54 protein-coding genes and 2 riboswitches (2 of these 56 running past the window's edge) are annotated in these 55067 nt (G+C 68.4%); of the genes, 29 read left to right on the top strand and 25 right to left on the bottom strand.

The annotated features are described in order from the left end of the window. Both uvrC and AB4Z46_RS05380 read right to left on the bottom strand, forming a co-directional pair. A protein-coding gene (uvrC, locus tag AB4Z46_RS05375; RefSeq protein ID WP_442282439.1) for an excinuclease ABC subunit UvrC crosses the window boundary here: on the bottom strand, positions 1-1613 show its 5' portion. The gene continues 352 nt to the left of window position 1, outside the view; 1613 of the gene's 1965 nt are visible here — the first part of the coding sequence; it begins with the start codon at positions 1611-1613; its stop codon lies beyond the left edge, outside the window. A 5-nt stretch (positions 1614-1618) separates the two neighbouring features. After that, positions 1619-2101: an OsmC family protein gene (locus tag AB4Z46_RS05380; RefSeq protein WP_442282440.1), complete on the bottom strand. Its 483-nt coding sequence runs from the start codon at positions 2099-2101 to the stop codon at positions 1619-1621. A 47-nt stretch (positions 2102-2148) separates the two neighbouring features. Here AB4Z46_RS05380 and earP point away from each other — a divergent pair, with 47 nt between their 5' ends. The 3 genes from earP to AB4Z46_RS05395 all read left to right on the top strand — a co-directional run bounded on the left by earP (position 2149) and on the right by AB4Z46_RS05395 (position 4889). Further along, positions 2149-3219, top strand: a complete 1071-nt coding sequence (gene earP, locus AB4Z46_RS05385; RefSeq protein WP_442282441.1) for an elongation factor P maturation arginine rhamnosyltransferase EarP — start codon at positions 2149-2151, stop codon at positions 3217-3219. A gap of 122 nt (positions 3220-3341) precedes the next feature. Beyond that, on the top strand, positions 3342-3896 hold the full coding sequence (efp, locus tag AB4Z46_RS05390) for an elongation factor P (RefSeq protein ID WP_028253416.1): 555 nt from the start codon (positions 3342-3344) through the stop codon (positions 3894-3896). Positions 3897-4019: 123 nt separating this feature from the next. Further along, complete coding sequence (locus tag AB4Z46_RS05395) at positions 4020-4889, top strand: TIGR00730 family Rossman fold protein (protein ID WP_442282442.1); 870 nt, start codon at positions 4020-4022, stop codon at positions 4887-4889. Here AB4Z46_RS05395 and AB4Z46_RS05400 read toward each other — a convergent pair. From AB4Z46_RS05400 to pncB, 8 genes are all read right to left on the bottom strand, one after another. Beyond that, entirely contained in the window at positions 4877-5551 is a 675-nt protein-coding gene (locus AB4Z46_RS05400; RefSeq protein ID WP_442282443.1) for a TetR/AcrR family transcriptional regulator, read from the bottom strand. The genes AB4Z46_RS05395 and AB4Z46_RS05400 overlap by 13 nt on opposite strands. 32 nt (positions 5552-5583) lie before the next feature. Further along, the gene (locus AB4Z46_RS05405; RefSeq protein ID WP_442282444.1) at positions 5584-6108 is read right to left on the bottom strand and encodes a hypothetical protein; all 525 of its coding nucleotides are present in this window, start codon (positions 6106-6108) and stop codon (positions 5584-5586) included. A 13-nt stretch (positions 6109-6121) separates the two neighbouring features. After that, a complete protein-coding gene (locus tag AB4Z46_RS05410; RefSeq protein ID WP_442282445.1) occupies positions 6122-7654 on the bottom strand; it encodes an MFS transporter in 1533 nt (510 codons plus the stop codon). A 111-nt stretch (positions 7655-7765) separates the two neighbouring features. Then, positions 7766-8929, bottom strand: coding sequence for an MFS transporter (locus tag AB4Z46_RS05415; RefSeq protein WP_442282446.1), 1164 nt, complete (start codon positions 8927-8929; stop codon positions 7766-7768). Further along, positions 8926-10272, bottom strand: coding sequence for a DNA recombination protein RmuC (locus AB4Z46_RS05420; protein ID WP_442282542.1), 1347 nt, complete (start codon positions 10270-10272; stop codon positions 8926-8928). Before AB4Z46_RS05420 ends, AB4Z46_RS05415 begins: the two co-directional genes overlap by 4 nt. A gap of 8 nt (positions 10273-10280) precedes the next feature. Beyond that, positions 10281-11267 carry a 2-hydroxyacid dehydrogenase gene (locus tag AB4Z46_RS05425; RefSeq protein ID WP_442282447.1) on the bottom strand — a complete coding sequence of 329 codons (987 nt, stop codon included), beginning with the start codon at positions 11265-11267 and terminating at the stop codon, positions 10281-10283. A gap of 2 nt (positions 11268-11269) precedes the next feature. After that, positions 11270-12700 (bottom strand): sodium:proton antiporter, encoded by a 1431-nt coding sequence (locus tag AB4Z46_RS05430; RefSeq protein WP_442282448.1) that lies wholly within the window; start codon positions 12698-12700, stop codon positions 11270-11272. Next, complete coding sequence (gene pncB, locus AB4Z46_RS05435) at positions 12697-13914, bottom strand: nicotinate phosphoribosyltransferase (RefSeq protein ID WP_442282449.1); 1218 nt, start codon at positions 13912-13914, stop codon at positions 12697-12699. Before pncB ends, AB4Z46_RS05430 begins: the two co-directional genes overlap by 4 nt. A gap of 180 nt (positions 13915-14094) precedes the next feature. Between pncB and AB4Z46_RS05440 the strand changes: the two genes are divergently transcribed. Both AB4Z46_RS05440 and AB4Z46_RS05445 read left to right on the top strand, forming a co-directional pair. Further along, positions 14095-14328, top strand: a complete 234-nt coding sequence (locus AB4Z46_RS05440; protein WP_442282450.1) for a CsbD family protein — start codon at positions 14095-14097, stop codon at positions 14326-14328. 45 nt (positions 14329-14373) lie between these two features. Continuing rightward, positions 14374-14769 carry a hypothetical protein gene (locus tag AB4Z46_RS05445; protein ID WP_442282451.1) on the top strand — a complete coding sequence of 132 codons (396 nt, stop codon included), beginning with the start codon at positions 14374-14376 and terminating at the stop codon, positions 14767-14769. 107 nt (positions 14770-14876) lie between these two features. Here AB4Z46_RS05445 and AB4Z46_RS05450 read toward each other — a convergent pair whose 3' ends face one another. Beyond that, positions 14877-15311: an acyl-CoA thioesterase gene (locus tag AB4Z46_RS05450; protein ID WP_442282452.1), complete on the bottom strand. Its 435-nt coding sequence runs from the start codon at positions 15309-15311 to the stop codon at positions 14877-14879. 64 nt (positions 15312-15375) lie between these two features. Then, the gene (locus AB4Z46_RS05455; RefSeq protein ID WP_442282453.1) at positions 15376-16314 is read right to left on the bottom strand and encodes a histone deacetylase family protein; all 939 of its coding nucleotides are present in this window, start codon (positions 16312-16314) and stop codon (positions 15376-15378) included. Positions 16315-16483: 169 nt separating this feature from the next. On the opposite strand from AB4Z46_RS05455, the gene AB4Z46_RS05460 reads away from it, so the two are divergent. Together AB4Z46_RS05460 and AB4Z46_RS05465 are read left to right on the top strand one after the other, a co-directional pair. After that, on the top strand, positions 16484-17041 hold the full coding sequence (locus tag AB4Z46_RS05460; protein WP_442282454.1) for a phasin family protein: 558 nt from the start codon (positions 16484-16486) through the stop codon (positions 17039-17041). Positions 17042-17184: 143 nt separating this feature from the next. Then, positions 17185-17943 carry a 3-hydroxyacyl-CoA dehydrogenase gene (locus tag AB4Z46_RS05465; RefSeq protein ID WP_442282455.1) on the top strand — a complete coding sequence of 253 codons (759 nt, stop codon included), beginning with the start codon at positions 17185-17187 and terminating at the stop codon, positions 17941-17943. On the opposite strand, the gene AB4Z46_RS05470 is transcribed toward AB4Z46_RS05465, so the two are convergent. Then, positions 17891-18853, bottom strand: coding sequence for a YihY/virulence factor BrkB family protein (locus AB4Z46_RS05470; protein ID WP_442282456.1), 963 nt, complete (start codon positions 18851-18853; stop codon positions 17891-17893). The two genes, AB4Z46_RS05465 and AB4Z46_RS05470, sit on opposite strands and share 53 nt — an antisense overlap. Positions 18854-18934: 81 nt before the next feature. Between AB4Z46_RS05470 and dnaG the strand changes: the two genes are divergently transcribed. The 4 genes from dnaG to AB4Z46_RS05490 all read left to right on the top strand — a co-directional run bounded on the left by dnaG (position 18935) and on the right by AB4Z46_RS05490 (position 25939). Then, on the top strand, positions 18935-20884 hold the full coding sequence (dnaG, locus tag AB4Z46_RS05475) for a DNA primase (RefSeq protein ID WP_442282457.1): 1950 nt from the start codon (positions 18935-18937) through the stop codon (positions 20882-20884). Between the two features lie 288 nt (positions 20885-21172). Beyond that, positions 21173-23488 (top strand): RNA polymerase sigma factor RpoD, encoded by a 2316-nt coding sequence (rpoD, locus tag AB4Z46_RS05480; RefSeq protein WP_442282458.1) that lies wholly within the window; start codon positions 21173-21175, stop codon positions 23486-23488. 84 nt (positions 23489-23572) lie between these two features. After that, entirely contained in the window at positions 23573-24811 is a 1239-nt protein-coding gene (locus AB4Z46_RS05485) for a multidrug effflux MFS transporter (RefSeq protein ID WP_442282459.1), read from the top strand. Between the two features lie 3 nt (positions 24812-24814). Beyond that, positions 24815-25939 (top strand): HPP family protein, encoded by a 1125-nt coding sequence (locus AB4Z46_RS05490; RefSeq protein WP_442282460.1) that lies wholly within the window; start codon positions 24815-24817, stop codon positions 25937-25939. Here the strand turns inward: AB4Z46_RS05490 and AB4Z46_RS05495 are convergent. Continuing rightward, a complete protein-coding gene (locus AB4Z46_RS05495; protein WP_442282461.1) occupies positions 25884-26843 on the bottom strand; it encodes a LysR family transcriptional regulator in 960 nt (319 codons plus the stop codon). The two genes, AB4Z46_RS05490 and AB4Z46_RS05495, sit on opposite strands and share 56 nt — an antisense overlap. Positions 26844-26920: 77 nt before the next feature. Here AB4Z46_RS05495 and AB4Z46_RS05500 point away from each other — a divergent pair, with 77 nt between their 5' ends. Both AB4Z46_RS05500 and AB4Z46_RS05505 read left to right on the top strand, forming a co-directional pair. Further along, positions 26921-27613: a DsbA family protein gene (locus AB4Z46_RS05500; protein WP_442282462.1), complete on the top strand. Its 693-nt coding sequence runs from the start codon at positions 26921-26923 to the stop codon at positions 27611-27613. A gap of 47 nt (positions 27614-27660) precedes the next feature. After that, positions 27661-28278 carry an NAD(P)-dependent oxidoreductase gene (locus tag AB4Z46_RS05505; protein ID WP_442282463.1) on the top strand — a complete coding sequence of 206 codons (618 nt, stop codon included), beginning with the start codon at positions 27661-27663 and terminating at the stop codon, positions 28276-28278. A gap of 128 nt (positions 28279-28406) precedes the next feature. Here the strand turns inward: AB4Z46_RS05505 and AB4Z46_RS05510 are convergent, their stop codons facing one another. The 9 genes from AB4Z46_RS05510 to AB4Z46_RS05550 form a co-directional block, all read right to left on the bottom strand. Beyond that, positions 28407-28799: an SRPBCC family protein gene (locus tag AB4Z46_RS05510; RefSeq protein ID WP_442282464.1), complete on the bottom strand. Its 393-nt coding sequence runs from the start codon at positions 28797-28799 to the stop codon at positions 28407-28409. 56 nt (positions 28800-28855) lie between these two features. Continuing rightward, positions 28856-29560 carry an ABC transporter ATP-binding protein gene (locus tag AB4Z46_RS05515; RefSeq protein ID WP_442282465.1) on the bottom strand — a complete coding sequence of 235 codons (705 nt, stop codon included), beginning with the start codon at positions 29558-29560 and terminating at the stop codon, positions 28856-28858. Next, the gene (locus AB4Z46_RS05520; RefSeq protein ID WP_442282466.1) at positions 29557-30336 is read right to left on the bottom strand and encodes an ABC transporter ATP-binding protein; all 780 of its coding nucleotides are present in this window, start codon (positions 30334-30336) and stop codon (positions 29557-29559) included. The genes AB4Z46_RS05515 and AB4Z46_RS05520 overlap by 4 nt, the downstream gene beginning before the upstream one ends. After that, on the bottom strand, positions 30333-31304 hold the full coding sequence (locus tag AB4Z46_RS05525) for a branched-chain amino acid ABC transporter permease (protein ID WP_442282467.1): 972 nt from the start codon (positions 31302-31304) through the stop codon (positions 30333-30335). Before AB4Z46_RS05525 ends, AB4Z46_RS05520 begins: the two co-directional genes overlap by 4 nt. Next, the gene (locus AB4Z46_RS05530; protein ID WP_442282468.1) at positions 31304-32176 is read right to left on the bottom strand and encodes a branched-chain amino acid ABC transporter permease; all 873 of its coding nucleotides are present in this window, start codon (positions 32174-32176) and stop codon (positions 31304-31306) included. Before AB4Z46_RS05530 ends, AB4Z46_RS05525 begins: the two co-directional genes overlap by 1 nt. A gap of 27 nt (positions 32177-32203) precedes the next feature. Continuing rightward, on the bottom strand, positions 32204-33376 hold the full coding sequence (locus AB4Z46_RS05535) for an ABC transporter substrate-binding protein (protein WP_442282469.1): 1173 nt from the start codon (positions 33374-33376) through the stop codon (positions 32204-32206). Between the two features lie 158 nt (positions 33377-33534). After that, on the bottom strand, positions 33535-34545 hold the full coding sequence (locus AB4Z46_RS05540) for a PDR/VanB family oxidoreductase (RefSeq protein WP_442282470.1): 1011 nt from the start codon (positions 34543-34545) through the stop codon (positions 33535-33537). Between the two features lie 13 nt (positions 34546-34558). Next, positions 34559-35320, bottom strand: coding sequence for a GntR family transcriptional regulator (locus tag AB4Z46_RS05545; RefSeq protein ID WP_442282471.1), 762 nt, complete (start codon positions 35318-35320; stop codon positions 34559-34561). Then, positions 35317-36420 carry an aromatic ring-hydroxylating dioxygenase subunit alpha gene (locus AB4Z46_RS05550; RefSeq protein ID WP_442282472.1) on the bottom strand — a complete coding sequence of 368 codons (1104 nt, stop codon included), beginning with the start codon at positions 36418-36420 and terminating at the stop codon, positions 35317-35319. Before AB4Z46_RS05550 ends, AB4Z46_RS05545 begins: the two co-directional genes overlap by 4 nt. A gap of 146 nt (positions 36421-36566) precedes the next feature. Here AB4Z46_RS05550 and AB4Z46_RS05555 point away from each other — a divergent pair, with 146 nt between their 5' ends. The 4 genes from AB4Z46_RS05555 to AB4Z46_RS05570 all read left to right on the top strand — a co-directional run bounded on the left by AB4Z46_RS05555 (position 36567) and on the right by AB4Z46_RS05570 (position 40644). Beyond that, positions 36567-37682 (top strand): 5-methyltetrahydropteroyltriglutamate--homocysteine S-methyltransferase, encoded by a 1116-nt coding sequence (locus AB4Z46_RS05555; protein WP_442282473.1) that lies wholly within the window; start codon positions 36567-36569, stop codon positions 37680-37682. Between the two features lie 160 nt (positions 37683-37842). Then, complete coding sequence (locus AB4Z46_RS05560) at positions 37843-38511, top strand: glutathione S-transferase family protein (protein WP_442282474.1); 669 nt, start codon at positions 37843-37845, stop codon at positions 38509-38511. After that, entirely contained in the window at positions 38508-39890 is a 1383-nt protein-coding gene (locus tag AB4Z46_RS05565; RefSeq protein ID WP_442282475.1) for a phospholipase D-like domain-containing protein, read from the top strand. Before AB4Z46_RS05560 ends, AB4Z46_RS05565 begins: the two co-directional genes overlap by 4 nt. A 76-nt stretch (positions 39891-39966) precedes the next feature. Beyond that, positions 39967-40644 (top strand): dienelactone hydrolase family protein, encoded by a 678-nt coding sequence (locus AB4Z46_RS05570; RefSeq protein ID WP_442282543.1) that lies wholly within the window; start codon positions 39967-39969, stop codon positions 40642-40644. Between the two features lie 46 nt (positions 40645-40690). Here the strand turns inward: AB4Z46_RS05570 and AB4Z46_RS05575 are convergent, their stop codons facing one another. Next, the gene (locus AB4Z46_RS05575) at positions 40691-41752 is read right to left on the bottom strand and encodes an ROK family protein (protein WP_442282476.1); all 1062 of its coding nucleotides are present in this window, start codon (positions 41750-41752) and stop codon (positions 40691-40693) included. Positions 41753-41792: 40 nt separating this feature from the next. Continuing rightward, entirely contained in the window at positions 41793-42653 is an 861-nt protein-coding gene (locus AB4Z46_RS05580) for an alpha/beta fold hydrolase (RefSeq protein ID WP_442282477.1), read from the bottom strand. Between the two features lie 51 nt (positions 42654-42704). Here AB4Z46_RS05580 and AB4Z46_RS05585 point away from each other — a divergent pair, with 51 nt between their 5' ends. The 12 genes from AB4Z46_RS05585 to AB4Z46_RS05640 all read left to right on the top strand — a co-directional run. Further along, positions 42705-44252, top strand: coding sequence for an ABC transporter permease/substrate-binding protein (locus AB4Z46_RS05585; RefSeq protein WP_442282478.1), 1548 nt, complete (start codon positions 42705-42707; stop codon positions 44250-44252). A 28-nt stretch (positions 44253-44280) separates the two neighbouring features. Next, positions 44281-45300: a D-erythronate dehydrogenase gene (gene denD, locus AB4Z46_RS05590; RefSeq protein WP_442282479.1), complete on the top strand. Its 1020-nt coding sequence runs from the start codon at positions 44281-44283 to the stop codon at positions 45298-45300. A gap of 57 nt (positions 45301-45357) precedes the next feature. Then, positions 45358-46329, top strand: a complete 972-nt coding sequence (locus AB4Z46_RS05595) for a TRAP transporter substrate-binding protein (RefSeq protein WP_442282480.1) — start codon at positions 45358-45360, stop codon at positions 46327-46329. Between the two features lie 87 nt (positions 46330-46416). Continuing rightward, positions 46417-46911 (top strand): TRAP transporter small permease, encoded by a 495-nt coding sequence (locus AB4Z46_RS05600; RefSeq protein ID WP_442282481.1) that lies wholly within the window; start codon positions 46417-46419, stop codon positions 46909-46911. After that, positions 46908-48185: a TRAP transporter large permease gene (locus tag AB4Z46_RS05605; protein ID WP_442282482.1), complete on the top strand. Its 1278-nt coding sequence runs from the start codon at positions 46908-46910 to the stop codon at positions 48183-48185. The genes AB4Z46_RS05600 and AB4Z46_RS05605 overlap by 4 nt, the downstream gene beginning before the upstream one ends. Positions 48186-48271: 86 nt before the next feature. Then, entirely contained in the window at positions 48272-48799 is a 528-nt protein-coding gene (locus AB4Z46_RS05610; protein ID WP_442282483.1) for a hypothetical protein, read from the top strand. 43 nt (positions 48800-48842) lie between these two features. Beyond that, a riboswitch (glycine riboswitch) is annotated at positions 48843-48929 on the top strand. A gap of 18 nt (positions 48930-48947) precedes the next feature. Then, a riboswitch (glycine riboswitch) is annotated at positions 48948-49062 on the top strand. Between the two features lie 15 nt (positions 49063-49077). Then, complete coding sequence (gcvT, locus tag AB4Z46_RS05615) at positions 49078-50271, top strand: glycine cleavage system aminomethyltransferase GcvT (RefSeq protein WP_442282484.1); 1194 nt, start codon at positions 49078-49080, stop codon at positions 50269-50271. Positions 50272-50325: 54 nt separating this feature from the next. Next, positions 50326-50703: a glycine cleavage system protein GcvH gene (gene gcvH, locus AB4Z46_RS05620; RefSeq protein ID WP_442282485.1), complete on the top strand. Its 378-nt coding sequence runs from the start codon at positions 50326-50328 to the stop codon at positions 50701-50703. Positions 50704-50729: 26 nt separating this feature from the next. After that, the gene (gene gcvP, locus AB4Z46_RS05625; protein WP_442282486.1) at positions 50730-53642 is read left to right on the top strand and encodes an aminomethyl-transferring glycine dehydrogenase; all 2913 of its coding nucleotides are present in this window, start codon (positions 50730-50732) and stop codon (positions 53640-53642) included. 140 nt (positions 53643-53782) lie between these two features. Then, positions 53783-54202, top strand: coding sequence for a YciI family protein (locus tag AB4Z46_RS05630; RefSeq protein ID WP_442282487.1), 420 nt, complete (start codon positions 53783-53785; stop codon positions 54200-54202). Between the two features lie 12 nt (positions 54203-54214). Then, positions 54215-54622, top strand: coding sequence for a DoxX family protein (locus AB4Z46_RS05635; protein WP_442282488.1), 408 nt, complete (start codon positions 54215-54217; stop codon positions 54620-54622). A 32-nt stretch (positions 54623-54654) separates the two neighbouring features. Continuing rightward, positions 54655-55067: the 5' portion of a YciI family protein gene (locus AB4Z46_RS05640; protein WP_442282489.1), read on the top strand. It continues 286 nt past the right edge of the window; only the first 413 of its 699 coding nucleotides appear in the window; the start codon lies at positions 54655-54657; its stop codon lies beyond the right edge, outside the window.

A 55067-nucleotide genomic window follows, 5' to 3' on the forward strand; every position in this document is an offset into this window, starting at 1 on the left:
ACGATGAGCGACAGCGGCAAGCCCAGTTCGCCGAACACCTCGCGCGCCATCGACACCTGGCCCTTGCCGCCATCGACCAGCACCAGTTCGGGCATGCGCGCCGAGCGGGTGCCCGGCTTGGGGTCGGAGCCCGCGCCGTCCGCATCGCCGGCCGTCGGCGAATCGGTCTCGGCCGCCATCGCCTCGGCCAGCTTGCCGTAGCGGCGGTGCAGCACCTGGCGCATGGCCGCATAGTCGTCGCCCGGCGTGATGCCCTCGATGTTGTAGCGCCGGTACTCGCGGTTCTGCATCGCGTGATGCTCGAACACCACGCACGAGGCCTGGGTCGCCTCGCCCGCCGTGTGCGAGATATCGAAGCACTCGACGCGGAAGTTGTCGAGGTCGTCGGGGGCCAGCTCGAGCGCATCCACCAGCGCCCGCGTGCGCGCCTGCTGCGAACCCTCTTCCGCGAGCAGGCGGGCGAGCTGCAGCCCGGCGTTCTTGCACGCCATCTCGAGCCACAAACGGCGCTGCTCGCGCGGGTGGAACACGGCCGTGATGCGCGTGCCGGACTGCTGCGACACGGCCTCGATCAGTTCGCGGTCCACGAGCTCACTGAGCACCAGCGTGGCCGGCACCGGCACGTCGATGTAGTGCTGGGCGATGAAGGCTTCGAGCACCTGCACTTCCACCGCATCGGCCGGCGGCGGGCCGTCCTCGCCCTCGGCTTCGGCGTGCTGCATCTGCGCCGCGTCCTCCACATGCACCGGGAAGTAGGCCCGATCCCCCAGGTGCCGGCCGCCGCGCACCATCGCGAGGTTCACGCAGGCCTTGCCGCCCTGCACCTTGACCGCCAGGATGTCGACGTCCTTGTCCGAGGCGATCTCGATCGACTGCTGGTGCAGCACCCGCGACAGCGCCGACATCTGGTTGCGCAGTTCGGCGGCCTGCTCGAATTCGAGCTTCTCGGCATGGGCCATCATGCGCGCCTCGAGCTGGGTCAGCACGGCCTGCGTGTCGCCCATCAGGAAGGCTTCGGCATTGGCCACGTCCTGGGCGTAGGCCTCGGGCCCGATGTGGCCCACGCAGGGCGCGGTGCAGCGCTTGATCTGGTAGAGCAGGCAGGGTCGGGTGCGGTTGGCATAGACCGTGTCCTCGCAGGTCCGCAGCTTGAAGACCTTCTGCAGCAGCTGGATCGATTCCTTCACGGCCCAGGCGCTCGGGTAGGGGCCGAAGTAGCGGTGCTTGCGGTCGACAGCGCCGCGGTAGTAGGCCAGGCGCGGGAAGGCGTGCGAGGCGATCTTCAGGTACGGGTAGCTCTTGTCGTCCCGGAAAAGGATGTTGTAGCGCGGCTTGAGCGACTTGATCAGGTTGTTCTCGAGCAGCAGCGCCTCGGCCTCGGAGCGCACCACGGTGGTCTCCATGCGGACGATCTTCGAGATCATGTGGCCGATCCGCGTCCCGCCGTGGCTCTTCTGGAAGTAGTTCGCCACCCGCTTCTTGAGATTGCGCGCCTTGCCCACGTAGAGCACCGCGCCCGCGGCGTCGAAATAGCGGTAGACGCCGGGCAATTGCGGCAGTGCCGCCACTTCGCTGAGCAGTTGGTCGGAATGCGCGGGTCGAGTCTCTGACATCGCCCCTATTGTGGCGCGGCGGCCACCAGCACCGGCTCGCAGCGGACATCGGTCTTGACCGAGTTGGCGATGAAGCATTGGTCGTGCGCCGAGTGATGCATCGCCTCGTGCTGCTCCCGCGACGGCAGGGAGTCGCCCGAGAACTGCACCTCCGGATGCAGGGTGACGACGGTCATCGCGATCTTGCCGTCGGCCGTGTGGCCCATCCGGCCGCTGGCGCTGTCGGCATAGCGCTCGACGCAGAAGCCGCGGGAGGCCGCGATCGAGAGAAACCACAGCATGTGGCAGCTCGACAGCGAGGCGACGAAAGCCTCCTCGGGATCGACCCCGGCGGGGTCCGAAAGCGGCACCGGCACCACGTGCGGCGAGGAGGAGCCGACCCACTCGGCGCCGCCGTCGAAGCGGATCGTGTGGCGGCGGCTATAGCGGTTGCCGACGAAGTCCTGGCCGCCGCGTTGCCAGAGGATGTCGGCCGAATGTTGTGCCATGGGCGCTGTCTCCGGTGTCTTCATGAGGGGCTGTAGAGTATCCCGCGATGCGCTGGGAAATTTTTTGCAAGGTGATCGACAACCACGGCGACGTCGGCGTCTGCTGGCGCCTCGCGGCCGCCCTGGCCGGGCAAGGCGACACGGTGCGGCTGTGGATCGACGACCCGGCGGCCCTGGCGTGGATGGCGCCCGGCGGCTGCGAGGGTGTCACGCTGGTCCCATGGACGCCGGCCCATGCCGCCCAGGCGGCGGCCGCGGCCCCGGCGCCCGACGTGCTGGTCGAGGCCTTCGGCTGCGATCCGGCACCCGAGGCCATCGCCCGGTTCGCCGAACAAAGGCGCAAGGACGGCGCCAGCCGCCGCTGGATCAACCTGGAATACCTCTCGGCCGAGCCCTATGTCGAGCGGCTGCACGGCCTCCCCTCGCCCGTGTTCCGGGACCCCGGCGCCGGCCTGACCAAGCATTTCTACTATCCGGGCTTCACCGGGCGCACGGGCGGGCTGCTGCGCGAACCCGATCTGCCGGCGCAACGCGAGCGCTTCGACCGCGCTGCCTGGCTGCAGCGGCACGGGATCGCCTGGCAAGGCGAGCGGCTGGTTTCGTTGTTCTGCTACGAGCCGCCGGCGCTCGATGCGCTGCTGGCGCAGTTCGAAAACGCGGCCGAACCGACCCACCTGCTCGTGACCGCCGGGCGCGCCAGCGCTGCGTTGCCGCCCGGCCCGGCCCGGCGCGGCGCCCTTTCCATCACCTGGCTGCCCACCCTGTCGCAGCCGGACTTCGACCGCCTGCTCTGGGCCTGTGACCTCAATTTCGTCCGCGGCGAGGATTCGCTGGTGCGCGCGCTCTGGGCCGGCGCCCCTTTCGTGTGGCAGATCTACCCGCAGGACGACGATGCCCACCACAGCAAGCTCGACGCCTTCCTGGACTGGCTGCAGGCGCCCCCTTCGCTGCGCCGTTTCCACCATCTCTGGAGCGGCATCGGCCACGGCGAACTGCCCGTTCTGGAACCGGCGACCCTCGAATCCTGGGCATCGGCCACCCTGGAGGCGCGCGCTAGCCTGCTCGGACAGGATGACCTTTTGACTCGCTTGCGACGTTTCATCGCCCAAAAAAGCTAAAATTGCGGGCTTTGCGGAATTCCGGCGCCACGCCAGCCTTGCTGGCTTTGTCAGTCGCAGCTTCCGCTGAACCCGCCGCGGTGCATGTGCAACGAGCGGCTTACATCCAGAGACCCCTGTTTATGAAAATCGCTCAAGAAATCCGCGCCGGCAACGTGATCATGCACGGCAAGGACCCGATGGTCGTCCTCAAGACCGAATACAGCCGCGGCGGGCGCAACTCCGCCACCGTGCGCATGAAGCTCAAGAGCCTGATCGCCAACTTCAACACCGAAGTCGTGTTCAAGGCCGACGACAAGATCGACCAGATCGTGCTCGACAAGAAGGAGTGCACCTACTCCTACTTCGCCGACCCGATGTACGTCTGCATGGACACCGAGTACAACCAGTACGAAGTCGAGGCCGAGAACATGGGCGACTCGCTCAACTACCTCGAGGACGGCATGCCGGTCGAAGTGGTGTTCTACGACGGCAAGGCGATCTCGGTCGAACTGCCGACCAGCGTCGAGCGCGAGATCACCTGGACCGAGCCGGCCGTCAAGGGCGACACCTCGGGCAAGGTCATGAAGCCGGCGAAGATTTCCACCGGCTTCGAGATCGGCGTGCCGCTGTTCGTCGCCCAGGGCGACCGCATCGAAATCGACACCCGCACCGGCGAATACCGCAAGCGCGTCTGATGACCGGCACTCACGAAAAAGGCTCCCGCGGGAGCCTTTTTTCGTATGGCGGCCCGTGTCGCGCTCGCCAGGCCCGGAACCTGCAACGCGCACAATCCAGAACCCGCTTTTCCCCGCACGACCATGGATAACAACAGCACACACGACCTTCACGACAAGCGGCTCGCCGACGCCTGGGCCACCCTGCAGTCCCATGCGGACAAGGGGTTGCCGCTGCACACCGACCCCTCGCGCCTGGCCTTTGCCGACCCCGAGTTCCTGCTGCGCCGCGAGACCCGCGGCCTGCGCATGCAGCTCGAACTCATGAAACCCGACATCGAGATGCGCGCCCACGGCATCGAGAACACGGTGGTGGTCTTCGGCAGCGCGCGCTTCCGCAGCGAGGAGGAATCGGGCGCCCTGATCGCACAGGCCGAGGCCGCCGGCGACAGCGTGGCCGCGGAGCGCTGGCGCAAGCTGGCACGCAGTTCGCACTACTACGAGAAGGCGCGCGCCTTCGGCAAGCTGGTGGCGCAGTACAGCAACGACCGTGAGCCCGAGGACAAGCTCTTCGTCTGCACCGGCGGTGGCCCGGGCATCATGCAGGCGGCCAACCGCGGCGCCTACGAGGGCGGCGGGATCTCGGTCGGGCTGGCGATCGCGCTGCCGATGGAAGAGGAAGCCAACCCCTACGTGACGCCGGCGCTGAGCTTCAAGTTCCACTACTTCGCGATCCGCAAGATGCACTTCATGATGCGGGCGAAGGCGCTGGTGGCCTTCCCGGGCGGCTTCGGCACGCTGGACGAACTGTTCGAGGTCATCACGCTGGTGCAGACCCGCAAGGCCAAGCCGGTGCCGATCGTGCTGTTCGGCTCGGACTACTGGAAGCAGCTGATCAACTTCGAGTTTCTCGCCGAGGAAGGCGTGATCTCGCCCAACGACGTGAAGCTGATCGAGTACGTCGACGCACCCGCCGACGCCTGGGACGCCATCAAGCGCTTCTACAAGCTCTGACCCGAAGGCCCGGGCGCATCGTCTTCGGGGCGAAGCGCCCGCTCGAAGAATCTCGTGAGCGCGCGGGCGCGTTGGCGGCGGTCCGCGACCGGATCGCCGGCGGGCCCCATCGCGACGGCATCGTCGGCCACGCCGTGCAGCGCGTTGAAGAGGATCACGGCCGTGAGGGTCGGGGCCTCCACCTCCCAGATGCCGGCGGCATCGCCCTGCTTCAGCAAGGCGGCGAGTTGCGTGATGACCGCGTTGTCGTTGCGCATTCGCCGGTCTTCGGGCCGGTATTCGTGAAAGACCACGTCGTGCAAGGCCACGTTGTCCAGATAGGTTTCGAGCCCTGTCTCCACCCAGGCCTTGAGACGCGCGCGGTGGTTGTCGGTGCGATGGCGGTCCATGGCTTCCTGCAGGCGGGCGCAGAAGCTGTCGACGAAGCGCTGCTGCAACGCCCCGAGCAACGCCTCCTTGGAAGAAAAGTACAGGTAGAAGGTGCCCTTGGCCACTTGTGCGCCGGCCGCGATGTCGTCGATGCTGGTGGTGGCGATGCCCTTCGAGATGAAGAGCCGCTCGGCCGCATCCATCAGCGCGGCGGCGCGCGTCCCGGGCGCCTTGGTGCGGCGGCGCGGCGCGGCCGGCCCGGAGCCGCCCTCCGCACCGGGGGATGCGGCCATCGTGGTCGTGCCGCGCTTCGCCATGGACCGGCTCAGGACCCGGCGGCCGCGTTGCGCGCCGAGCGGATGGCCCTGCGCACGGCCACAGGATCGAATGGCAGGCCGCGCGGCGCCATCACGCGTTCGCCAAGCCAGGTCAGCGCATCGTCGACCTCGGCAAAGGTGCCGGCAGGCACGCCGAAGAGCTTTTCGACATTCATCTTGCGGATCTTCTCGTACTGGTCGACGGGCACCACGCTCGCCATGCCCATCATATGGCGCCGGATGTCCCCGCCCCGCTGTTGCAGCCACTGCTTCGCGCTCCGGGCACTGCCCTCCGGATGCACCAGCGCCTCGGCGTCGGCGAACACCCGCAGGCAGGCGAAGGGCTCGCCGCGGTCGAGCCAGCCGTTCCAGTCCTCGGTGAAGGCCTGCAGGGCGTCCCGCGTCTGCAGGCCGGAAGTGACGGTGATGACGAGCGGCCATTGACCGAGTTCGTGATGGATCATGGAAGACTCCCTGGTGAAAATCGGATGGCGGCGCGCCCGCAGGCGCATCGGCACGAGTGCGGCGGGCATCGCGTGGCCGGCCTCAGGCGCGCACCGGCAGCGCGGCGGCGCGCGGCCTGACGCTCGCGAGCAGCCCCGCCGCCAGCAGGCCGGCCAGCCCGGCGCAGGCCATGGCGGCGTGGAAGCCGCCGGCGAGCGCACCGGTCAGGAGCCGATGTGCCACGCCGGCATCGAGCGAAGCCAGGGCGGCGAGATCGTGCCGCGACACCGCCGCCACGGCAGCCTCATGCGCATCGCGCAGCCCGGCCTGTTCGAGCGCGTCGGCGAGCAGCACGGTGGCGCGCGAACTCATCAGCGTGCCGAGCAGCGCGATGCCGATCAGCATGCCCGCCTGGCGCAGCGCGTTCATGGTGGCCGAGGCCATGCCCGAGCGCTCCGCGGGCACGGACGCCATCACGGCCGTGCTCGTGGCCGGCACCGCCAGGCCGGAACCCGCGCCCAGGAACACGAACAGCAGCGCCAGCAGCGCATAGGGCGTGTCGGCCGAGAACAGCGTCAGCAGCAGCATCGAGGCGCCGATGAGCCCATAGCCCGCGACCATCAGCGTGTGCACGTCGTAGCGCCGCGCCAGGCGGCCGAACTGCGAGGCCACGAGGCCCGTCGCGACGAACTGCGGCACCAGCCGCCAGCCGGTGTCGCTGGCCGACCCGCCCTGCACCTGCTGCAGGAACAGCGAGAAGAAGAACAGGCTGGCATACGCCGAGAAACCGAGCACGAATGAGGCGAAGTTGGTGACCGAGAAGCGTGCATCGCGAAACAGCGCGAGCGGCAGCAGCGGCCGCGCCACGCGCGCCTCCACCCTCAGGAACAGCCCGAGGCCGACGGCAGCGGCCGTCAGCGCGATCCCGGCCCGCCCCGAGCCCCAGCCATGTTCGCCGGCGGCAATCAGGCCGTAGGTCAGTGCACCGAGCCAGAGCACGCTGAGCACCTGCCCCATCGGATCGAGCGCCGCCTGCTCCGGATGCGAAGTCTCCCGGATGCCCCAGAGCCCCAGGCCCACGGTCAACAGTCCGATGGGGATGTTGATGAGGAAGATGCTCTGCCAGCCCGCATGGTCCACCAGCAATCCGCCCAGCATCGGTCCGAGGATCAGCGACAGCGCTGTGAACGACGACCAGCCGCCGATCACCCGGGCCCGGCTGGCAGGTTCCGGGAACGCGTGCGCCAGCAGCGACAGCGCGCCCGGAATCAGCAGCGCCCCGGCCACCCCCTGCACGGCCCGCCCCGCAAGCAAGGTGGACAGGCCACCGGCCATCGCGCACAGGGCCGAGCCGACAGTGAACACGACCACGCCGGCCAGCCAGGCACGCTTGCGACCGTAACGGTCGCCCAATGGCCCCGCCGACAGCATGAAGGCCGCGAGGCACAGCGCGTAGATGTCGATCACCCACTGCAACCCGGCCAGGTCGGTGGAAAGCGCGCGCTGCAGCGTCGGCAGCGCGACATTGACGATGCTCACGTCGAGCGTGGCGATGAAACTGCCGAGGTACACCGCAGCCACGAGCGCAAGACGACGGCGGCGCCGGTCGGCCGCGGCCTGAATGGGGGAGTCCATGGACGCCTTCAAGGTCGTTGAAGAAGGCGCCAATACTGACTTGAAGTCAGTTAATTGTCAATCAAATACGAATCAATCGTATTTGCAATATGGATTGGTCCGCTGGACACGTCAGACCTTCAAGCCCCAGGTCGCGCGCGCGCCGAGCGCGAGCACGCCCCCCACCACCCAGAACACCCCCGCGATGCCGATCAGCGCGCCGAGCGAGCCGAACAGCATCGGCATCGCCACGCTCGACGCATTGATGGTCATCAGCCGCAGGCCCAGCGCCTCGCCATGCCGTGCATGCGGCGTGATCTGGTGCAGCATGCTCATCACCATCGGCTGCACCGCTCCGAGCGCGAAGCCGAGGATCACGGAGCACAGGCCCATGGTCAGGGCCGAGTCGAGCAGCGGATAGACCGCGAACACCAGCGCCGTGACCACCGTGGAGCACAGGATCACGCTGCGCTCCGACGCCCGCGAGGCGATCAGGGGCAGCACGACGCGGATGGCGGCCGCCGCGATGGCGAAGGCGCCGAGGATGGAGCCGATCACCGAAGCGCTGATGCCCCGCTCGTGGCCCAGCACCGGCAGCACGAAGGCATGCACGTCCCAGCTCGACGACTGCAGCCAGTTGACGAACAGCAGGCGACGGAACATCGGTTCGCGCAGCAGGTCCCACGCGCGGGTCTGCACGGCCCCCGCCACCGGGGCGGTCAGCGGCGGCTCGTGCGCGCCGCGCGCGAGCATCCAGCAGAGGAGCGGCAGGGCCGCCATGACCGCGAACGACACCCGGTAGGCCAGCAGGTCCGCCGGCGCGCGGCCGGCGTGGTCGATCAGCATGCCGGCCAGAAAAGGCCCGACGAAGTTGGCCACCGCGGGCGCGATCGCCAGCCAGCTGAACACGCGCTTGAGCTGCGTGGCGTTAGTGGCGGAGCGTCCCACGTGGCGCTGCAGCGCGATGACCGTCGCGCCGGTGGCGCCGCCGGTCAGCAAGGCGGCGAGGCACATGACCGGAAACACCGGAAAGACCACCACCAGCCCGGCGCCGACCGACGCCGCGAGGACCGACAGCCACAGCGGCCGCTTGAACCCGTGCCGGTCGGCGAAGCGCCCCGCCGGCAGGGCCAGGAAGACCTGGGTCAGCGCGAACAGCGCGATCAGCACGCCGACCGCGGCCGCGCTGTGCCCCTGTTGCAGCGCCAGCAGCGGCGTCGCGAGTCGCATGCCCGCCATCGTGGCATGCAGGCACACCTGGGCGCCGATGACGCGCAGCAGTTCGGAACCTTTCACGGGGTGTCGTCGCCCTCGATGTCGGCCGTCGGTGGCAGCAGCACCTGCGACTGCGCCTCGGGCAGCGCCTCGACCTTGCGCAGCGCCAGCCGCATCTGCTTGGCGCGGGTGTCGGCCTTGTCGAGCGTGTCGGAGGCCTTGGCCACCTGCTCCTTGATGCGCGCCACCCATTCGCCGTAGCGCTCGAATTCGGTCTTGACCGCGCCGAGCACCTTCCAGACCTCGGAGGCCTGGTGTTCCAGCGCCAGCGTGCGAAAGCCCATGTGCAGGCTGTTGAGCATCGCCAGCAGCGTGGTCGGCCCGGCCAGGGTCACGCGGTGCTGGCGCTGGATCGCGTCCATCAGGCCGGGCCGGCGCAGCACTTCGGCGTAGAGGCTTTCGACCGGCAGGAACAGGATCGCGAAATCGGTGGTGTGCGGCGCCGCCAGGTAGTTCTCGGCGATCGAGCGGGCCTCACTGCGGATGCGCGCCTCCAGCGCCTTGGCCGCCAGCTCGGCGGCGGGGGCATCGGCGCGCTCGTGGGCGTCGAGCAGACGCTCGTAGTCGTCGCGCGGGAACTTGGCGTCGATCGGCAGCCAGACCGGCGCGCCATCGCCGCCGCGGCCCGGAAAACGGATCGCGAAATCGACCCGCTGGCCGCTGCGCGGCTTGGTCTCGACCTGGCGCGCGTACTGCTCGCTGGTGAGCACCTGCTCGAGCAGCGCCTCGAGCTGCACCTCGCCGAACACGCCGCGGGTCTTGACGTTGGTCAGCACCCGCTGCAGGCTGCCGACGCCGACGGCCAGAGACTGCATCTCGCCCAGTCCCTTGTGCACCTRCTCGAGCCGGTCGGCGACCTGCTTGAAGCTCTCGCCGAGCCTGGCCTCGAGGGTGCTCTGCAGCTTCTCGTCGACCGTCTTGCGCATCTCGTCAAGCTTGGCGGTGTTGCTCTGCTGCAGCTGCGCGAGCTGGGTTTCCATGGTCGCGCGCACTTCAGCGAGCCGGCGCGCATTCGCCTCGCTCAGGCCCTGGAGCTGCGTGTTCAAGGTGTCGGCCAGCGTCTTCTGGAGCAGCGTGAGCTGCTGCGCGAAAGCGTCGATCTGCGCGTTCTGCGTTCGCGTGGACTCCGCGCCCTGGTGCAGCAGCGCCCGCTGGAAGGTGGCGAAGGCCTGCGCGGTTTCCTGGCGCGCGCCGCGCGAGGACTCGTTGATCTCGTGGCGCAGTTCGCGCTCGACGCGCTCGTTGCCGGCGCCCAGGGTGGCGATCAGCGCCGCCGGATCGGGAACCGGCGCCGAGCGCAGCAGCAGCCAGAGCACGAGGATGAGATTCAGGGCCGCGAAGGCCAGCAGGATCCAGGTCTCGATCACGGGCATCAACGGGCCGCAAGCACGGCAGGATTCAAGGGCGTGACCGGCTTGCCGTCGACCAGGAAGCCGATCAGGTTGTCGACCGCCAGGTCGGCCATCGCGCGCCGCGTCGGCACGGTCGCGCTCGCGATGTGGGGCGTCAGCACGACATTGGGCACGGTGAGCAGGTCGGGGTGAACCTTCGGCTCGCCCTCGAAGACGTCGAGACCGGCGGCGGCGATGCGGCCTGCGCGCAAGGCGGCGGCAAGCGCTGCGTCGTCGACGATGCCGCCGCGCGCGATGTTGACCAGCGTCGCGGTCGGCTTCATGAGCGCCAGCTCGGCGGCGCCGATGGTGTGGTGCGAGGCCGGCGTGTAGGGCACCACGAGCACGACATGGTCGGCGGTCTTGAGGAGCTCTTCCTTGCTCACGTAGCTGGCCTTGCATTCGGCCTCGAGCCCGGCATCGAGACGCGAGCGGTTGTGATAGATCACCTTCATGCCGAAGCCGAGGGCGCCGCGCCGCGCGATGCCCTGCCCGATCCGGCCCATGCCGATGATGCCGAGCGTCGAGCCATGGATGTCGGAGCCGGAGAACATGTCGTAACTCCATTTCTTCCACTTGCCGGCGCGCAGGAAATGCTCGCTTTCGGCAATCCGCCGCGCGGTCGCCATCAGGAGCGCGAAGCCGAAGTCGGCCGTGGTCTCGGTCAGCACGTCCGGCGCGTTGGTGCCGAGCACGCCGCGCGCGGTCATGGCATCGAGGTCGAAGTTGTTGTAGCCGACCGCCATGTTGGCGCAGATCTTCAGCTCGGGGCAGGCGGCCAGCAGTTCGGCGTCGATGCGCTCGCTGCCCGTGGTGAACGCGCCCTGCTTGCCCTGCAGCTTGCCGATCAGCTGGGCCGGGCTCCAGTCTTCATCGTCGGGGTTGGACTCGACCTCGAAATGGGCCTGGAGCCGGGCGATGGTCTCGGGGAAGATCGAACGGGCGACGAGGACTTTGGCTTTGGTCATGGTCAACGGAAGAAGATGAGGGTGGTGAGGACGAACAGCGGAATCAGGATCGCACCCGACCAGAGCATGTAGCCGAAGAAGCTCGGCATGCGCACGCCGCGGCTCTCTGCGATGGCCTTGACCATCAGGTTGGGCGCGTTGCCGATGTAGGTGTTGGCACCCATGAACACGGCGCCGGCGGAAATCGCCGCCAGCGTCGTCGCGTAGGTGGTCATCAGCGCCTGCGGATCGCCGCCGGCGGTGTTGAAGAACACCAGGTAGGTCGGCGCATTGTCGAGGAAGGAGCTCAGGATGCCGGTGGCCCAGAAGTACATCGCCGGGTCGGGCTGGCCGTCGGGCCGGGTCACGGCCGAGACGATGGCGCCGAAAGGGCCGTCGAGGCCGGCCTTGAGCATCGCGATCACCGGCACGATGGTCAGGAAGATGCCCGCGAACAGCTTGGCCACCTCGGCCATCGGGCCCCAGCCGAACTGGTTGTCGGCATGCACCTTGGGCGCGGTGAGCTTGAGCGACAGCAGCGTGATCGCGACCAGGCCGACGTCGCGCACGATGCCCGGCAGCCCGACCACGGTGCCATGGATGTCGACGCTCACGGGCGATTTCCAGACCCCGCTGAGCAGCACCAGGAAGAGCACGCCGCCCAGCATCCAGAAGTTGACCGCCCCGTCGAAGCCGATGCTGCGGGTGTCGGGCGTCGGGTCGAAGGGCGTGACGCCTTCATGCCGGAAGTACCAGCGGTCGAGCGCGTAGAACAGCGCCAGCAGCGCGCCGACCACGAACAGCGTGTCGGGCAGGATGTTCTTCGCGGTCCAGAAGAAGTCGACGCCCTTCAGGAAGCCGAGGAACAGCGGCGGGTCGCCCAGCGGCGTCAGCGAGCCGCCGACGTTCGACACGATGAAGATGAAGAAGACCACCACGTGCACCTTGTGCTTGCGGTTGTCGTTGGCGCGGATCAGCGGCCGGATCAGCAGCATCGAGGCGCCGGTGGTGCCCATCAGGCTCGCGAGCACCGCCCCGATCGCGAGGATCGAGGTGTTCAGGCCGGCCGAGCCGCGCAGGTTGCCGCGGATGTGGATGCCGCCGGCCACCGCGTACAGGGCCGCGAGCAGGATGATGAACGGGATGTACTCGGCCAGCAGCGCATGGATGAGCTGGGCGCCCGCGAGCGAGACGCCGTAGATCGCAGCGAACGGCAGCAGGAAGGCCAGCGACCAGGCCGCCGACACCTTGCCGTAGTGGTGATGCCAGAACGCGGGCGCCAGCAGCGGCAGCAGCGCGATCGACAGCAGGATGCCGGCGAAGGGCACGCCCCACAACGGCGACAGGCTGCCGCCATCGAAATCGGCAGCGGCGGCCAGCGCCGGGAAGGCCATCGTCAGCGAGCCGGCCGCCAGCAGGCGCAGCCAACGGCCGGAAAATCGGACGGCCCTCATGCGACGGGCTGCGCAATCTCGAAGACCTGGCGCAGATAGGCCAGGTAGCGCTCGTCCTCGCACATGTTCTTGGACGGTGTGTCCGAGAGCTTGGCCACCGGCTGGTCGTTGCAGTGGATCATCTTGATGACGATCTGCAGCGGCTCGTAGCCCAGGTCGTTGGTCAGGTTGGTGCCGATGCCGAAGGCCAGCTGGCAGCGGCCGCGGAATTGCTGGTAGAGCTCGATGGTCTTGGGCACGGTGAGGCCGTCGCTGAAGATCAGCGTCTTGGTCAGCGGATCGACCCGATTGGCGATGTAGTGGGCCAGCATGCGCTCGCCCCACTGGAAGGGATCGCCGCTGTCGTGGCGCGCGCCGTCGAAGAGCTTGCAGAAATAGAGGTCGAAGTCGCGCAGGAAGGCGGTCATTCCATAGACGTCGGACAGCGCGATGCCGAGGTCGCCGCGGTACTCCCGGGCCCAGGACTCGAAGCCGAAGATCTGGCTGTCGCGCAGCCGCGGACCCAGCGCCTGGCAGGCCTGCAGGTACTCGTGCGCCATGGTGCCGAGCGGAATCAGGCCCAGCTTCATCGCGTAGAGCACGTTGCTGGTGCCGGCGAGCTGCGGCAGCTTCGACATCGCGTGCAGGGGCGCGGGCGTGGTCACCGCGCCGAGCCGGCCGGCGAGCGTGCGCAGCACCTCTTCATGCCAGTCCTTGGAGAAGCGCCGGCGGGTGCCGTAGTCGGCGATCTTGAGGTCGGCGAGCTTGTCGTCCTGCAACTGGGCGATCTTGGTCTCGAGGCGGCGCCGGCCTTCGGCGAGGTCCGGCTGCGGCTGGGTGTTGCGGAAGTAGACCTCGTTGACGATCGCCAGCACCGGGATCTCGAACAGGATGGTGTGCAGCCACGGCCCCTTGATGCTGATCTCCAGCTCGCCCGAGGGCTGCGGAACGATGTCGATGTACTTCTCGTTGAGGCGGAACAGCCCGAGGAAGTCGACGAAGTCGCTCTTGATGAAGCGCATCGACCGCAGGTAGCTCAGTTCGGGTTCCCGGAACTGCAGCGAGCACAGGTGACGCACCTCCTCGCGGATCTGTCCCGCGAAGCGCGCCAGATCGATGCCGGGGTTGCGGCACTTGAAGCGGTACTCGACGCGCGCGCCCGGAAAGTGGTGCAGCACCACCTGCATCATCGTGAATTTGTAGAGGTCGGTATCGAGCAGGCTGTGAATGATCATGGTGCGGCGCGCTGGTCTCCGGAATTCGGTGTGCGTTCGATTATCACGGGCCGCGTCGGCAAGTGCCTACGACCCCTTCCCCGGGCGTCCTACCGTGCCGGCGAGGCCCTGCCGCGACAGTGTCTCCACGCCGGGCGTTCCGGCCGGCGAGCAACCCAACTGAAGTGAAGGAGATACGTCATGAACAAGGACACCGTCGAAGGCAACTGGAAGCAATTGAAGGGCAAGGTCAAGGAGCAATGGGGCAAGCTGACGGACGACGACTTCGACGTCATCGCCGGCAAGCGCGACCAATTGCTGGGCCGCATCCAGGAACGCCATGGCATCAGCCGGGACGAGGCCGAGAAGCAGGTCGCCGACTGGGAAAACCGCGATGGCCGCACCCCCGCGGCGATCTGGATGGAGCGGATCTGAAAGACATCGCCCTCACACCGATTGCATAACTCTGGAGAACATCCCATGCAGAAGCACTTTCTGATGCTCGCCATCGCCTCGGCCTGTCTGGTCGCCGGCCAGGCCAGCGCCATGACCCAGGACGAATACAAGGTCGCCAAGGAAAGGATCGAGGCCGACTACAAGGTCGCGAAGGCGCAGTGCGACACGCTGAAGGACAACGCCAAGGACGTCTGCGAGAAGGACGCCAAGGGCAAGGAAAACGTGGCCATGGCCGAGCTCGAGCAGCAATACAAGCCGACCAAGGCCCATGCCCGCAACGTGGCGGAAGAGAAGGTGAAGGCCGCCTACGCAGTCGCCAAGGAAAAGTGCGACGACCTGAAGGGCGATGCCAAGGACGCTTGCGAGAAGCAGGCGAAGGCTGACGAAGCCAAGGGCATGGCTGCAGTCAAAAAAATGTGACTCACCCCCAAGGTTGGCTCACTTCGTGTAGCCGCCCACCCCCTTCCGGGGGCGCCCTCAGCGGCCCGGCAAAGCCGGTTCCGCGAGGGCCCTGGATGGGGGTGTCTTCATTTCAGGTCGTCGATCACGGCTTGCAAGGCGGGCGGCAGCTTGACCGGGCGCTGGGTCGTGCGGTCGACGTAGACGTGAACGAAATGGCCCTGCGCAGCGGCCGTATCCGCACCTTCGGCGAATAGCGCGATCTCGTAGCGCACGCTCGAACTGCCGGCGTGCGCCACCCGGATGCCCGCCTCCACCGTTTGCGGGAAGGCCAGCGGCGCGAAATAGTTGCACTGCGTCTCCACCACGAAGCCGACCGTCGTGCCCTGGTGGATGTCCAGCGCCCCGCGCTCGATCAGCAGGGAATTGACCGCGGTGTCGAACCAGGCGTAGTAGACGACGTTGTTGACATGGCCGTACATGTCGTTGTCGGCCCAGCGCGTCGGGATGCTGCGAAAGCTGCGGTAGCTGCTGCGGGAATCGGGGGACGGTCGAACGCTCATCAGAAAAAACCTCCGTGCTGCGCACGGCGGTGCGAGCTGGCTTGGGAGCGGCCCGGCGCGGCGCTCATGGCGCGGCATTTTGCCAGCGCCGCCAGTATTCGAGCGCCACCCGGAAGGTGCCCAGCTGAACCTGAACCGTCTCCGAAATGTCGCTGGCGTAGCCGCCCGCCATGGCGAAGGCCAGCGGAATGCGGCGCTGCCAGGCGAAATCGAAGACCCGCCGGTCGCGCGCCTCCAGGCCGTCGAAGCTCAGCTTGAGGCGGCCCAGCCGATCGCGCTCGAAGGGGTCTGCGCCCGCCAGATAGATCACCAGGCCGGGCGTGAAGCGCCGCTCCAGCTCGTCGAGCGCCTGCTCCAGCGCGGCCAGGTAATCGGCGTCGCCGCAACCGTCGGGCAGCTCCACGTCCAGATCGCTCGCTTCCTTGCGGAACGGAAAGTTCTTCGCGCCGTGCAGCGAGAGCGTGAAGACGCTGGGGTCGTCGCGAAAGATGCTGGCCGTGCCATTGCCCTGGTGCACGTCGAGGTCGATCACCGCCACCCCGAGCGGCAGGCGCCCGCGCCGCCCGTGCTCGGCCTGCATCAGCCGCGCGGCCACCGCGGCATCGTTGAAGACGCAGAAGCCGCCGCCCTTGCCGGCGCTCGCGTGATGGGTGCCGCCGGCCATGTTGGCCGAGACGCCCTCCCCCAGCGCGGTGCGGCAGGCGGCAATGGTCGCGCCAGCCGACCGGCGCGAGCGCTCGACCATCGCCTCGCTCCACGGAAAGCCGATCTCGCGCATCGCCTCGGGGGCGACGCTGCCATTGCTGATGGCCGCGATCCATTGCGGCGTATGGGCCAGTGCCAGCTCGCCGTCGCTGGCGCGCGGCGCCTCCATCATCCGGATGTCGGGCAGCCGAGCCTCGAGCCGTTCGCGCAGCAAGGCATAGCGCCCCATCGGGAAGCGATGGCCGGCGGGCAGAGGCAGGACGAACTGGCCGGAGTTGAACGCGCGCATGCGCAACATTGTCTGCGGACACGATTTAGAAAGCGCGTTCTAAATTGCTGCAACGCAGCAAAAACCCCCTTGTCCGAAATGCCTGGCTGCCTATACTTGAGGCCATGCTGCACCGCAACATGAGTGAAGGGGCAGCTCAAGCGAGAACCGACCTTTTCATATTCACTGGAGCTTCCACATGTCCCTCACCGCCGACCAAATCATCTCTTCGCAAAAAGCCGGCCTCGAAACCCTGTTCGGTCTGACGACCAAGGCCTTCGAAGGCGTCGAAAAGCTCGTCGAACTGAACGTGACCGCCTCCAAGGCTGCGCTCAGCGAAGCCGCCGGCACCACGCAAGCCCTGCTGAGCGTCAAGGACGCGCAAGAGTTGCTGTCGCTGCAAGCCAGCCTGTTCCAGCCCCTGGCCGAAAAGACCGCTGCCTACAGCCGTCATCTGTACGACATCGCCCAAGGCACCGGTGCCGAATTCACCAAGGCTTTCGAAGTCAAGGCCGCTGAAGCTCAGCAAGCCTTCGTCGGCCTGGTCGACAGCGCCGCCAAGAACGCCCCGGCCGGTTCGGAAACCGCCGTTGCCGTGATGAAGAGCGCCGTGGCTGCCGCCAACAACGCTTTCGAATCGGTGCAAAAGGCTGTCAAGCAAGCGTCCGACGTCGCCGAAGCAAACTTCCAGGCCGTGCAGACCACCGCCGTGAACGCTGCCAAGAGCACCGCCCAGACCGCGACGCGCAAGCGCTAAGTTCTTCAAAGCCCGCTTCGAGCGGGCAACGATTGTCTCCTTGGGTCCTTCGGGATCCAATTCAGGGCCCTGTCTTCGGACAGGGCCTTTTTTTCGTGTCGTTCCGGTCTTCGATAATGGCCGGCACACATCTGGAGATAGACATGGAAATCAACGGCAAGGTTTTTATCGTGACGGGCGGCGCTTCGGGCCTCGGCGAAGGCACGGCGCGGATGCTCGCGGCGAACGGCGGCAAGGTGGTGATCGCCGACATGCAGGCCGACAAGGGCGAGGCTGTCGCCAAGGAGATTGGCGGGGTTTTCGTCAAGTGCGACGTCAGCCAGGAAGCCGACGGCCAGGCGGTGGTCGCCGCGGCGCAGAAGCTGGGCAAGCTGGTCGGACTGGTCAATTGCGCGGGCATCGCGCCGGCCGAGAAGACCGTGGGCAAGAACGGGCCGCACGCGCTGGCGGTGTTCAGCAAGACCGTCACGGTCAACCTGATCGGCAGCTTCAACATGATCCGGCTGGCGGCCGACGCCATGGCGAAGAACGAGCCCGAAGCCACCGGCGAGCGCGGCGTGCTGATCTCGACCGCCTCGGTGGCGGCCTACGACGGCCAGATCGGGCAGGCCGCCTACAGCGCCTCGAAGGGCGGCGTGGTCGGCATGACGCTGCCGATCGCGCGCGACCTGGCACGCAGCGGCATCCGCAACATGACGATCGCGCCCGGCATCTTCGGCACGCCGATGCTGTTCGGCATGCCGCAGGAAGTGCAGGACGCGCTGGCCGCCAGCGTGCCCTTCCCCTCGCGCCTGGGCACGCCCGAGGACTACGCCAAGCTCGCGAAGCACATCATCGAGAACGACATGCTCAATGGCGAGGTGATCCGACTCGACGGCGCGATCCGGCTGGCGCCGCGCTGATCTCGCCCAGGCCGCCCTCCTGGTCCTCGGGCGGCTTGAGGCTGCCCGTGCGTTCCAGGCGCTCGAACTGGGCAATCACCTGGGCGCCGAACAGCACCAGGGTGGCCGCGATCTCGAGGCTCAGCAGCACCACGATCGCGGTCGTCAGCGAACCGTAGACCACGTTGACCTGCGACAGGGTCGCGAAATAGAGCACCAGCACCCGGCGCGTGACCTCCCACAGCAGCGCAGCGGTCACGCCGCCGATCAGCGCATGGCGCAGCCGCAGCCGGCCCACCGGCATCACCAGGTAGAGCGAGGTCAGCATGAAGATCTCGCCGCCCAGCCCCAGCAGGTACAAGAGCACTCCCGAGACGCCCGACAGCGACCAGCTGTAGCCGAACAGCTCGACGCTCTCCTCCCCGATCACCTGCAGAGCGCCCGACACCAGCGTCACCAGCAGCAGCCCGATGCACAGGCACAGGATGTAGATGTAGGGCATCACCACCGAGATCAGGTAGTGGCGCGAATGCTCGGCCTTGCGGTGGTGGAAGATCACCGACATCGCGCTTTCGAGCACCGTGAAGGCCAGCGAGCTGAAGAAGATCATCGTCACCAGCAGCACCGGCCCGAGCACCTCGGCATGGTTCAGGAAGTTCGACAGCTCGGCGACGATCGCGCGCGACTGCCCCGGCAGCAGCCACTCGAGGTAGCGCCCGACCGCGCTCAGCAGCGCTCCCTGATCGATGAACTGCGACAGCGCGATCACGCTGACGATCAGCAGAGGCACGATCGACAACAGGGCGTAGTAGGCGACCGCGCCCGCCAGCAGCAGGCCCTGGTTGGCCTTGAAGCTCTTGACGGCCTGCCAGGCGAAGCGCAGCGGATGGCGCAGCACGGGCGTTGCGTGATGGAAGGAGCGGCGGATCATGCGTCGATTTCGGGCCATCGGGCGAGCGGCCGATCGGCGCGGGCCCGACGGCTTGCGTATCATTTGGAGTTCCGAGCCTACATGACCATCCCCGCTTCTTTCATCCAGGAACTGATCGCACGCGCAGACGTGGTGGAAATTGTCGGGCGCTACGTCCAGCTCAAGAAGGCAGGCGCCAATTTCATGGGGCTGTGCCCCTTCCACGGGGAAAAATCGCCCTCGTTCTCGGTCAGCCCGACCAAGCAGTTCTATCACTGCTTCGGCTGCGGGGTGCACGGCAACGCGATCGGTTTCCTGATGGAGCACGCCGGCATGGGCTTCGTCGAGGCGGTGCACGATCTGGCCGGCCAGTACGGCCTGCAGGTGCCCGAGGACGATGCCTCGCCCGAGGAGCGTGCCCGCGCCGCCGGCCAGCGCCAGAAGCAGGCCACGCTGTCCGAGGTGCTCGAGAAGGCCGGCGAGGCCTACCGCAAGCAGTTGCGCCAGTCACCCGGCGCCATCGAGTACCTCAAGGGCCGCGGCGTCTCGGGCGAGATCGCCAGGCAATTCGGCATCGGCTACGCGCCGGCCGGCTGGCGCTCGCTGGCCAGCGTGTTTCCGGACTACGACGATCCGCTGCTGGCCGAAAGCGGCCTGGTGATCGTCGGCGAGGCCGACGAAGGCGGCGACGCCAAGCGCTACGACCGCTTCCGCGACCGCGTGATGTTCCCGATCCGCAACGTCAAGGGCGAATGCATCGGCTTCGGCGGCCGGGTGCTCGGCGACGAGAAGCCCAAGTACCTGAACTCGCCGGAAACCCCGGTGTTCAGCAAGGGACGGGAGCTCTACGGCCTCTACGAAGCCCGCGCGGCCTTCCGCGACCGCGGCTACGCGCTGGTCACCGAGGGCTACATGGACGTGGTGGCGCTGGCGCAGCTGGGCTTCCCGAACGCGGTGGCGACGCTCGGCACGGCCTGCACGCCCGAACACGTGCAGAAGCTGTTCCGCTTCACCGAATCGGTGGTCTTCAGCTTCGACGGCGACAGCGCCGGCCGGCGCGCCGCGCGCAAGGCGCTCGACGGCGCCCTGGCCTATGCCACCGACGTGCGCAGCATCAAGTTCCTGTTCCTGCCGGCCGAGCACGACCCCGACAGCTTCATCCGCGAGTTCGGCGCCGACGCCTTCGCGCGCTTCGTGAGCGAGGCCACGCCCCTGAGCCGCTTCCTGATCGAGGCGGCGCGCGAGGGCTGCGAGCTGTCGAGCGCCGAAGGCCGGGCCCACATGGCGAGCAATGCCCGGCCGCTGTGGAGCGCGCTGCCCGAGGGGGCGCTCAAGCGCCAGCTGCTGAGCGAACTGGCCGCCCTGGCGCAGCTCAGTGCCCAGGAGCTCGGCGAGCTCTGGACGCCCGCGGCGACACCGCGGGCGCCCGCCCCGGCGCCGGCCCGCGCCCCCGCGCCCTTCTCCGAAGACGACTGGGACAGCCGCGACCAGTGGTTCGACGAACAATCACGCGCCGGCCCCGAAAAGAAGCGCTTCAAGTCCTTTCGCCAGCCGCCGCCTCCCCGTCCTCCTCCGGGCGGGCGCCGACTGCCGACCAGCCGGGCCGACGTGGCGGCGCGGCTGGTGCTGTCGAACCCGGCCGAATGGGAGGCGCTGTCGCACGAACTGCACGCCCTGCTCTGCGACCTGCCGGGCGACCACGGCCAGCTCTTCGCCTGGCTCGACAGCCAGGCCCATGAGCACGGCACCCAGCCCTGGGCGGCGCTGCGCGAGGGCCTGCGCGGCCTCGCCTTCGAGTCGCTCGCGGTGCGGGTCATGACCGGCCCCGACGGCGGCCCGGTCGGCGACGCCGAGGGCGAGCAGGCGGCCGACGCGGCCCGGGAGCTGCGCAACGTGCTCGACTACATGCTGGACGACCTGCTCAAGATCCAGCAGAGCGAGGCGATCGCCGCCGTGGGCAGCGATCCGCGGGCGCTGGAGCGCTACAAGGCGCTCGAGGTACGTCGCCTGGAGTTGCGCAATCGCCTCAATTCGAGCTCAAACAGTGCTTGAAAAACGCGCAGCGCGCTATAATGTAAGGCTTAGTTAGACGTTCGCGTCTAGCGAATTAGGCAAGAGCGACAGCAGCACCTCCGGGCCGACCCCAAGCGCAATGCACTTCCCGATGGGAAAAAGGGTCAATACACCGCAAGGACTGCACACCAAATGTTCGCCCGACATCTTGCCTTTTGACGGCTGTCGAGGATTCGCATCCCCGACGCCGCAGTGTCTGTGCTCCTGCCTGCGCCGGGTTCGAGGCGCGTGTGATTCCGCTTGGTCCATCTTGTTGTACGAGGTCGTATGCCCAGTTCAAAGAAGCCTGCCGTGTCCGCTGCCAAGAAGCCCGCTGCAGAAAAACCGTCGAAGTCCGCCGCGCTGCAGGCAACCAAGACGGCTGCCGTCGCCTCCAAGGCGTCTGCTGCCAAGAAAGTGAAAACCGTGCCCACCAAAACGACTGTCCCCGCCGAATCCACCACCGCCAAGCCCGCCGCCAAGAAAGTGGGCCGTCCGCCCAAGGCCGCCGGCACTTCCACCGCCACCGGCGCCAAGCGCGGTCGCAAGCCCAAGGCCGGCAACGAAGCGACGTCCAGCGACGTCGACCTGTCCGACATCGAGGACGAACTGGTCGGTGAAGAACCGGCGGCCACGACGACCGAGGAAAAGGTCAAGCCGCTGCGCATGAAGATCAGCAAGGCGAAGGAACGCGCCTTGATGAAGGAGTTCGGCCTCGACGAGACGGTCCTGTCCGAGGAAGACCTGGCCAAGCGCCGCTCGCGCCTGAAGACCCTGATCACGCTGGGCAAGACCCGCGGCTACCTCACGCACGGCGAAATCTCCGACCACTTGCCCGACAAGCTGGTGGACGCCGAGACCATGGAAGTCGTGGTCACCATGCTCAACGACATGGGCGTGGCCGTCTACGAGCAGACGCCCGACGCCGAAACGCTGCTGCTGAACAACACCGCCCCGACCGCCACCACGGTCGAGGAAGCCGAAGAAGAAGCCGAAGCCGCCCTGTCCACGGTGGACAGCGAGTTCGGCCGCACCACCGACCCGGTGCGCATGTACATGCGCGAAATGGGCACGGTCGAGCTGCTGACGCGCGAAGGCGAAATCGAAATCGCCAAGCGCATCGAAGGCGGCCTGATGGCCATGATGGAAGCCATTTCGGCTTCGCCCGCGACCATCGCCGCGATCCTCGAGATGGCCGCCACAATCCGCGACGGCAAGGTCGTGATCTCGACCATCGTCGACGGCTTCTCGAACCCCAACGAGGCCGACGACTACGTGGCCGAGGAAGACTTCGACGAGTTCGACGAGGAAGACGACGACGACGGCAAGGGCGGCTCCAAGGCACTGACCAAGAAGCTCGAGGAACTCAAGCGCGACGCGCTCGAGCGCTTCGACCGCATCGCCGTGCTGTTCGAGAAGATCCACAAGATCTACGAAAAGGAAGGCTACGGCACGCCGGCATACGCCAAGGCGCAGCAGGCCGTGTCCGATGAGCTGATGACCATCCGCTTCACGGCCAAGACCATCGAGAAGCTGTGCGACCTGGTGCGCACGCAGGTCGACGACGTCCGCAAGAAGGAGCGCGAGCTGCGCCGCATCATCGTGGACAAGTGCGGCTTCCCGCAGGAAGACTTCATCCGCGACTTCAGCGGCTACGACAAGAACGGCGGCCGCGTCGCCTCCAACCTGCTCAACCTCAAGTGGGTCGAGAAGCAGGCCGCCGCCGGCAAGCCCTGGAGCGCCGTGATGGCGCGCAACATTCCGCCGGTGCAGGAACTGCAGCAGCGCCTGACCGACATCCAGTCGCGCGTGGTGGTGCCGCTGGCCGAACTCAAGGACATCAACAAGCGCATGAACGAGGGTGAATCCTCCTCGCGCGATGCCAAGAAGGAAATGATCGAGGCCAACCTGCGCCTCGTGATCTCGATCGCCAAGAAGTACACCAACCGCGGCCTGCAGTTCCTGGACCTGATCCAGGAGGGCAACATCGGCCTGATGAAGGCGGTCGACAAGTTCGAATACCGCCGCGGCTACAAGTTCTCGACCTATGCGACGTGGTGGATCCGCCAGGCGATCACGCGCTCGATCGCCGACCAGGCGCGCACCATCCGCATCCCGGTGCACATGATCGAGACCATCAACAAGATGAACCGCATCAGCCGCCAGCATCTGCAGGAGTTCGGCTTCGAGCCCGACGCCAGCATCCTGGCCGCCAAGATGGAGATCCCGGAAGACAAGATCCGCAAGATCATGAAGATCGCCAAGGAGCCGATCTCGATGGAAACCCCCATCGGCGACGACGACGATTCGCACCTGGGCGACTTCATCGAGGACAGCAGCAACACGGCGCCGATCGAGGCCGCGATGCAGGCCGGCCTGCGCGACGTGGTCAAGGACATCCTCGACAGCCTGACGCCGCGCGAAGCCAAGGTGCTGCGCATGCGCTTCGGCATCGAGATGTCGACCGACCACACGCTGGAAGAAGTCGGCAAGCAGTTCGACGTGACGCGCGAGCGCATCCGCCAGATCGAGGCCAAGGCGCTGCGCAAGCTCAAGCACCCGTCGCGCTCGGACAAGCTGCGCAGCTTCATTGATACCCTGTAGGCTCGCTGCAAGCCGGACAAGGAAGGCGCCCTCGGGCGCCCTTCTTTTTTCAAGAACACCAAGCACCGACCGGAGACACCGCCCATGAACCCCGATGCCGACAAACTCTGGCGTGCGCCGCGCTGGGCGCTGGCCGTGCTGCTGGCGGTGCTGGGCATGCTGGGCCCGTTCTCCATCGACACCTACATCCCGGCCTTCTCGGGCATCGCGCGCTCGATCGGCGCCACGCCGGGCGAGATGCAGCAGACACTCTCGGCCTACCTGTTCGGCTTCGCCTTCATGAACCTGTTCCACGGCGCGCTGTCGGACAGCTTCGGGCGCCGGCCCGTCGTGCTGTGGGGCCTGGCGGTCTTCACCGTGGCGTCGCTGGGCTGCGCGCTGTCGCAGACCATCGGGCAGCTGGTGCTTTTCCGGGCGCTGCAGGGCCTGTCGACGGGTGCCGGCATCGTGGTCTCGCGCGCCGTGATCCGCGACATGTTCCCGCCGGCCGAGGCGCAGAAGGTCATGAGCCAGGTGACGATCTATTTCGGCATCGCGCCGGCGATCGCGCCGATCGTCGGCGGCTTCCTGTTCGTGCACCTGGGCTGGCACAGCATCTTCTGGTTCCTGGTCGGGGTCGGCGTGGTGCTGTGGGTGGCCAACTTCAAGCTGCTGCCCGAGACGCTGCACCTGGACCAGCGCCAACCCTTCGAGGTCCGGCACCTGATGCGCGGCTACTGGGACCTGTGCTCCGACCCGCGCTTCCTGCTGCTGGCGCTGGCCAGCGGCGTGCCCTTCAACGGCATGTTCCTCTACGTGCTGGCCGCCCCGGCCTTCCTCGGCGACCACCTCGCGCTGGCACCGACGCAGTTCTTCTGGTTCTTCATCCTGACCATCGGCGGCATCATGGCCGGCGCCTGGGCCAGCGGCCGCATGGCCGGCAAGGTGGCACCGAAGCGGCAGATCCGCGACGGCTTCGTGATCATGCTGGCGACTTCGGTCGTCAACGTGGCCGCCAACGCCCTCTTCCCGCCGCACGCCGCCTGGGCGCTGTGGCCGCTGGCGGTGTTCGCCTTCGGCTGGGCGCTGATGGTGCCGGTGGTGACGCTGCTGGTGCTCGACCTGCACCCCGAGCGCCGCGGCATGGCCTCGTCGCTGCAGGCGGTGATCGGCTCGACCGCCAACGGCGTCGTCGCCGGCGTGATCGCGCCGCTGGTGATGCACTCCACGCTGTGGCTGGCCGCCACCTCGCTGCTGATGCTGAGCGTCGGGCTGGTGGCCTGGGTCTGGCTGCACGGCCGCTGGCCCGAGATCGGGCGACTGGTCGCCGGCGAAACTGCCTGAACGATGCGGGCGAGCGATCTCCGCACCTTCGCGCGCGCCTGGTTGCCCGGCCGGACCGCGGTCGATGGCCGCGAACGCCTGCGCGCGGTCGCGGGCGCGGCGCTCGGCCTGCTGTTCACGGGGCTGGTTTGCGAGTGGCTGGCCGGCGGCAGCGGCTGGCTGATCGCACCGCTGGGCGCCAGCGCGGTGCTGGTGTTCGCGCTGCCGGCCAGCCCCCTGGCCCAACCCTGGCCCGTGATCGGCGGCAACACGCTCGCGGCGCTGGTCGGCGTCGCCTGCGCGCGCTGGCTGCCCGACGCGGTCTGGGTCGGCGCGCTGGCGACCGCGCTGGCCATCAGCCTGATGTTCGCGCTGCGCTGCCTGCACCCGCCGGGCGGCGCCGTGGCGCTGCTGGCCGTGCTCACGCACACCGGCGAACTGCCCTTCGCCTTCCTGCCGGTGATGCTCGATTCGCTGCTGCTGGTGCTGGCCGGCGTGGCCTACAACAGCCTGACCGGCCGCCGCTACCCGCACGTGCAACTGGCGCCCCGCCAGCCCGCGGCCGATACGCGCTTCAGCTCGGCCGACATCGACGCCGTGCTGGCACGCTACAACCAGGTGCTCGACATCAGCCGCGACGACCTGGAGACGCTGATCCGGGAGACCGAGATGGAATCCTGGCGCCGGCGGCTGGGCACGGTGCGCTGCGTCGACATCATGTCGCGCGATCTGGTGGTGGCCGAATTCGGCACGCCCTTGCAGGAGGCCTGGTCGCTGATGCACGAGCGCCGCATCAAGGCGCTGCCGGTGGTCGACCGCACGCGCCGGGTGGTCGGCATCGTCACCCAGGCCGACTTCTTCCGCCAGATCGACCTGCAGCACCACGACGGCATCGGCGGGCGGCTGCGCGACCTGATCCGCGCGACCCGCAGCGTGATGTCGAGCAAGCCCGAGGTGGTGGGCCAGATCATGACGCGCCAGGTGCGCGTGGCCAGCGAGGAGCGCCCGCTGGCGGAACTGGTGCCGCTGTTCTCCGAAGGCGGGCACCACCACATCCCGATCATCGACGGCGAGCGCCGCCTGACCGGAATGATCACGCAGTCGGATTTCGTGCGCGCGCTCTACCGCGCGGTGGGGCCGGAGGGCTGAGCTCCAGCGGCGGCCAGTGCGCCGGGTCGGCGAAGCGCGTCACCAGGAAATCCAGCAGCACCCGCAGCGACGCCGGCATCTGGCGCCGCGACGCGTAGACGCCGTAGACCCCCAGGCCTTGCGGCACGAAGCCGGGCAGCAGCGCCACCAGGCGGCCCTGCGCGATCGGTCCGTGGGCCGAATAGGCCGGCTGCATGGCGATGCCGGCGCCTTCGATGGCCGCCGCCAGCAGCACCTGCGACTCGTTGGCACTGAGCCTCCCGCTGACCGGCACCGCGATCCGCTCGGCACCGTGATCGAACTGCCACAGGCTTTTGCCGAAGTAGGAGTAGGTCAGGCAGTTGTGCGTCACCAGGTCCTGCACGCTGCGCGGCGTGCCGTGCGCGGCCAGATAGGCCGGCGAAGCGCAGATCACCGAATCGCAGCGGCCCAGCGGGCGGGCGATCAGGTTCGGGTCGAGCTCGTTGGTGATGCGGATCGCCAGATCGATGCGCTCCTCGACCAGGTTCACCGGCCGGGCGTCGATGTGAAGGTCGATCGCTGCTTGGCGGTAGCGGCGCAGGTAGTCGGCGACCGCCGACGCGAGCACGTCCTGGGCCAGCGACTGCGCGCAGGCGACGCGCAGCAAGCCACGAGGCTCGTCCGCCCCGGCGCTGGAGGCCATGGCCATCTCGGCGGCGGCCTCGAGCATCCGGCGGCAGCGCGCCAGCGTTTCCTCGCCGGCCTCCGTGAGGCTCAGCCGCCGCGTCGTGCGATGCAACAGGCGCGCACCGGCCCACTGCTCCATCTGCGCAAGGTAGCGGGTGACCATGGCGCGCGACATGTCGAGCGCCTCGGCGGCAGCGGTCATGCTGCCGCGCTCGGCGATCCGGACGAAGACTTCGGCGGCGGTGATGCGGTCCATATTCGATCGAAATAAGCAACAAACAATTGCATGCTACGGGGTTTTTCGATCGAATCAAGAAACTTACGATTCGAGCCATGACTGCATCGAATCCCCTTCCCCGGCGCGCGACCCTGCATTACGTCTTCGATCCGCTGTGCGGCTGGTGCTATGCCGCGGCGCCGTTGATCGAGGCCGCGCGCGGCGTGCCGGCCCTGGCCATCGAGTTCCATGGCGGCGGCATGCTCACCGGCAGCAACCGGCGCGCCATCACGCCCGAATGGCGCAGCTACGTGATGCCGCATGACCATCGCATCGCCCAACTCAGCGGCCAGCCCTTCGGCGCCGCCTATTTCGACGGCCTCCTGAACGACACCGGCGCGATGCTGGACTCCGCGCCGCCCTTGACCGCGGTGCTCGCGGCCGAGGCCGAGGCCGGCCGCGGGCTGGACATGATCGAGCGCGTGCAGCGCGCCCACTATGTCGAAGGCCGCCGGATCGCCGAGCCCGGTGTGCTGCGCGAACTGGCGGCAGACCTCGGCCTCGATGCCGCGGCCTTTTCCGACACCTTCGACTTCCTGGCCGGCGAGCCCACCCAGCGCCATATCGACGACAGCCGGCGCTGGCTGGCCAGGGCCGGAGGGCAAGGCTTCCCGACCCTGGCGCTCGCCACCGCCGACGGTCGGCTGACGCCGCTGGACACCGGCCGCTACCTCGGCCGACCCGAGGCCTGGGTCGCGCAGCTCGCCGCCCTGATCGCCGCACCGCTGCCGACCGCCTCCTACGGCTGAAGCACGGCGTCGCACTTTTTTCCAACCACCACCATCCAAGGATTCACATGAGCAAGATCGCCCTCCTCGGCATCACCGGCCGCGCCGGTTCACGCATCGCCAACGAACTGCTGGCGCGCGGCCACAGCGTCACCGGCATCGCGCGCAAGGTCGACGGCGTCGAGGCCCGTCCCGGCCTGACCGTGAAGGCCGCCGACGCGACGTCGGTCGACGCCCTGGTTCCCCTGCTGCGCGGCCACGACGCCGTGCTCAGTGCGACCCGCTTTGCCGGCGGCACCGATGCCGCAACCCTGGTCGCTGCGGCCAGGAAGGCCGGCGTGCCGCGCCTGCTGGTGGTCGGCGGCGCCGGCAGCCTGGAGGTTGCACCGGGCGCGGCACTGGTCGACACACCCGGCTTCCCCGACGCCTACAAGCCCGAAGCGAAGGCCGGCGGCGCGATTCTGGCCGCGCTGCGCTCGGAAAAGGACCTCGACTGGACCTTCCTGTCGCCCTCCGCGATCTTCGAACCGGGCCAGCGCACGGGCAAGTTCCGGCTCGGCGGCGATGGCCTGTTGAGCGATGCGAACGGCAAGAGCTGGATCTCGATGGAGGACTACGCGATCGCGATGGTCGACGAGATCGAATCGCCGAAGCACTCGCGCCGTCGCTTCACCGTGGGGTATTGAGCTCGCCCCCCAGGTTGGGCTCACTGCGTGTAGCCCGCCCACCCCCCTGCCGGGGGGCGCCGCACTGCGGCCCGGCGAAGCCGGTTCCGCTGCGGCTCCCGTGAAGAGCGCGCTGGGCAAGCCGGGAATCAGGCCTCGAGGGTCTTCTTCATCGCCCGCATTCCATCGGCGATCATGGCTGCGATGGGCTCAGCCATCTCGTGCGGCGTGAGGTCGGCGATCCAGACCAGGCGGCTGTGGGCGGCGTCTTCGGCGAACACCTGCAGCGAGGCGTTGTGGTGCGTCAGGCGGCCACCGCTCGCGGACCAGGCAAGGCGCCGCGCCGCATCGTCGCAATCGACGATCAGCTCGCGCGCCACGAGGCCGTTGGCAAAGGTGACGATGCGGGTGTCGCCCTCGAGCCGGCAGTCGGTCACGAAGCCCGGCACCAGCCGGCGGTGGATCTCACCGACGTCGCGGACCGCATCCCAGACTTTCTCGGCGCTCGCCGCGACCTGGATTTCCTGTCGAATCGATGCCATGGTTCGCCCCTCCGATCAGCCCAGCGTGATGGCCAGCGAGTGTAGGCCGCTGCGCGCTAGCGGCCAACCCCGAGCAAGCGTTCGAGCACCTCGGGCTGGGCACGCAAGGTGGCCGCAGGACCGGCGTGCACCACGGTGCCATGGTCGAGCACCACCGCCTCGTCGGAGATCGCAAGGATCGCCTGCGGATGCTGCTCGACGATGATCGCCGCCAGGCCTTCGTCCCGCGTGATGCGGCGGATCGCGCGCAGCAGCTCCTCGACGATGATCGGCGCCAGCCCCTCGAGCGGCTCGTCGAGCAGCAGCAGCGTCGGGTTCACCACCAGCGCCCGGCCGACCGCGAGCATCTGCTGCTCGCCACCCGACAGTTGCGTCCCCAGGTTGCCCTTGCGCTCCGCGAGCCGCGGGAACATCTCGTAGACGCGCTGCGGGTTCCAGCGTCCGGGCCGCTCCACCGCCGTGAGGTTCTCGTGCACCGTGAGCGACTTGAAGATGTTGCGCTCCTGCGGCACCCAGCCGATGCCCGCCGCCGCGCGCTGGTGCGGCGGCAGCTTGTGCAGCGCCGCGCCGTGCAGGGTGATGCTGCCGCCGTGCTGGCGCGTGGCGCCGGCCAGCGTGTTGATCAGCGTCGTCTTGCCGGTGCCGTTGCGGCCCAGCAGGGCCAGCGTCTGGCCCTGGCCGAGCGCCAGCGCGATGTCGTGCAGCACCACGGCCTCGCCGTAGCCGGCGCTCAGGTTCTCGATGCGCAGCAGTTCACTCATGTCAGGCCTCCAGCCTGGGGGTCTGCATCAGCTCCATGGCCCAGGTAGACCTCCTTGACCTTCGGGTCGTTGGCAATGGTGTCGGGGTCGCCCTCGGTCAGCAGCGTGCCGTTGACCAGCACGGTCATGCGGTCGGCGAAGCTGAACACCAGGTCCATGTCGTGCTCGATCAGGAGCACCGACACGTCGGCCGGCAGCGCCGCCACGGTCTCCAGCAGTTCTTCGCGCTCGCCGGCCGGCACGCCGGCCACGGGTTCGTCGAGCAGCAGCACGCGCGGCTCGCAGGCCAGCGCGATCGCGATCTCGAGCAGCCTGCGCTTGCCGTAGGCGAGATGCCGGGTCTGCTGCTGCGCGACGTCGGCGAGCCGGAACTGCTCGAGCAACTGCCCCGCGCGCTCGGCCACGGCTTTCGACGACCCCAGCGGCCGCCACCACTGCGCGCCGACGCCGGTCTGCTGCGAGACCACGAGCGCCAGGGTCTCCAGCGGCGTCATCGAATCGAACAGCTGGTTGATCTGGAAGGTGCGGACCATGCCGCGTGCGACCCGGCGGTGCGGCGCCAGGCGCGTGATGTCCTCGCCCTCGAGCACGATCCGTCCCTCGGTCGGCGTGAGCACGCCGGTCAGCAGGTTGATCAGAGTGGTCTTGCCGGCGCCATTGGGGCCGATCAGCGCATGGCGGGCGCCGCGCCGCAGATTCAGCGAGACGTCGTTGGTGGCGGTGATGCCGCCGAAGCGCATCACGAGACCGGTGGCGGAAAGCACGATGTCGCTCATGGCTTCGCCGCCTTGCGGCCGCCGAACCAGGTCCAGGGCTTCAGCAGCCGGTCGCGCCCGACCAGCACCAGCAGCACCAGGATCAGGCCGATCCAGAACATCCAGTACTGCGGCGTCACGGTCGACAGCGTGTCCTGCAAAAGCTTGAAGACGATCGCGCCCGCGATGCCGCCATAGAGCCAGCCCACGCCGCCGATGACCAGCATCAGCACCACGTCGGCCGAACGGTCGAAGGCCAGCACGTCGAGCGAGACGAAACTGGTGGTCTGCGCCAGCAGCGCGCCCGCGGCGCCCGCGATCGCGGCCGCCACCGTGTAAATCACGGCCAGCCGCGAGACCACCGGGATGCCGATCGCCATGGCGCGCAGCCGGTTGTCGCGCACCGCCTTGAGCGTCGCGCCGAAGGGCGAACGCACCAGCCGGCGCATCAGCAGGAACAGCAGCAGCATCACCGAGAGCGAGTACCAGGCGGCCGTGCGGCCGGAGATGTCGAAGGGGAAGAAGCCCAGAACCGGCCCCATCTCCACGCCCTGCAGGCCATCGGCGCCGCCGGTGAGCCAGTCGAGCTTGTTCGCGAGTTCGAGCAGCAGCAGCGCGGTGCCCAGCGTGACCATGAGCCGGGTCAGGTCGCTGCCGCGCAGGATGGTGATGCTGGCGATGGCGCCGAGGACCGCAGACAGCACGATGGCCACCAGCAGGCCGATCGTCGGATCGGGCAGCACGTGCTTGGCGAACAGCGCCGCGGCGTAGGCGCCGAAGCCGAAGAAGGCCGCGTGGCCCAGCGAGACGATGCCGGTGTAGCCGAGGATCAGGTCGAGCGACATCGCGAACAGCGCGACGATGGCGATCTCGTTGATCATCAGCGCGTGCGAGGGCATGACCAGCGGCAGAACGAAGGCCAGCGCCCAGAGCGCGTATTCCCAGGGCCGCCAACCCGCCTTCTTGAGCAAGATCTGCTGGAAGTCCATCACTTGCCTCCCTTGCGCGTGAACAGCCCCTGCGGCCGCCACATGAGGATCAGGATCATCAGCAAATAGACCGTGAAGGCGCCCATCTTCGGAATGAAGTACTTGCCCGCCACGTCGGCGATGCCGAGCAGCAGCGCGGCCAGCAGCGGCCCGGTGATCGACGAGGTGCCTCCGACCGACACCACGATGAGGAAATAGATCATGTACTTGAGCGGGAAGGTCGGATCGAGCCCGAGGATCTCGGCGCCCAGGGCGCCACCCAGCCCCGCCAGCCCCGAGCCCACCGCGAAGGTCAGCAGGAACACCACGTTGACGTTGATGCCCAGGCCCGCCGCCACGCGCGGGTCGTCGACCGCGGCGCGCAGCCGGCTGCCGAAGCGGGTCTTGGAGAGGATCAGTTGCAGCACCACGGTCAGGAGCGCGCAGACCGCGATGATGAAGATCCGGTAGTGGCCCATGCCCAGCAGCAACGCGCCGTCGCCGATCTCGGTGCGGCCGCGCAGCCAGTCGGGCAGGTGGATGTTCTGCTGCGAGGATCCGACGAAGTAGTCGACCGCGGCCACGGCCATGAAGGCCAGGCCGATCGAGAACAGCACCTGGTCCAGGTGCGGCTTGCCGTACATCGGCCGGTACAGCGTGCGTTCGAGCAGTGCCCCCGCCGCGCCGACGACCAGAAAGGCCAGCGGCAGGCACAGCAGGAAGGGCACGCCGAGCTTCTGCATGGCGAACACCGTGAGATAGCCCCCGGCCATCGCGAAGGCACCGTGCGCGAGGTTGATGAAGTTCATCAGCCCCAGCGTCACGGCCAGGCCGACCGCGAGCACGAACAGCAGCATGCCGTAGGCGATGCCATCGAAAAGTATTGTCAACATGCGGCTGTCCGGAACCCTTTGGCTGGCTTACTTGGTCTTACCTGGGTCCTTGACGGCCTTGATGACGTCGAATTCGACGTTGTAGAGCTGTCCATCCTTCTTCTCGACCTTGCGCAGGTACACGTCCTGCGTGATGTCGCGGGTCTGGGCGTCGATCAGCACCGGGCCGCGCGGGCTCTCGAAGACCTGGCCCTTCATCGCGGCCAGCAGCGCGTCGCCGCCGCCCTGGCCCTTGGTGGTCTTGAGGGCCTCGTAGATCACGCGCATGCCGTCATAGCCGCCGATGGCCATGAAGTTCGGCCGCATGTTCTTGTTGGCCTTCTGGAAGTCTTCCACGAACTTCTTGTTCATGGCCGAGGGATGGGCCGCCGAGTAGTGGTGCGAGGTGACCACGCCGAGCGCGCCGTCGCCCATGTCGTTGAGCTGGTCGTCGTCGGTCACGTCGCCGGTGGCGATCATCTTGATGCCGGCCTTGTCCATGCCGCGCTCGAGGAACTGCTTCATCACCGCCGCACCGGCGCCCGAGGGCACGAAGACGAACAGCGCGTCGGGCTTGGCATCGCGCACCTTCTGCAGGAAGGGCGCGAAGTCGGGATTGCGCAGCGGCACCCGCAGCTTCTCGATCACCTTGCCGCCGTTGAGCTCGAAGCGCTCGCTGAAGAACTTCTCGGCGTCGTTGCCCGGTCCGTAGTCGGCCACCAGCGTGACCACCGTCTTGATGCCGTTCTTCGGTGCCCAGTCGCCCATCGCGACCGAGACCTGCGGCAGCGTGAAGCTGGAGCGCACGATGTACGGCGAGGCCTGGGTGATGCTCGAGGTGGCCGCGGCCATCACGACTTCCGGGGTCTTCGACTGGGTCGCGATCGGCGCCACCGCCAGCGCGGACGGCGTGATGCCGAAGCCGGCCAGCACGTTGACCTTGTCGTTGACCACCAGTTCCTGCGCGATGCGCTTGGTGACGTCGGGCAGGCCGGTGTCGTCCTTGACGATCAGCTGGACCTTCTTGCCGGCGACCGTGTCGCCGTGCTGCGCCATGTAAAGACGGGCGGCGGCTTCGATCTGGCGGCCGGTGGAGGCCTGCTGGCCGGTCATCGGCAGGATCATCCCGATCTTGAAGGTGTTGTCCTGCGCGTGAGCCAGGGGCATGGCCAGCGCGATGGCGGTCAGGCTGGCGGCCTGGACGAGGTGGCGACGAAGCATGGAACTCTCCTTATTCAATGGGATGCGAAACGGGGGATATTGTGACCAGATGCAAGCGAGGCCGGGCTCCGGCAAACACCTAGCGCCCGCCCCGGCGGTGCGAATTCTGCGCGATCAGCAAAGTGAGTGCGCGATGATCGCGCAGAGGTTGCGGCGCCTCATGGCGCGTCGGGCCGCCAGGCGGAGTCGAGCGTGATCGTGCCGACCGCGCGCGAAACGCAGGCGCAGATGCGGCGACCCGATTCTTTCTCGTGCTCGCTCAGGAACACGTCCCGGTGGTCGATCTCGCCGTCGACCGCGAGCACGTCCATCGCGCACAGGCCGCATTCGCCGCGCCGGCAGTCCCAAAGCGTCTGGACGCCGGCGCCCTCGAGCGCTTCGAGCAAGGTGCTGCCGGCGGGCACGGTGATCTTCAGGTCGTGGCGCGGAATGCGCACCTCGAAGGCCTGGGTCGCGAGCCGGCCGCTGCTGCCGAAGGTCTCGAAACGCAGGTCGGCCTGCGGCCGGCCGGCGGCGGCCCAGGCGCGCTTGACCGCTTCAAGCATGGGCACCGGACCGCAGGTGTAGAGCTGGCCGCCCGCGGGCAACGCGGCGATCTCGGCGGCGAAGTCGATCGGCGCGCTGCCGGTGTAGGCCTGCACGCTGGCGCTGAAGTGCGGGTCCAGCGCCATCCGCAAGTCGGGCAAGTAGGCCAGTTCCTGTTCGCTGCGCGCACCGTAGAGCATGCGCACCGGCACCCCGCTGCGCTCGGCCAGCGCACCCAGGCGCTGCGCCATGTAGACCAGCGGCGTGATGCCGATGCCGCCCGCCACCAGCAGGTAGCCGGGCGCCGTCAGGTCGAGGCCGAAATGGCTTTGGGGCTCGCTCACCAGCAGCCGGTCGCCGGCGGCCAGCCGCCACATCGCGAGCGAACCGCCGCGGCCGTCGTCGAGCCGCTTGACGGCGATCCGCCAGGCCCGCCCGTCGGGCGCGCCGACCACCGAATAAGAGCGGTTCTGCATGCGCCCCGAACCGGGCTCGCCGACCAGCACCTGCACCTGCAGATGGGCGCCGGGCTCATGACCGGCGACGATGCCCGACTCGGGCGTGATCTCGAACTCGCGCACGGTCGCGCTGACGTCGCGCAAGGCGGTGATGCGCGCAGGCATCCAGTGGATATCGCTTTTCATCTTCGAAATGTCGTCAGGCTCGGCGGCGGATCAGTTGCACGCCTGGCAAGGGATGGTTCTGGGCGCCATGCAAGGCTTCTCGCAGGTTGCGCTGCGCGATGCGGCTGTGCTCGCGCATCAGCGCCTCGGCGCGCGAGCCTTCGCGGTTCTCGATCGCGTCGAGCACCTGGCCGTGCTGGTCCTGCGCGATCAGGAGCATGTCCCGGGCCGCGGGCGAGTTGGCCTGCACCACAACGAAGCCCGAGGGCGAGGCGAACGGCAGGTTGATCACGCGCTCCATCTGCTTGGCGATCAGCGAACTGCCCGACATCTCGGACAGCAGCCGATGGAACTCCTCGTTGAAGGCCACGTAGCGCGAGAAGGCCGCGTCGTCGAGCGCCGGCTCGCGCAGCAGTTCGTCGATGCGTCGCAGGCAGGCCCGCGCCTCGCGCAGCACCACCGGCGGTGCGCCGCGCTCGGCAGCCAGCCGCGCCGACAGGCCTTCGAGCGTGCCGCGCAGCTCGATGGCGTCGGCCACGTCGCGCTCCGAGAAGGTGCGCACCGCATAGCCGCCGTTGGGCAGGGCTTCGAGCAGCCCTTCCTGTTCGAGCCGCATCAACGCGCTGCGCACCGGCGTGCGCGAGACGCCCAGCAGTTCCGACACCGCCACTTCGGCAATCCGCGCGCCGCCCGGCAGCTCGCCGGCCAGGATCAACTCGCGCAAGCGCAGCTGGGCCTTGACCGCCTGGGAACCGCCGGCTTCGACCGCATCGCCGGTCACCGGGACGGCGCTCATTCCGCGACCTCCGCCGACTGGATCGGGATGGTCGCCGCCCGCGGCTTCTCGCGCGCGATCATCTGGTCGATCAGCCGCCGCGCCCACATCGCGCCGGCGTCGATGTTGAGGTTGTAGAAGCTGTAGTCGGGCCGCTCGTCCATCGCGCGCTGCTGGGCCTCGAGCACCACCTCGTCCTCGCGGAAGATGCCGGCCACGCCCTCGCGCAACTGGTGCGTGAGGCGCTGCTCGCCGACGCAGTAGTTGCGCGCGAAGGCCCAGAAATAGAGGCAGGTCTTGTCGGTCTCCGGCGTGATGGTGTTGAGCACGAAGCCGTTGACGCCCTTGCTGCGATCGCCCGGCGCGCCGTCGCGCGGCACGGCGCCGCTGCCCGCCTCGGCCACGCCGACGTCGATATTGACCGTGCAGGGCCCTTCGAAGCGGATGATCTGCCAGCGGTCGACCTTGCCCCGGTAGCCGCGCGCATGGTGGATCTGACCGGCCCAGAACGGCGGCGCATCGATGTTCTCCATCCAGCGCGTGACGGTGGCCGAACGGTCGCCGTGGGTGGCGACGAAAGGCGCCTCGGCGACCGCGCGGTTGCCGATCGACGAGCCATGCACGAAGGTCTCGTGGGTCAGGTCCATGAGGTTGTCGACCACCAGCCGGTAGTCGCAGGCAACGCGGATCATCTTGCCGTCGCCGGCCCACTCGGGGTCGTCGTTCCAGTGCATGTCGGGCACCAGCGCGGGATCGGCCTTGGCCGGGTCACCGGGCCAGACCCAGACGAAGCGATGCTTCTCGACCACCGGATAGGCGCGCACGCAGGCCGAGGGATTGAGCGTTTCCTGGCTCGGCATGAAGGTGCAGCGGCCCTGGCTGTTGTAGACCAGGCCGTGGTAGCCGCAGACCACCTCGTCGCCCTCCAGCCGCCCGAGCGACAGCGGCATCAGGCGGTGCCAACAGGCGTCTTCCAGGGCTGCGACCTGGCCGTCGGTGCGCCGGTAGAGCACCAGCTTCTGGTTGCAGATGGTGCGCGCCAGCAACGCGTGCGAGACCTCGACGTCGTAGGCGGCGGCATACCAGGCGTTGAGCGGGAAAGGGCTGGTGGAGGCTTTCATGGGATACGCAATGTATACATTCATTCGCTAAAGTCCACGGTTTTCAGCCAATTCAAGGGTAAGTACCGATCTTTCTGTATCCAGCAAAGGGGTTCATTGTCCGGATACGATCGACCGTTCTTTTCCAGATTCGACGGAGCCCACCCATGTCCCAGCACGCCGCCCTGCCCGCCCGCTACGACCACGTCGGCAGTTTCCTGCGCCCCAAGTACCTGCTCGAAGCGCGCGAGCAGAAAGCCAAGGGCGAGATCACGCCCGAGCAGCTTCGCAAGGTCGAAGACAAGGCCATCACCGAGATCGTCAGGTTCCAGGAAGACATCGGCCTCAAGAGCATCACCGACGGCGAGTTCCGCCGCACCTATTTCCACATCGACTTCCTCGAGCAGCTCGGCGGCGTGAAGACCGACATCCCGGTCACGATCCGCAAGCCCGACGGCACCGAGGAGCTGGCACCGCCGGTGATGCGCGTGATCGACAAGGTGCGCCACGCCAAGAACATCCAGCTCGCGGATTTCGAATACCTCAAGAGCCAGGTGTCGGCCGGCAATACGCCCAAGGTCACGATCCCCTCGCCCACCATGCTGCATTTCCGAGGCGGCCGCGCCGGCATCAGCCGCGAGGCCTACCCCGAGCTCGATCCGGTGTTCTACGACGACGTCGCCAAGGCGTACGGCGACGAGCTGCGCTCGCTGGCCGCGGCGGGCTGCACCTACGTGCAGATGGACGACACCAACCTGGCCTACCTGTGCGACGAGAAGATGCGCGAGGCGGCCCGCCAGCGCGGCGACGACCCCAACGAACTGCCGCACCGCTACGCTGCCTTCATCAACAAGGTGGTGGCGCAGAAGCCCGCGGGCATGCTCCTCGCCATGCACCTGTGCCGCGGCAACTTCAAGAGCACGCACGCGGCGGCCGGCAACTACGAGCCGGTGGCCGAGGCGCTGCTCAAGGAGATGGACCTCGACGCCTACTTCCTCGAGTACGACGACGCCCGATCGGGCGACTTCCGCCCGCTGCGCTTCCTGCCCAAGGGCAAGACCGTGGTGCTGGGCCTGGTGACCACCAAGTTCGGCGAGATGGAAGACAAGGATGAGCTCAAGGCCCGCATCGAGGCGGCCGCCAAATACGTCTCGCTCGACCAGCTTGCGCTGTCGCCGCAGTGCGGCTTCTCGAGCACGGTGCACGGCAACAACATCGCGGTCGAGGCGCAGCGCGCCAAGCTGCGCCTCGTGGTCGAAACCGCCCAGGAAGTCTGGAAGTAGCGCTCGCCCCCAGGTTGCCCGCACTTCGTGTCGGGCGCCCACCCCCTGCCGGGGGCAACACCAGCGGCCCGGCGAAGCCGGTTCCGCGGTGTTTCACCAACGGGCCGGGCTGCGCCGGCCGGTTTTGGTTTGGGGTCGAGCTGAAGTAGGCTCTGCATCCATGAAGCTCTTCACCGGCCCCCTCAGCATGTTCGGCGCCAAGGCGCAGATCGCGGCGCTCGAGAAGGGCGTCGCCCTCGACTGCGTCATGGTGCCTTTCGACCGCGACGACAACTACCTTCCCAAGCACCCCGAGGTGCTGCGGGTCAACCCGAAGCGGCAGGTGCCGGTGCTGATCGACGGCGAGGTCGAGCTGTTCGACTCGACGCAGATCTTCGAGTACCTGGAGGACCGCGTGCCGGAGCCGGCGCTGTGGCCTCGCGGGGTCGCGGCGCGGGCGCGTGCCCGCCAGCTCGAGCTGAAGTCGGACGAGGTCTTCTTCCCGCATGTGATCAGGCTTTTCGGACTGCAGCAGGAGATGCAGAGCCCCGCGGCGCTCGCGGCCTGCGCCGGCTGCACGGCCTTCTACGCCGAACTCGAGGTCCTGCTGGCCGACCGTGAGTACCTGGCCGACAGCTACTCCTTCGCCGACATCGCCTTCTACATGGCGCAGGTGTTCGCCGAACGCAAGGGCGCTCCCATGACCGAGGCCACGCCCCGGCTGCTGGCCTGGCGCGAACGCGTGGGCGCGCGCGGCCCGGTGCGCGAAGTGGTTCGACCCATGATGCTGTTTCTGGCTTCGCAGGGGCGCCCGGTGCCGCCTTTCCTGCAGGCACTCATCCGAACGTGAACCGCATCGACGACCTGCTCGACTGGCTGCCATCGCCATCGCAGCACCTGCTGGTGGTGACCTTCGCGCTGCTGGTCTATGTGCTGACCACCCGCGCGCGGCGCGAGCAGCGCGCGCCCTCCACCGCCATCGCGTGGGTCATGGGCCTTGCGCTGCTCCCGTACGTGATCCTCCCGATGTACCTGGTGTTCGGCCAGCGCAAGCTGCGCCCTGTGGGCACGCCGCGGCCGCCCCGTTCGGCGCCGGCGGGGCACTGGGCGGCCGACCTGGTCGAGAGTTTCGGCCTCGCCGCGCCCAGCCGCTGCGACACGCGCCTTCATTCCGACGGCGCCGCCGCGCGCGATGCGCTGTTCGAGGTGATCGAGGGCGCGCGGCATTCCATCGACGTCTCGACCTTCATCATCGGCGACGACGCGCTCGGGCACGAGGTGATCAACCGCCTCTCGCGCCGAGCGCGCGGGGGCATCAAGGTGCGAGTGCTGCTCGACGGCTTCGGCGCGCTGTCGCTGCCGCGCTCGCATTTCGATTCGCTGCGCGATGCGGGCGCCGAGGTGGCGGTGTTCCGCCCGATCTTCAGCCTGCGCCGCAGCGGCCCGCGCAACCTGCGCAACCACCGCAAGCTCACGATCGCGGACGACGGCTGGCTCTGGTCCGGCGGCAGGAACCTCGCGGGAGAGTACTTCGTCGGCAACGAGGCCCATCCGGTGGCCTGGCGCGACCTGTCCTTCGACCTCCGGGGCGACGTGGCGACCGCGGCGGCGCGCCAGTTCGACCACGACTGGACCTCGGTGCGCGGTCGCACGTCGCGCACCATCGCCGCCGACACGGGACCGCGCAGCGATGGCAGCCTCGCGCAGTTCCTGCCCAGCGGCCCCGACCAGACCGAGGACACGGCCCAGGCGCTGCTGATCGACGCCTGCTTTCGCGCCGAGCATCGCGTGCTCGCGGTCACCCCCTACTTCGTGCCCGGCGACGGCCTGCGCGATGCGCTGCGGCTGGCGGCCCGGCGTGGCGTGCAGGTGACGATCGCGATCCCGGCACGGTCGAACCACCGCCTGGCCGACTTCGTGCGTGCCCGCACCATGCGCGACCTGGCACGCGCCGGCGTGATCTTCAAGATGCTGCCCTTCATGGCCCATGCCAAGGCGGTGGTGATGGACGACGACCTGGCGCTGTGCGGCTCGATCAATCTCGACCTGCGCAGCCTGCTGCTCAACCACGAGGCGGCGGTGGTGTTCTACGGCCGCACCGAGATCGACTGGCTGGCGCAATGGATAGCGACCACCGCCTCGGCCGGCGACACCTACCGGGCACGCAGGCCGGGGCTGCTGCGCGACGTCGCCGAGGGGCTGCTGCTCACGATCGCCTTCCAGCTTTGAGCGATGCCCGCAAACGTGGCCACGTGTCCGATACTCGCTGTCTTGACCACAACATCAGGAGAGACTCATGGGAACCATGATCGAATTCAAGCGCCCGGATGGCGCCGCGGTGCAAGGCTACCTGGTCGAGGCCGAGAAGGCCTTCGGGTCGGTGGTCGTGATCCAGGAGTGGTGGGGATTGAACGACCAGATCCTCGGTGTGGCCCAGCGTTTCGCGCAGGCCGGCTTCACCGCCCTGGTGCCCGATCTCTATCGCGGAAAGAAGACCGTCGAGGCCGAGGAGGCCCACCATCTGATGAGCGGGCTGAACTTCGCCGAAGCGGCCTCGCAGGACGTGCGCGGCGCGCTGCAATATCTGAAGGCGCGCGGCGGCAAGGTGGGCATCACCGGCTACTGCATGGGCGGCGCGCTGACCCTGCTGGCCTCGTCGATGGCGTCCGAGGCCGATGCCGGTGTCGTCTGGTATGGCTACCCGCCGCTGGAGTATGTCGACGCCTCGAAGATCACCGTGCCGTTGATGGCGCATTGGGCCACGCAGGACGCGGCGTTCGCCATCGCGGGGGTCGATGCCCTCGAGGAGAAGCTGAGCGCGGCGGGCGTGCGCTATGAAGGGCACCGCTACCAGGCGCATCACGCCTTCGCCAACGAAACCGCGCAAGGCCCGGGCCGGATCCCCATCACGCAATACGACGCCGTGTGGGCCCAGCTCGCGTGGGATCGCACGCTGCGCTTCTTTGGCCGGGAACTCGGCTGACGGCGGTCGGTCGCGGCACGCCGGTGCGGCGGCCTGATCGACACGCCTACTTCGACTTGTTGGTGTAGCTGGCGTTGCCCAGCCCGGTGCCGATCGTCAGCACCGCCCAGCGCTTCACGTCCTGCATGAACGGCAGTTCGCTGAGGCCCTGCACCACCGCATCGTTGTGCATCAGCGCCATGGTCGGCGCTCCGGCGATCATCGGGATCCTCTTGCACAGCTCGCTCGGCAGGTGGAAGCTGTCGCCGTCCCAGTCGCCCGGCAGGTTCTGCGCGCCGCGCGAGATCGAGCCGTCCTTGCGGATCAGGCCCGGGCAGGCGATGCCGATGAAAGGCGCCAGGCGGATGCCTTTCTTCCTGCCGTAGCGGATCTGCGCCTCGAGCATCTCGGCCAGGCGGTCGATCAGCAGCGTGCGGCTCGGGCGTTCGTCGGCGTGGCGCCATTTCTCGCGCCGCACCACCTTGGCCTTCGACAGGTCGGGCGCGCGCTTCCTGCGCAGCTTGACGATGCCGCAGCGCACGTTGGTGCCGCCGATGTCGAGCGCGAGGATGGCGTCGTGGCCCTTCAGCAGCGGCGGTGGCACGAGGTGCACCCAGCCGAGCAGGCCGCCGTCGTCCGGCTCGTGGCAGATCCGGGCCAGTTCCACCGACACCTTCATGTGCTGCAGGATGGCCGCCGCCTGCAGCACGGCGCGCTCGCCCACGTCGCTGCCCGGAAATCCGCCGCCGATCACGATCCGCTCCACACCGCTCCACGACGGCTGGCGCAGGAAGCGTTCGATCACCCAGGCCAACTCCTGCGCGAACGCCTCGATCGCGCCGTGGAGCAGGTCCGAAGCCTCGGACGCCTCGGTCCGGCCGAGCGCCTCGTCGAGCTCCCGCTTGCCGAGGTCCTTCGAATGGACGCCGCCCAGCGGATCCCGGCCCTTGCGCCGGCGGCGCTGGCGCCAGCGCTCCAGCAGCTGCCGGAAGGCGGTCTGGCTGGCCTGGTCGCCGACGAAACCGTCCTTGTCGCGCAACTGGAGGCTGTAGCCCTCGACGGTCACCGAGGGCAATTCGCGAGCGCCGTGTGCTTCGGGCAGCGGCGTCGCCTGCGGGTCCTTGGCCATTGCTTCTTTCTTCTTTCATTTCCGGCCGATTTCGCTCTCGCTAGTCGGCCGTTGTCTCGAGGATCAGCTGCGCCGTCTCTTCCGGCGCGTCCCAATGGGGGTAGTGGCCGCAGCGTTCGAACCAGTGCAGCCGCGCATCGGGAAACAGTTGCTGCACGCGCGTCGCCTGCCTGGGATGGCAGATCCGGTCGAGGCGGCCCCAGCCGATCACCATCGGCTTGGAGATCCGCCCGAGGGGCGAGCCCTTCAATGGCGCCCCGCGCATGAAGTCCTTCAGCATCGGCTCGAAGGACCGGGCCGACGCGTAGCTGCGCATTTCCTCCAGCACCAGGGCCGGCGCCAGCTTGCGAGCGTACGGCGAGAAGCGTGCCAGCAACAGCGATCGCGACCACTCATGGGCGGTGATCGACGGCATCGCGAACTTCAGCGTCCGCGCGAGTTGCATCGACATGCGGATCGAACTCTGGAACGCCAGGCGCTCCCATCCGACCCAGAAACCGCCCGGGCCGAGCAGGACCACCGCGCCCAGCACTTCGCCGCGCCGCGCCAGCTCGAGCACCAGCCGCGCGCCCAGCGAGCTGCCGACGGCATCGGTGCCGAGCAGGTCGTGCTCGCGCAGGAACAGCGCCACCGCCGCGGCCAGCGTCTGCACCGAGACTTCGCCCGCCAGCGGCGGACTCTTGCCGAAACCCGGGAGATCGATCGCCACCACGGCGCGCTCCGCGGCCAGGGGCTCGAGGATGGTTTGCCACGTGTGCCAGCTGCTGCCCAGTCCATGCACCAGCAACAGAGGCTTTCCTTGACCGCGGCGGACGTAGTTGATCAACACCCGTCGACTGTGGCCGGCTTGGCTGCCGGGCAGCATCAGCACGACGCACCATCGGCTGTAGGAGAACGGCATGTTCGGCCCCCGCAGCCGCACGGCGCGACCGCGCGCCGATACACTGGCCCGATGCAATTGCCTCGTCGCAGGTGGCTCGCCGCCCTGGCCTTCCTGGCCGTCTTTTGCGCCGCCCTGGCTTCGAGTGCCCAGGAGCAGCCACTGCGCATCGGCTCCAAGCGCTTCACCGAGTCCTACATCCTCGCCGAGGTGCTGGCACAGACCGCCGCGCCCCGGACCCCGGTCGCCCCGGTGGTGCGGCAGGGGCTCGGCAACACGGCCATCGTGTACGAGGCCCTGCGCTCCGGCGAGATCGACCTCTACGCCGAATACACCGGCACCATCGCGCTCGAAATCCTCAAGGGCCGGCAGTCGATGACCCGCGAAGCCATGAACGCGGCCTTGCAGCCGCTCGGACTCGGCGTGGCGGTCCCGCTCGGCTTCAACGACGGCTATGCGCTCGCGATGCGCGCCGCCGACGCCGACCGGCTCGGCGTGCGCACCCTGAGCGACCTGGCCGGCCATCCGGCGCTGCGGCTCGGCCTCTCGAACGAGTTCATCGGCCGTGCCGACGGCTGGCAGGGGCTGGCCGCGCGCTACGGTTTCGGCCAGACGCCGACCGGGCTGGACCACGGACTGGCCTATGAGGCGATCGCGGCGAAGCAGATCGACGTCATCGACATCTACACCACCGACGCCAAGATCGACCACCTGGGCCTGCGGGTGCTCGAGGACGACCGGCGCTACTTCCCGCGCTACGACGCCGTGCTGCTGTACCGGCTCGACCTGCCGACGCGGCTGCCCGAGGCCTGGGCCGCCCTGCAGACGCTCGAGGGCCGCATCGACGAGCGCGCGATGATCGCGATGAACGCGCGCGCCGAACTGCAGGGCACGGCCTTCGACGTGATCGCGCGCGATTTCCTGGCGGCGGGAAAGCCCGGCGCGAAGGCGCCCGCAGCGACCGACGGCGCCGCCCGCGGCTTCATGGCCAAGCTGTTCGGCCCCGACCTGGGCCGGCTCGCGCGCCAGCACCTGCTGCTGGTCGCCGTCTCGGTCGGCGTCGCCATCCTGATCGCCGTGCCGCTCGGGATCGCGGTGTTCGCGCATCTGCGGTTGCGCGCCCTGGTGCTGGGCTTGACCGGCCTGCTGCAGACCATCCCCTCGCTGGCGCTGCTGGCGGTCCTGATCTCGCTGCTCGGCGCGATCGGCACGCTGCCGGCGCTGATCGCGCTGACGCTTTATTCGCTGCTGCCGATCATGCGCAACACGGTGACCGGGCTGGCCGAAGTGCCCGCCGGCCTGCGCGAAGCCGGCACCGCGCTGGGCCTGACCGGCGGGCAGAACCTGCGCGTGGTGCTGCTGCCGCTGGCGCTGCCCACGCTGCTGGCCGGGGTGCGCACCGCGACCACCATCGCGATCGGCACGGCGACCATCGCCGCCTTCATCGGCGCCGGCGGCTTCGGCGAACGCATCGTGACCGGGCTCGCGCTCAACGACCGCGAATTGCTGATCGCAGGCGCGGTGCCGGCCGCGGTGCTGGCGCTGCTGAGCGAGGCGCTGTTCGAAGCCATCGAGTCCTTCATGCGCCGCCAGCGCGGAGAGGTCCCGGCCTCGATTTAGACTCGACGCCCCAAGGAGGCTCTCGCACATGCACATCGTCATCACCGGCGGCGCCGGATTCGTCGGCGCCCGGCTGGCCCGAACCCTGCTCGGCGGCTCGAAACTCTCACTCGCTGGCGCTCTTCCTGCATCGATCACGACGATCACCCTGGTCGACCGCGCCGCACCGCCGCCCGACCTCGCGGCCGATCCGCGCGTCGCCGCGGTGGTCGGTGACCTCAACGACCTGCTCGCCAGCGCGCCCGAACGCGTGCTGCCGCCGGACACCGCGCTGGTCTTCCACCTGGCGGCCGCGGTCAGCGGCGAATGCGAGGCCGATTTCGACCTCGGCATGCGCAGCAATTTTGCCGCCACGAATGCCCTGCTCGACGCCTGCCGCCGGCTCGGCAGCGTGCCGACGCTGGTGTTCTCGAGCTCGCTCGCGGTCTTCGGCGATTCGCCCGAGCAGCCGCTGCCCGCGGTGATCACCGACCAGACCCTGCCGACGCCGCAGACCAGCTACGGGATCCAGAAATTCGTCGCCGAACAGCTGGTCGCCGACTACTCGCGCAAGGGCTTCATCCGCGGCCGCAGCGTGCGGCTCATGACGGTGAGCGTGCGGCCGGGCCGCCCCAACGGCGCCGCCTCCGGCTTCTTCAGCGGCATGATCCGCGAGCCGCTGGCCGGCCTGCGCGCGGCCTGCCCGGTCGCCGACGAGACACCCGTGGCAATCGCCTCGCCGGCGCGCACCATCGAGGGCCTGCTGCGTGCCGCCGAAGCCAGCGACGCCGAGTGGGGCCCGCGCACCGCGCTCAACCTGCCCTCGCTCGCCACCACGGTGGGCGAGATGGCGGCGGCCCTGGCGCGCGTGGCCGGTCCGGCCGCCACCGCCCTGCTCGACCGCACGCCCGACCCGGCGATCCGGCGCATCGTGAAGACCTGGCCCGGGCACTTCGAAACGGCGCGCGCCGCTGCGCTCGGCCTGCAAGCCGATGCCAGCTTCGAGGCGGTGGTCCGCGACTACGTCCGTGAAAATCCCGACGCGGTGAAGCTCGCTATTGCGGCATAGTCGACGGTTGCCCTGCGGGCCCGGGTCCGCACACTTTTCCACTCAGGAGACATCCCCATGAAATTGAGCCAACTGGCCGCAGGCCTGGTCCTCGGCTTTGGCATCGCGAGCGCGGCCCTTGCGCAGACGACGATGAAGATCAGCATCTCGACCGCGCAGAACTCGCACCAGGGCGTCGCCATCGATACCTTCGCGAAGGAAGTCGCGAAGCGCACCAATGGCCGCTACAAGGTCGAGACCTTCTACAACGGCTCGCTGGGCGGCGAGCGTGAATCCATCGAAGCGGTGCAGCTCGGCACCCAGGAGCTCGCCTTCTCGTCGACCGGGCCGGTGCCGAACTTCGTGCCCGAAACCAAGATCCTCGACGTGCCCTTCCTGTTCCGCGACAAGGCGCACGCCCGCGCGGTGCTCGACGGCCCGATCGGCCAGGACATGCTGGTCAAGTTCGACGCCAAGGGCTTCAAGGCGCTGGGCTGGGCCGAGAACGGCTTCCGCCACATGACCAACAGCAAGCGCGACGTGAAGGCCCCCGAGGACCTCAAGGGCCTGAAGATGCGCACCATGGAGAACCCGGTGCATATCGCGGCCTACAAGGGCTTCGGCATCATCACCACGCCGATGGCCTTCCCGGAAGTCTTCACCGCGCTCCAGCAGGGCACGGTCGACGGCCAGGAGAACCCGCTGCCGGTGATCATCTCGGCCAAGTTCGACCAGGTGCAGAAGCACCTCACGCTGACCGGCCACGTCTACTCGCCCTGCATCTTCCTGATGAACAAGGCCTCCTTCGACAAGCTCAGCGCCGCCGACAAGCAGGCCTTCCTGGATGCCGCCAAGGAAGGCATCAAGGCCAACCGGGCCCGCGTCGACGAAGACGATGCCAAGGGCGTGGCCGACCTGCGCGCCAAGGGCATGACCGTCATCGACAACGTCGACAAGGCCAAGTTCGTCGCCGCGCTGGCGCCGGTCAACGCCGACTTCGAGAAGCAGTTCGGCAAGGCCAACCTGGACAAGATCCGCGACGTCAAGTAACCGGCCGCCGCGATACTCATCGCGGCAGCGCGCGCCCGCACAGCCTGCGCTGGCGGGCGTTTTTTTGTCCGAACCCCTGATGCGCCAATGAAATCCGCCTTCCTCGCACTCGACCGCTGGACCACCGGCCTGGCGATGGCGATCGCCTGCTTCATGCTGGTGGTCGCCTCTGCCCTCGGCGTGTTCCAGATCGTCACCCGCTTCGTGCTCGAACAACCGGCCGAATGGTCCGAGATCCTGATCCGCATCAGCCTGATCTGGATGGTCTTCCTGGGCATCCCGACCGCCTTCCGCCAGGGCGCCATGGTCAGCGTCGACGTGCTCTACCGATGGAGTCCGCCGAAGGTCCGCCGCGTGCTCGACTGGGTGGTGTGCCTGGCCGCGCTGACCCTGATCGCGGTCATCATCTGGTGGGGCTGGGACTACGCGCAGCGCGGCAGCGTGCAGTCGATGGCCGGCCTCGAATCGGTCTCGATGTTCTGGGCCTACCTGGCGCTGCCGGTGGGCGGGCTGTTCTGCGTGATCGGCATCATCGCCAACCTGATCGACCCGAAGCGCAACGAACTGGAAACCGCTCAATGACCCCCGTGATGATCACGACCATGGTGGTGTGCTTCGCACTCACCATCTCCGTCGCCGTTTCCATCGGCCTGGCCTCGGTGCTCGGCATCCAGGTCTCCAACGCGAACATGCTGATCTCCGTCAAGGAGATGTTCAACGCGATCAACAAGTTTCCGCTCGCCGCCATTCCCTTCTTCATCCTGGCCGGCAACCTGATGGAGACCGGCGGCATCTCGCGCCGCCTGGTCGACTTCGCCAAGAGCCTGGTGGGTGGCGTCCAGGGCGGCCTGCCGATGACCTGCGTGCTGACCTGCATGATCTTCGCGGCGGTGTCGGGCTCTTCGGTGGCGACCACCTTCGCGATCGGCGCGATCCTGATCCCGGCGCTGATCAAGCATGGCTACCCGGTCGGCTACGCCGCCGCGCTGCAGGCCACCAGCGCCGAACTCGGCGTGATCATTCCGCCCTCGATTCCGATGATCCTCTACGGCGTCAGCGCCGAAGTGTCGATCGGCGAGCTGTTCATCGCCGGCTTCGGACCGGGCATCCTGATCAGCCTGGCGCTGATGGCCTTCGTCTACGTCTACTGCAAGTTCAAGGGGCTGGGCAAGAACGACGGCGACGGCCGGCTCGGCGTCGCCACCGCCACCTGGCGTGCCGGCTGGGCGCTGCTGATGCCGGTGATCATCCTCGGCGGCATCTACGGCGGTATCTTCACGCCCACCGAGGCGTCGGCGGTGGCCGTGCTGTACGCGCTGATCGTCGGCACGCTGATCTACCGCGAGATCAAGCCGGCCGAACTCTATGCGGTGCTGCGCAAGTCGGTGGTGTCGTCGTCGGTGATCATGTTCATCATCGCCAACGCCGGGCTGTTCGCCTTCCTGATCACGCGTGCCGGCGTGCCCGACGCCATCGGCCGCTGGCTCCAGGAGGTGCTGCAGTCGCCGGCGATGTTCCTGCTCGGCGTCAATGGCGCCCTGTTCGTGATCGGCATGTTCATCGAGACCAGCGCGGCGATCATCGTGCTGGCGCCGATCCTGGCGCCGGTGGCCATGCACTTCGGCATCGACCCGGTGCACTTCGGCCTGGTGATGGTGGTGAACCTGGCGCTCGGCATGATCACGCCGCCCTTCGGCGTCAACCTGTTCGCGGCCTGCACGGTGGCGCGCATCTCGCTCGACCGCATCGTGCCCTACCTGATTCCGTTCGTGCTGGTCATCCTGGCCTGCCTGATGGTGGTCACCTACGTGCCCGGCGTCTCGCTCGGATTGCGCGACCTGGTCTACGCGAAGTAGCACCCTGTTGATGCGGACGGTTTCACGAAGCCGTCACGCCAGGGGTCCATGCTGCGGCGCTCGCCCACCGAACGCCGCAGCATCCCATGTTCCTCATCAAGACCGACAAGGCGCGCCATGAACTCAGCCCCGGCTGCCGCAGCCTGGGCCAGCGCGAGCGCGCCCTGCTGCTGATGGCCGATGGCCAGCGCTCGGTGACCGACTTCGGCCAGTTGTTCGGCGGCCGGGACGAAGCCGGGCGTGTCGCGCTGCACCTGGTGCGCGAAGGCTACCTGCTGGACCGCGGGCCCCTGGCGCAGGACCGCGTGCCTGTGCCTGAGCAGGAACAGCCCGCCGATCCAGCGCCGGGCGCGGCCGATGCCTTCGACGGCAAGCGCTCGCTCGCCACCACGCGCATGTTTCTTTTCGATCTGTGCGAACGCATGTTCGTACGCCGCGATCCCCTGCTGGCCGACCGGTTCCGCGAGATGCTGCGGGAGGCGCGCGATCGCGGCGCGATGCTGGCCGTGGCGAGCGGGATGCTCGACGAAATCGAAAAGGCAGCGGGCACCGAACGCGCCGAGTCGATCCGCGAGCGCATCGACCGGCTGCTGCCGGCCGCGGCCGTGCACTGAAAAACGCCGGCCGGGCGGTCGCCGATTCCCTTACACTCGCCCGGTCAGGAGAGCGTCCCGCCACGATGGGGCCGCCGAAGGCGCAGGTCCCTCGAAACACGGGCCCGAACGCTCAGGCAAAAGGACTGACGAAGCGCCCGTTCCCGGGCGTTTCCTTGCTGGAGAGAGGCGGTTCGTCGCGCAGTCGCGCCGGTCCGTCCACCGAAGGAGCAAACCCCGATCGTGGGGCGAATCTCTCAGGTAAAGCGGACAGCAGGGGTGGCCCATGGCTTCTTGCCATGGAACTAGACTGCCCCTTTGGAGAAACGCCCTTGGCCGCCGCATCCGACGATCTTCAGAAGACCCCGCTCCATGGCCTGCACCTGGCGCTGGGCGCCCGCATGGTGCCCTTTGCCGGCTACGAAATGCCGGTGCAGTACCCCGCCGGGCTGATGGCCGAGCACCGCCACACGCGCGAGGCTGCCGGCCTGTTCGACATCTCCCACATGGGACAGCTGCGCCTGGCCGGCCCCGATGCCGCCGCCGCCTTCGAGAGCCTGATGCCGGTCGACGTGATCGGCCTGGCGCCCGGCAAGCAGCGCTACGGGCTGCTGCTGAACGACGAAGGCGGCATCCTCGACGACCTGATGTTCTTCAACGAAGGCCAGGATTCGCTGTTCGTGATCGTCAACGGCGCCTGCAAGCAGGCCGACATCGCCCACATCACGGCCCGGATCGGCCAACGCTGCCAGGTGCTGCCGATGCCCGACCACGCGCTGCTCGCGCTCCAGGGACCGCAGGCCGCGGCCGCATTGGCGCGCCTGTCGCCGGGCATCGAGCGCTTCGTCTTCATGACCGGCGGCACGGTGCAGATCGGCGGCATCGCGGCCTTCGTGACGCGCAGCGGCTACACCGGCGAGGACGGCTTCGAGATCTCGGTCGCCGCCCGCGACGCCGAGCCACTGGCCCGCCTGCTGCTGGCCCAGCCCGAGGTGAAGCCGATCGGCCTGGGCGCGCGCAACTCGCTGCGGCTGGAGGCCGGCCTGTGCCTCTACGGCAGCGACATCGACCCAGGCACCACGCCGGTCGAGGCCTCCCTCGGCTGGGCGATCCAGAAGGTGCGGCGCAGCGGCGGCGCGCGCGAAGGCGGCTTCCCCGGCGCGGCCAGGGTGCTGGCGCAGCTCACGGCCGCCAACGGCGCGGCCGGCCACCTCGACCACGAGACGCTCAAGCGCAAGCGGGTCGGACTGGTCGCGCTGGAACGCATCCCGGTGCGCGACGGCTCCGTGCTCGAATCCTTCGAGGGTCTGCCGATCGGCCAGGTCACCAGCGGGCTGCTGGGCCCGACCGTCGACCGGCCGGTCGCGATGGGCTATGTGGCGCTCGCCTACGCCGAGCCCGGAACGCGGATCCAGGCCATCGTGCGCGGCAAGCCGGTGCCGATGGAAGTGAGCACCCTGCCCTTCGTTCCCGCGCGCTATCACCGGGGCTGAGGCCTCCCCGATTTTTCGATTTCTTCAAGCCAGCCATTTTTCAAGGAGTTTTTCATGAGCCTCAAGTACACCAAGGACCACGAGTGGGTGCGGCAGGAAGCCGACACGGCGCTGGTCACGGTCGGCATCACGGTGCATGCGCAGGACGCTCTCGGCGACGTGGTCTTCGTCGACCTGCCTGAAGTCGGCAAGAGCTTCGCTCAGGGCGACGTGGCCGGCGTGGTCGAGTCGGTCAAGGCCGCGGCCGACGTGTTCATGCCGATTTCGGGCGAGATCACCGAGGTCAACGAAGCGCTGCGCGCCGATCCCTCGCTCGCCAACAGCGCACCGATGGATGCCGGCTGGTTCTTCAAGGTGCGCCTGAGCGACCCGGCGCAGCTCGAGCCGCTGCTCGACGAGACCGCCTACGCGAAATTCTCCGCCGACAACTGAACCCTACGCCCCGACCGGACCCTCCCATGCCGACGCCCGTGCTGCCCACTTCCCCCTCGCTCAGCGAACTCCAGAACGCCGAGGAATTCATCGCGCGCCACATCGGCATCGAAGCCGAGGACGAGGTCCGCATGCTCGCCGCCGTCGGCTCGGCCACGCGCGCCGAACTGATCGACGGCATCGTGCCGCCGGCCATCCGCCGGCGCCGGCCGATGCGGCTGGCGCCGCCGATCACCGAGGCCGATGCGCTGGCCGAGCTGAAGGCGATCGCCGCGAAGAACAAGGTGGCCAGGAACTTCATCGGCCAGGGCTACTACGGCACCCACACGCCCGGCGTGATCCTGCGCAACGTGCTGGAGAACCCGGCCTGGTACACCGCCTACACGCCCTACCAGGCCGAGATCTCGCAGGGCCGCATGGAGGCGCTGGTCAATTTCCAGACCATGGTCTGCGACCTCACGGGCATGGCGATCGCCAATGCCTCGATGCTCGACGAGGCCACCGCGGCGGCCGAGGCCATGACATTGGCCCGGCGCAGCGTCAAGAGCAAGAGCAACGTGTTCCTGGTCTCGGGCGACTGCCATCCGCAGACCATCGAGGTGATCCGCACGCGCGCAGCGCCGCTGGGGATCGAGGTCAAGGTCAGCACCGCCTCCGAGACGCTGCCGCACCTGATGGCCAGCGGCGGCTTCTTCGGCGCGCTCGCGCAATACCCCGCCACCACGGGCCAGGTGCACGACCTGCGCCCGCTGGCCGGCCACGCGCACCAATGCGAGGCCGCCTTCTGCGTCGCGGCCGACCTGCTGGCGCTGACGCTGCTGGCGCCGCCGGGCGAATGGGATGCGGACATCGTCTGCGGCACCACCCAGCGCTTCGGCATGCCGATGTGCAACGGCGGTCCGCATGCGGCCTACCTGGCCTGCCGCGACGAGTTCAAGCGCTCCCTGCCCGGCCGTCTGGTGGGCGTCAGCGTCGACGCGCACGGCCAGCCGGCCTACCGCCTGGCGCTGCAGACGCGCGAGCAGCACATCCGGCGCGAGAAGGCCACCTCGAACATCTGCACCGCGCAGGTGTTGCCCGCGGTGGTCGCGAGCATGTACGCCGTCTACCATGGGCCCCAAGGGCTGCGCCGCATCGCGCAGCGCGTCGCGCTGTTGACCGCGGTGCTGGCGCAGGGCCTCGAGCAACTGGGCCGCGAGCTGGTCAACAGCACCGCCTTCGACTCGCTCACGATCCGCACCGGCGACGACACGCAGGCGATCGACGAACGCGCACAGGCGGCCGGCATCAACCTGCGCCACCGCCTGCAGCACCACCTGGGCGTCTCGCTCGACGAGACCACCACGCGGGCCGACGTCGAGATGTTGTGGGGCCTGTTTGCGCCTTCCGGCACCCGGGGCCCTGACTTCGACGCCATCGCCGCCACGGCGCGGGCCCGCATTCCCGAAGATCTGCGCCGCACCAGCGACTTCCTGACGCACCCGGTGTTCAACACCCACAAGAGCGAAACCGCGATGCTGCGCTACATCCGCAGCCTGAGCGACAAGGACCTCGCGCTCGACCGCAGCATGATCCCGCTCGGCAGCTGCACCATGAAGCTCAACGCGACCAGCGAGATGATCCCGATCACCTGGCCCGAGTTCGCCGACATCCATCCGTTCGCGCCGCCCGAGCAATTGCTGGGCTATGCGCAACTCGACGCCCAGCTGCGCGCCTGGCTCTGCGAAGCGACCGGGTACGCGGGCATCAGCCTGCAGCCCAACGCCGGCTCGCAGGGCGAATACGCGGGGCTGCTTGCGATCAAGGCCTTCCACGAGGCCAAGGGCGAAGGGCACCGCGACGTCTGCCTGATCCCTTCGTCCGCGCACGGCACCAATCCGGCCAGTGCCCAGATGGTGGGCATGCAGGTGGTGGTGACGGCCTGCGACGCCGACGGCAACGTCGACATCGACGATCTGAAGCGCGCCTGCGAGAAGCACGGCGACAAGCTGGCCGCGGTGATGATCACCTACCCCAGCACCCACGGCGTGTTCGAGACCCGCGTGAAGGAGCTCTGCGAGATCGTCCATGCGCACGGCGGCCGGGTCTACGTCGACGGCGCCAACATGAACGCGCTGGTCGGCGTGGCCGCACCGGGCGAGTTCGGCGGCGACGTCAGCCACCTGAACCTGCACAAGACCTTCTGCATCCCGCACGGCGGCGGCGGCCCCGGCGTCGGGCCGGTGTGCGTGGTGGAAGACCTGGTGCCCTACCTGCCCGGCCACGTCACCGGCGGGCTGGCGTCGAACGGCGCCGTCGGCGCGGTTTCCGCCGCGCCCCTGGGCAACGCGGCGGTGCTGCCGATCAGCTGGATGTACTGCCGCATGATGGGCGCCAAGGGCCTGCAGGCGGCGACCGAGACCGCGATCCTCAGCGCCAACTACATCAGCGCGCGGCTCAAGGACCACTACCCGACGCTGTACGCGAGCCCCAACGGCCACGTGGCGCACGAGTGCATCCTCGACCTGCGCCCGCTCAAGGAGGCCAGCGGCGTGAGCGCCGAGGACGTCGCCAAGCGGCTGATCGACTACGGCTTCCATGCGCCGACGCTGAGCTTCCCGGTGCCCGGCACGCTGATGGTGGAGCCGACCGAGAGCGAGCCGCTGGCCGAGCTGGACCGCTTCATCGACGCCATGATCGCGATCCGCGGCGAGATCCGCCGCATCGAGGAAGGCATCTGGCCCAGAGACGACAACCCGCTGCGCAACGCGCCCCACACCGCCGCCAGCCTGCTCGGCAGCGAATGGACGCGGCCCTACTCGCGGGAGCTCGGCGCCTTCCCGCTGGACAGCCTCCGGCAGGCCAAGTACTGGCCGCCGATCGGCCGGGTCGACAACGTGTACGGCGACCGCAACCTGTTCTGCAGCTGCGTGCCGCTGGAGGCGTACGCCAAGGCCTGAGGGCTTGGAAGCATTTTTTTACAATTGACGGTCCATCCGGCTGTCGATTTCGCGTTCGCTGCTTCGACGTCCCTTCAGAGCCCCGGAACTGCCTGGTCGATCCCGACCGGCGCCGGCCTCGAAACCGAAGGAGCAACGACATGCGATACATGGTGATCGTCAAGGCCAGCAAGGACTCGGAAGCCGGCGTGATGCCGAGCGAACAGCTGCTGACCGACATGGGCAACTACAACGAGGCGCTGGTCAAGGCCGGCGTGCTGCTCGCGATGGAAGGCCTCCATCCGAGCAGCAAGGGCGCCCGCATGCGCTTCGCCGGCAAGGAGCGCACCGTGGTCGACGGCCCCTTCAGCGAGACCAAGGAGCTGATTGCCGGCTTCTGGCTCTGGCAGGTGCGCTCGAAGGAGGAAGCGCTCGAATGGCTGCGCCGCGCGCCCTTCGATGATGGGACCGAGCTCGAGCTGCGCCAGGTGTTCGAGTTGGACGACTTCGGCGCCGAGCTCACGCCCGAGCTGCGTGCACAGGAAGAGCGGCTGCTCGCCGAAGTCGCCGCCAAGGCCTGAGGGGACACCCGCATGCAAGCCATTCTTCCGACCGCGCCCGCCTCGGGCGCCACCCTCTGGACCGGCCGCATCCTGAGCGGCCTGGTCGTCGTGTTCCTGCTGTTCGACGGCGCCATCAAGGTGGCCGAGATGGACGTGGTCAAGCAGACCCTGGCCGAACTCGGCTATCCGGCGGACATCGCCTTCGGCCTCGGCGTGCTGACGCTCGCGATCGGCGCGCTCTACGCCATCCCGCGCACCTCGCTGCTCGGTGCGATCCTGCTGACTGGCCTGCTCGGCGGCGCCATGGCGACCCACCTGCGCGTCGGCAGTCCGGTCTTCAGCCACCTGCTGTTCGGGCTCTACATCGGCCTGATGGCCTGGGGCGGCCTCTTCCTGCGCGACGAACGGCTGCGCGCGATGCTCCCGCTGCGGCGCTGAGCGCGCAACGCTATCCTTGCGGGATGAGATTCGTGATCCTCCGCAAGGCCGACCGGCGCACCGAGACCGGCCTCGACGACGGCGAGGCGCTGCCGATCGCCCCCGCGCTCCCCCACGCCGCGCTGCAGGCCAGTTCGCACGGCGTCCGCCTGCACTTCTCGGCGGACGGCCCGCGCGTGGTGCCGGGGCCGTTCGAGCACACCGAAGACCTGGTGGCCGCCTTCGGTTTCCTGGAGGCCGACTCGCTGCAGGCAGCCACCGATCAGCTCGGCCGCTGGGTGCCGGGGCCCGAAACCGGGCCCGTGCTCGAGATCCGCGAGTCTGGCTGCCCCGGCGGCCTGCCCGGGATCCTTTCGTCGGCCGCGCAGGGAGAACCGGGTCCGCGATTCATGGTGATGCTGCTGTCCGACGCGCAGCTGGAAGCCGACGCGCCCACCGCCCCCGA

The sequence above is a fragment of the Variovorax sp. M-6 genome (assembly GCF_052114385.1).
In the GTDB taxonomy this organism is placed as follows: Bacteria; Pseudomonadota; Gammaproteobacteria; order Burkholderiales; family Burkholderiaceae_C; genus Variovorax.

Bases quoted from the DNA above. Each gene is read 5' to 3' on its own strand.
- AB4Z46_RS05560 (WP_442282474.1), top strand. From the start codon at position 37,843: ATGAAGCTCTTCACCGGCCCCCTCAGCATGTTCGGCGCCAAGGCGCAG.
- AB4Z46_RS05540 (WP_442282470.1), bottom strand. From the start codon at position 34,545: ATGAAAAGCGATATCCACTGGATGCCTGCGCGCATCACCGCCTTGCGC.
- AB4Z46_RS05410 (WP_442282445.1), bottom strand. From the start codon at position 7,654: ATGGACTCCCCCATTCAGGCCGCGGCCGACCGGCGCCGCCGTCGTCTT.
- AB4Z46_RS05510 (WP_442282464.1), bottom strand. From the start codon at position 28,799: ATGGCATCGATTCGACAGGAAATCCAGGTCGCGGCGAGCGCCGAGAAA.
- AB4Z46_RS05395 (WP_442282442.1), top strand. From the start codon at position 4,020: ATGGATAACAACAGCACACACGACCTTCACGACAAGCGGCTCGCCGAC.
- AB4Z46_RS05525 (WP_442282467.1), bottom strand. From the start codon at position 31,304: ATGGACTTCCAGCAGATCTTGCTCAAGAAGGCGGGTTGGCGGCCCTGG.
- AB4Z46_RS05490 (WP_442282460.1), top strand. From the start codon at position 24,815: ATGCGGGCGAGCGATCTCCGCACCTTCGCGCGCGCCTGGTTGCCCGGC.
- AB4Z46_RS05595 (WP_442282480.1), top strand. From the start codon at position 45,358: ATGAAATTGAGCCAACTGGCCGCAGGCCTGGTCCTCGGCTTTGGCATC.
- AB4Z46_RS05630 (WP_442282487.1), top strand. From the start codon at position 53,783: ATGCGATACATGGTGATCGTCAAGGCCAGCAAGGACTCGGAAGCCGGC.
- AB4Z46_RS05455 (WP_442282453.1), bottom strand. From the start codon at position 16,314: ATGTTGCGCATGCGCGCGTTCAACTCCGGCCAGTTCGTCCTGCCTCTG.
- AB4Z46_RS05485 (WP_442282459.1), top strand. From the start codon at position 23,573: ATGAACCCCGATGCCGACAAACTCTGGCGTGCGCCGCGCTGGGCGCTG.
- AB4Z46_RS05430 (WP_442282448.1), bottom strand. From the start codon at position 12,700: ATGAGGGCCGTCCGATTTTCCGGCCGTTGGCTGCGCCTGCTGGCGGCC.
- AB4Z46_RS05530 (WP_442282468.1), bottom strand. From the start codon at position 32,176: ATGTTGACAATACTTTTCGATGGCATCGCCTACGGCATGCTGCTGTTC.
- AB4Z46_RS05450 (WP_442282452.1), bottom strand. From the start codon at position 15,311: ATGAGCGTTCGACCGTCCCCCGATTCCCGCAGCAGCTACCGCAGCTTT.
- AB4Z46_RS05580 (WP_442282477.1), bottom strand. From the start codon at position 42,653: ATGCCGTTCTCCTACAGCCGATGGTGCGTCGTGCTGATGCTGCCCGGC.
- AB4Z46_RS05465 (WP_442282455.1), top strand. From the start codon at position 17,185: ATGGAAATCAACGGCAAGGTTTTTATCGTGACGGGCGGCGCTTCGGGC.
- AB4Z46_RS05440 (WP_442282450.1), top strand. From the start codon at position 14,095: ATGAACAAGGACACCGTCGAAGGCAACTGGAAGCAATTGAAGGGCAAG.
- AB4Z46_RS05535 (WP_442282469.1), bottom strand. From the start codon at position 33,376: ATGCTTCGTCGCCACCTCGTCCAGGCCGCCAGCCTGACCGCCATCGCG.
- efp (WP_028253416.1), top strand. From the start codon at position 3,342: ATGAAAATCGCTCAAGAAATCCGCGCCGGCAACGTGATCATGCACGGC.
- dnaG (WP_442282457.1), top strand. From the start codon at position 18,935: ATGACCATCCCCGCTTCTTTCATCCAGGAACTGATCGCACGCGCAGAC.
- AB4Z46_RS05585 (WP_442282478.1), top strand. From the start codon at position 42,705: ATGCAATTGCCTCGTCGCAGGTGGCTCGCCGCCCTGGCCTTCCTGGCC.
- AB4Z46_RS05380 (WP_442282440.1), bottom strand. From the start codon at position 2,101: ATGGCACAACATTCGGCCGACATCCTCTGGCAACGCGGCGGCCAGGAC.
- AB4Z46_RS05545 (WP_442282471.1), bottom strand. From the start codon at position 35,320: ATGAGCGCCGTCCCGGTGACCGGCGATGCGGTCGAAGCCGGCGGTTCC.
- gcvH (WP_442282485.1), top strand. From the start codon at position 50,326: ATGAGCCTCAAGTACACCAAGGACCACGAGTGGGTGCGGCAGGAAGCC.
- AB4Z46_RS05515 (WP_442282465.1), bottom strand. From the start codon at position 29,560: ATGAGTGAACTGCTGCGCATCGAGAACCTGAGCGCCGGCTACGGCGAG.
- AB4Z46_RS05600 (WP_442282481.1), top strand. From the start codon at position 46,417: ATGAAATCCGCCTTCCTCGCACTCGACCGCTGGACCACCGGCCTGGCG.
- AB4Z46_RS05550 (WP_442282472.1), bottom strand. From the start codon at position 36,420: ATGAAAGCCTCCACCAGCCCTTTCCCGCTCAACGCCTGGTATGCCGCC.
- rpoD (WP_442282458.1), top strand. From the start codon at position 21,173: ATGCCCAGTTCAAAGAAGCCTGCCGTGTCCGCTGCCAAGAAGCCCGCT.
- AB4Z46_RS05460 (WP_442282454.1), top strand. From the start codon at position 16,484: ATGTCCCTCACCGCCGACCAAATCATCTCTTCGCAAAAAGCCGGCCTC.
- pncB (WP_442282449.1), bottom strand. From the start codon at position 13,914: ATGATCATTCACAGCCTGCTCGATACCGACCTCTACAAATTCACGATG.
- gcvT (WP_442282484.1), top strand. From the start codon at position 49,078: ATGGAACTAGACTGCCCCTTTGGAGAAACGCCCTTGGCCGCCGCATCC.
- AB4Z46_RS05445 (WP_442282451.1), top strand. From the start codon at position 14,374: ATGCAGAAGCACTTTCTGATGCTCGCCATCGCCTCGGCCTGTCTGGTC.
- AB4Z46_RS05605 (WP_442282482.1), top strand. From the start codon at position 46,908: ATGACCCCCGTGATGATCACGACCATGGTGGTGTGCTTCGCACTCACC.
- AB4Z46_RS05405 (WP_442282444.1), bottom strand. From the start codon at position 6,108: ATGCCCGCCGCACTCGTGCCGATGCGCCTGCGGGCGCGCCGCCATCCG.
- AB4Z46_RS05575 (WP_442282476.1), bottom strand. From the start codon at position 41,752: ATGGCCAAGGACCCGCAGGCGACGCCGCTGCCCGAAGCACACGGCGCT.
- AB4Z46_RS05520 (WP_442282466.1), bottom strand. From the start codon at position 30,336: ATGAGCGACATCGTGCTTTCCGCCACCGGTCTCGTGATGCGCTTCGGC.
- AB4Z46_RS05425 (WP_442282447.1), bottom strand. From the start codon at position 11,267: ATGACCAAAGCCAAAGTCCTCGTCGCCCGTTCGATCTTCCCCGAGACC.
- AB4Z46_RS05500 (WP_442282462.1), top strand. From the start codon at position 26,921: ATGACTGCATCGAATCCCCTTCCCCGGCGCGCGACCCTGCATTACGTC.
- AB4Z46_RS05470 (WP_442282456.1), bottom strand. From the start codon at position 18,853: ATGATCCGCCGCTCCTTCCATCACGCAACGCCCGTGCTGCGCCATCCG.
- gcvP (WP_442282486.1), top strand. From the start codon at position 50,730: ATGCCGACGCCCGTGCTGCCCACTTCCCCCTCGCTCAGCGAACTCCAG.
- AB4Z46_RS05555 (WP_442282473.1), top strand. From the start codon at position 36,567: ATGTCCCAGCACGCCGCCCTGCCCGCCCGCTACGACCACGTCGGCAGT.
- earP (WP_442282441.1), top strand. From the start codon at position 2,149: ATGCGCTGGGAAATTTTTTGCAAGGTGATCGACAACCACGGCGACGTC.
- AB4Z46_RS05400 (WP_442282443.1), bottom strand. From the start codon at position 5,551: ATGGCCGCATCCCCCGGTGCGGAGGGCGGCTCCGGGCCGGCCGCGCCG.
- AB4Z46_RS05495 (WP_442282461.1), bottom strand. From the start codon at position 26,843: ATGGACCGCATCACCGCCGCCGAAGTCTTCGTCCGGATCGCCGAGCGC.
- AB4Z46_RS05505 (WP_442282463.1), top strand. From the start codon at position 27,661: ATGAGCAAGATCGCCCTCCTCGGCATCACCGGCCGCGCCGGTTCACGC.
- AB4Z46_RS05635 (WP_442282488.1), top strand. From the start codon at position 54,215: ATGCAAGCCATTCTTCCGACCGCGCCCGCCTCGGGCGCCACCCTCTGG.
- AB4Z46_RS05570 (WP_442282543.1), top strand. From the start codon at position 39,967: ATGATCGAATTCAAGCGCCCGGATGGCGCCGCGGTGCAAGGCTACCTG.
- denD (WP_442282479.1), top strand. From the start codon at position 44,281: ATGCACATCGTCATCACCGGCGGCGCCGGATTCGTCGGCGCCCGGCTG.
- AB4Z46_RS05610 (WP_442282483.1), top strand. From the start codon at position 48,272: ATGTTCCTCATCAAGACCGACAAGGCGCGCCATGAACTCAGCCCCGGC.